Origin of the sequence: Vagococcus allomyrinae (genome assembly GCF_017829975.1) — a bacterium.
Lineage (GTDB): Bacteria > Bacillota > Bacilli > Lactobacillales > Vagococcaceae > Vagococcus_D > Vagococcus_D allomyrinae.
The window spans coordinates 114106-171776 of sequence record NZ_JAEEGA010000009.1; the positions used below are offsets into that span (position 1 = coordinate 114106).

Annotated in this window: 53 protein-coding genes (2 of these 53 only partly in view); 39 read left to right on the forward strand and 14 right to left on the reverse strand. The window is 39.5% G+C overall.

Going from position 1 to position 57671, the window contains the following annotated elements; translation table 11 throughout:
* The 4 genes from I6N95_RS14385 to I6N95_RS14400 all read left to right on the forward strand — a co-directional run.
* Positions 1–392 carry the final stretch of an AraC family transcriptional regulator gene (locus tag I6N95_RS14385; RefSeq protein ID WP_209529182.1) on the forward strand. It extends 487 nt beyond the left edge of the window, so only the last 392 of its 879 coding nucleotides appear in the window; the start codon falls outside the window, past its left edge; it ends in the stop codon at positions 390–392.
* Between the two features lie 186 nt (positions 393–578).
* Positions 579–2048 (forward strand): family 1 glycosylhydrolase, encoded by a 1470-nt coding sequence (locus tag I6N95_RS14390; protein ID WP_209529184.1) that lies wholly within the window; start codon positions 579–581, stop codon positions 2046–2048.
* A complete protein-coding gene (locus I6N95_RS14395; RefSeq protein ID WP_209529186.1) occupies positions 2038–3396 on the forward strand; it encodes a PTS transporter subunit EIIC in 1359 nt (452 codons plus the stop codon). Before I6N95_RS14390 ends, I6N95_RS14395 begins: the two co-directional genes overlap by 11 nt.
* 24 nt (positions 3397–3420) lie before the next feature.
* Positions 3421–5613 carry a glycoside hydrolase family 65 protein gene (locus tag I6N95_RS14400; protein ID WP_209529187.1) on the forward strand — a complete coding sequence of 731 codons (2193 nt, stop codon included), beginning with the start codon at positions 3421–3423 and terminating at the stop codon, positions 5611–5613.
* 135 nt (positions 5614–5748) lie between these two features.
* Here the strand turns inward: I6N95_RS14400 and I6N95_RS14405 are convergent, their stop codons facing one another.
* The 3 genes from I6N95_RS14405 to I6N95_RS14415 form a co-directional block, all read right to left on the reverse strand.
* Positions 5749–6462, reverse strand: coding sequence for a response regulator transcription factor (locus I6N95_RS14405; protein ID WP_209529189.1), 714 nt, complete (start codon positions 6460–6462; stop codon positions 5749–5751).
* Positions 6459–8075, reverse strand: a complete 1617-nt coding sequence (locus I6N95_RS14410; RefSeq protein WP_209529190.1) for a histidine kinase — start codon at positions 8073–8075, stop codon at positions 6459–6461. The genes I6N95_RS14405 and I6N95_RS14410 overlap by 4 nt, the downstream gene beginning before the upstream one ends.
* Before the next feature lie 119 nt (positions 8076–8194).
* Positions 8195–9979 (reverse strand): flavocytochrome c, encoded by a 1785-nt coding sequence (locus I6N95_RS14415; RefSeq protein ID WP_209529192.1) that lies wholly within the window; start codon positions 9977–9979, stop codon positions 8195–8197.
* Between the two features lie 333 nt (positions 9980–10312).
* On the opposite strand from I6N95_RS14415, the gene I6N95_RS14420 reads away from it, so the two are divergent.
* Positions 10313–10858 carry an RNA 2'-phosphotransferase gene (locus I6N95_RS14420; RefSeq protein WP_209529193.1) on the forward strand — a complete coding sequence of 182 codons (546 nt, stop codon included), beginning with the start codon at positions 10313–10315 and terminating at the stop codon, positions 10856–10858.
* On the opposite strand, the gene I6N95_RS14425 is transcribed toward I6N95_RS14420, so the two are convergent.
* A complete protein-coding gene (locus I6N95_RS14425; protein ID WP_209529195.1) occupies positions 10855–11361 on the reverse strand; it encodes a GNAT family N-acetyltransferase in 507 nt (168 codons plus the stop codon). The genes I6N95_RS14420 and I6N95_RS14425 overlap by 4 nt on opposite strands.
* Positions 11362–11505: 144 nt before the next feature.
* Here I6N95_RS14425 and I6N95_RS14430 point away from each other — a divergent pair, with 144 nt between their 5' ends.
* The 4 genes from I6N95_RS14430 to I6N95_RS14445 all read left to right on the forward strand — a co-directional run bounded on the left by I6N95_RS14430 (position 11506) and on the right by I6N95_RS14445 (position 15970).
* Positions 11506–12228: an HAD family hydrolase gene (locus tag I6N95_RS14430; RefSeq protein ID WP_209529197.1), complete on the forward strand. Its 723-nt coding sequence runs from the start codon at positions 11506–11508 to the stop codon at positions 12226–12228.
* Positions 12229–12610: 382 nt separating this feature from the next.
* Positions 12611–13756, forward strand: coding sequence for a S1C family serine protease (locus I6N95_RS14435; RefSeq protein WP_209529199.1), 1146 nt, complete (start codon positions 12611–12613; stop codon positions 13754–13756).
* 47 nt (positions 13757–13803) lie between these two features.
* Positions 13804–14334, forward strand: a complete 531-nt coding sequence (locus I6N95_RS14440; RefSeq protein WP_209529200.1) for an HdeD family acid-resistance protein — start codon at positions 13804–13806, stop codon at positions 14332–14334.
* Positions 14335–14677: 343 nt separating this feature from the next.
* Positions 14678–15970, forward strand: coding sequence for an MATE family efflux transporter (locus I6N95_RS14445; protein WP_209529203.1), 1293 nt, complete (start codon positions 14678–14680; stop codon positions 15968–15970).
* Positions 15971–16010: 40 nt separating this feature from the next.
* Here I6N95_RS14445 and I6N95_RS14450 read toward each other — a convergent pair whose 3' ends face one another.
* Positions 16011–16766: a MurR/RpiR family transcriptional regulator gene (locus I6N95_RS14450; protein WP_209529205.1), complete on the reverse strand. Its 756-nt coding sequence runs from the start codon at positions 16764–16766 to the stop codon at positions 16011–16013.
* A 152-nt stretch (positions 16767–16918) separates the two neighbouring features.
* Between I6N95_RS14450 and pfkB the strand changes: the two genes are divergently transcribed.
* The 10 genes from pfkB to I6N95_RS14500 all read left to right on the forward strand — a co-directional run bounded on the left by pfkB (position 16919) and on the right by I6N95_RS14500 (position 26675).
* Positions 16919–17842, forward strand: a complete 924-nt coding sequence (gene pfkB, locus I6N95_RS14455; RefSeq protein WP_209529207.1) for a 1-phosphofructokinase — start codon at positions 16919–16921, stop codon at positions 17840–17842.
* Positions 17843–18027: 185 nt separating this feature from the next.
* Positions 18028–19437: a PTS fructose transporter subunit IIC gene (locus I6N95_RS14460; protein ID WP_209529209.1), complete on the forward strand. Its 1410-nt coding sequence runs from the start codon at positions 18028–18030 to the stop codon at positions 19435–19437.
* 10 nt (positions 19438–19447) lie between these two features.
* Entirely contained in the window at positions 19448–19897 is a 450-nt protein-coding gene (locus tag I6N95_RS14465; protein ID WP_245249534.1) for a PTS sugar transporter subunit IIA, read from the forward strand.
* A gap of 31 nt (positions 19898–19928) precedes the next feature.
* Positions 19929–20915, forward strand: a complete 987-nt coding sequence (gene lacD, locus I6N95_RS14470) for a tagatose-bisphosphate aldolase (RefSeq protein ID WP_347340563.1) — start codon at positions 19929–19931, stop codon at positions 20913–20915.
* A 138-nt stretch (positions 20916–21053) separates the two neighbouring features.
* On the forward strand, positions 21054–21842 hold the full coding sequence (locus I6N95_RS14475) for a DeoR/GlpR family DNA-binding transcription regulator (RefSeq protein ID WP_245249535.1): 789 nt from the start codon (positions 21054–21056) through the stop codon (positions 21840–21842).
* 192 nt (positions 21843–22034) lie between these two features.
* Positions 22035–22730: a deoxyribose-phosphate aldolase gene (gene deoC, locus I6N95_RS14480; RefSeq protein WP_209529211.1), complete on the forward strand. Its 696-nt coding sequence runs from the start codon at positions 22035–22037 to the stop codon at positions 22728–22730.
* 1 nt (position 22731) lies between these two features.
* Entirely contained in the window at positions 22732–23175 is a 444-nt protein-coding gene (locus I6N95_RS14485) for a PTS sugar transporter subunit IIA (RefSeq protein ID WP_209529213.1), read from the forward strand.
* A 13-nt stretch (positions 23176–23188) separates the two neighbouring features.
* Positions 23189–24562, forward strand: a complete 1374-nt coding sequence (locus I6N95_RS14490; RefSeq protein WP_209529215.1) for a PTS fructose transporter subunit IIC — start codon at positions 23189–23191, stop codon at positions 24560–24562.
* Between the two features lie 25 nt (positions 24563–24587).
* Positions 24588–25607 (forward strand): Gfo/Idh/MocA family oxidoreductase, encoded by a 1020-nt coding sequence (locus I6N95_RS14495; protein WP_209529217.1) that lies wholly within the window; start codon positions 24588–24590, stop codon positions 25605–25607.
* A 24-nt stretch (positions 25608–25631) separates the two neighbouring features.
* Entirely contained in the window at positions 25632–26675 is a 1044-nt protein-coding gene (locus I6N95_RS14500; RefSeq protein ID WP_209529219.1) for an alcohol dehydrogenase catalytic domain-containing protein, read from the forward strand.
* Positions 26676–26858: 183 nt separating this feature from the next.
* Here I6N95_RS14500 and I6N95_RS14505 read toward each other — a convergent pair whose 3' ends face one another.
* Together I6N95_RS14505 and I6N95_RS14510 are read right to left on the reverse strand one after the other, a co-directional pair.
* On the reverse strand, positions 26859–27635 hold the full coding sequence (locus I6N95_RS14505; protein ID WP_209529221.1) for a DUF169 domain-containing protein: 777 nt from the start codon (positions 27633–27635) through the stop codon (positions 26859–26861).
* Between the two features lie 30 nt (positions 27636–27665).
* Positions 27666–28040, reverse strand: a complete 375-nt coding sequence (locus I6N95_RS14510) for a nuclear transport factor 2 family protein (RefSeq protein ID WP_209529223.1) — start codon at positions 28038–28040, stop codon at positions 27666–27668.
* A gap of 266 nt (positions 28041–28306) precedes the next feature.
* Here I6N95_RS14510 and I6N95_RS14515 point away from each other — a divergent pair, with 266 nt between their 5' ends.
* Positions 28307–29938 (forward strand): peptide ABC transporter substrate-binding protein, encoded by a 1632-nt coding sequence (locus I6N95_RS14515; RefSeq protein WP_209529225.1) that lies wholly within the window; start codon positions 28307–28309, stop codon positions 29936–29938.
* Positions 29939–30005: 67 nt separating this feature from the next.
* On the opposite strand, the gene I6N95_RS14520 is transcribed toward I6N95_RS14515, so the two are convergent.
* Positions 30006–30323: an aldo/keto reductase gene (locus tag I6N95_RS14520; protein ID WP_209529227.1), complete on the reverse strand. Its 318-nt coding sequence runs from the start codon at positions 30321–30323 to the stop codon at positions 30006–30008.
* Positions 30324–30685: 362 nt separating this feature from the next.
* On the opposite strand from I6N95_RS14520, the gene I6N95_RS14525 reads away from it, so the two are divergent.
* Positions 30686–32047 carry an Nramp family divalent metal transporter gene (locus I6N95_RS14525; RefSeq protein WP_209529229.1) on the forward strand — a complete coding sequence of 454 codons (1362 nt, stop codon included), beginning with the start codon at positions 30686–30688 and terminating at the stop codon, positions 32045–32047.
* A 368-nt stretch (positions 32048–32415) separates the two neighbouring features.
* Here I6N95_RS14525 and I6N95_RS14530 read toward each other — a convergent pair whose 3' ends face one another.
* Positions 32416–33279 (reverse strand): Rgg/GadR/MutR family transcriptional regulator, encoded by an 864-nt coding sequence (locus I6N95_RS14530; protein WP_209529230.1) that lies wholly within the window; start codon positions 33277–33279, stop codon positions 32416–32418.
* A gap of 282 nt (positions 33280–33561) precedes the next feature.
* On the opposite strand from I6N95_RS14530, the gene dgt reads away from it, so the two are divergent.
* The gene (gene dgt, locus I6N95_RS14535) at positions 33562–34956 is read left to right on the forward strand and encodes a dGTP triphosphohydrolase (protein ID WP_209529231.1); all 1395 of its coding nucleotides are present in this window, start codon (positions 33562–33564) and stop codon (positions 34954–34956) included.
* Between the two features lie 179 nt (positions 34957–35135).
* On the opposite strand, the gene I6N95_RS14540 is transcribed toward dgt, so the two are convergent.
* The 3 genes from I6N95_RS14540 to I6N95_RS14550 all read right to left on the reverse strand — a co-directional run bounded on the left by I6N95_RS14540 (position 35136) and on the right by I6N95_RS14550 (position 37841).
* Positions 35136–35591 carry a hypothetical protein gene (locus I6N95_RS14540; RefSeq protein WP_209529232.1) on the reverse strand — a complete coding sequence of 152 codons (456 nt, stop codon included), beginning with the start codon at positions 35589–35591 and terminating at the stop codon, positions 35136–35138.
* 140 nt (positions 35592–35731) lie between these two features.
* Positions 35732–36205 carry a hypothetical protein gene (locus I6N95_RS14545; protein WP_209529233.1) on the reverse strand — a complete coding sequence of 158 codons (474 nt, stop codon included), beginning with the start codon at positions 36203–36205 and terminating at the stop codon, positions 35732–35734.
* Positions 36206–36341: 136 nt separating this feature from the next.
* Positions 36342–37841, reverse strand: a complete 1500-nt coding sequence (locus I6N95_RS14550) for a hypothetical protein (protein ID WP_209529234.1) — start codon at positions 37839–37841, stop codon at positions 36342–36344.
* A 527-nt stretch (positions 37842–38368) separates the two neighbouring features.
* Between I6N95_RS14550 and I6N95_RS14555 the strand changes: the two genes are divergently transcribed.
* The 12 genes from I6N95_RS14555 to I6N95_RS14610 all read left to right on the forward strand — a co-directional run bounded on the left by I6N95_RS14555 (position 38369) and on the right by I6N95_RS14610 (position 50902).
* Entirely contained in the window at positions 38369–40438 is a 2070-nt protein-coding gene (locus I6N95_RS14555; protein WP_209529235.1) for a BglG family transcription antiterminator, read from the forward strand.
* Positions 40439–40442: 4 nt separating this feature from the next.
* Entirely contained in the window at positions 40443–40901 is a 459-nt protein-coding gene (locus I6N95_RS14560) for a PTS sugar transporter subunit IIA (RefSeq protein WP_209529236.1), read from the forward strand.
* Positions 40902–40915: 14 nt separating this feature from the next.
* Positions 40916–41206, forward strand: coding sequence for a PTS sugar transporter subunit IIB (locus I6N95_RS14565; protein ID WP_209529237.1), 291 nt, complete (start codon positions 40916–40918; stop codon positions 41204–41206).
* 213 nt (positions 41207–41419) lie between these two features.
* Positions 41420–42691: a PTS galactitol transporter subunit IIC gene (locus I6N95_RS14570; protein WP_209529238.1), complete on the forward strand. Its 1272-nt coding sequence runs from the start codon at positions 41420–41422 to the stop codon at positions 42689–42691.
* A gap of 21 nt (positions 42692–42712) precedes the next feature.
* Positions 42713–43765 carry a zinc-binding dehydrogenase gene (locus I6N95_RS14575; protein ID WP_209529239.1) on the forward strand — a complete coding sequence of 351 codons (1053 nt, stop codon included), beginning with the start codon at positions 42713–42715 and terminating at the stop codon, positions 43763–43765.
* Between the two features lie 83 nt (positions 43766–43848).
* Positions 43849–44502: a ribulose-phosphate 3-epimerase gene (gene rpe, locus I6N95_RS14580; protein WP_209529240.1), complete on the forward strand. Its 654-nt coding sequence runs from the start codon at positions 43849–43851 to the stop codon at positions 44500–44502.
* Between the two features lie 10 nt (positions 44503–44512).
* Positions 44513–44941 carry an RpiB/LacA/LacB family sugar-phosphate isomerase gene (locus I6N95_RS14585; RefSeq protein ID WP_209529241.1) on the forward strand — a complete coding sequence of 143 codons (429 nt, stop codon included), beginning with the start codon at positions 44513–44515 and terminating at the stop codon, positions 44939–44941.
* Positions 44942–45051: 110 nt separating this feature from the next.
* On the forward strand, positions 45052–45777 hold the full coding sequence (locus I6N95_RS14590; protein WP_209529242.1) for a ribulose-phosphate 3-epimerase: 726 nt from the start codon (positions 45052–45054) through the stop codon (positions 45775–45777).
* Between the two features lie 128 nt (positions 45778–45905).
* A complete protein-coding gene (locus tag I6N95_RS14595; RefSeq protein ID WP_209529243.1) occupies positions 45906–46979 on the forward strand; it encodes a galactitol-1-phosphate 5-dehydrogenase in 1074 nt (357 codons plus the stop codon).
* Positions 46980–47338: 359 nt separating this feature from the next.
* Entirely contained in the window at positions 47339–48703 is a 1365-nt protein-coding gene (locus I6N95_RS14600; RefSeq protein ID WP_209529244.1) for a sensor histidine kinase, read from the forward strand.
* A gap of 244 nt (positions 48704–48947) precedes the next feature.
* The gene (locus I6N95_RS14605) at positions 48948–50150 is read left to right on the forward strand and encodes a sensor histidine kinase (protein ID WP_209529245.1); all 1203 of its coding nucleotides are present in this window, start codon (positions 48948–48950) and stop codon (positions 50148–50150) included.
* An 11-nt stretch (positions 50151–50161) separates the two neighbouring features.
* Positions 50162–50902, forward strand: coding sequence for a LytR/AlgR family response regulator transcription factor (locus tag I6N95_RS14610; protein ID WP_209529246.1), 741 nt, complete (start codon positions 50162–50164; stop codon positions 50900–50902).
* 246 nt (positions 50903–51148) lie between these two features.
* Here I6N95_RS14610 and I6N95_RS27455 read toward each other — a convergent pair whose 3' ends face one another.
* Both I6N95_RS27455 and I6N95_RS14615 read right to left on the reverse strand, forming a co-directional pair.
* Positions 51149–51280, reverse strand: coding sequence for a hypothetical protein (locus tag I6N95_RS27455; RefSeq protein ID WP_283808977.1), 132 nt, complete (start codon positions 51278–51280; stop codon positions 51149–51151).
* Between the two features lie 197 nt (positions 51281–51477).
* Positions 51478–51810, reverse strand: a complete 333-nt coding sequence (locus I6N95_RS14615; RefSeq protein WP_209529247.1) for a hypothetical protein — start codon at positions 51808–51810, stop codon at positions 51478–51480.
* Between the two features lie 269 nt (positions 51811–52079).
* Between I6N95_RS14615 and I6N95_RS14620 the strand changes: the two genes are divergently transcribed.
* From I6N95_RS14620 to I6N95_RS14640, 5 genes are all read left to right on the forward strand, one after another.
* Positions 52080–52322 (forward strand): GlsB/YeaQ/YmgE family stress response membrane protein, encoded by a 243-nt coding sequence (locus I6N95_RS14620; protein WP_209529248.1) that lies wholly within the window; start codon positions 52080–52082, stop codon positions 52320–52322.
* A gap of 216 nt (positions 52323–52538) precedes the next feature.
* Entirely contained in the window at positions 52539–53210 is a 672-nt protein-coding gene (locus I6N95_RS14625; protein ID WP_209529250.1) for a putative ABC transporter permease, read from the forward strand.
* Between the two features lie 848 nt (positions 53211–54058).
* Positions 54059–56023 (forward strand): oxidoreductase, encoded by a 1965-nt coding sequence (locus tag I6N95_RS14630; protein ID WP_209529252.1) that lies wholly within the window; start codon positions 54059–54061, stop codon positions 56021–56023.
* Positions 56024–56123: 100 nt separating this feature from the next.
* A complete protein-coding gene (locus tag I6N95_RS14635) occupies positions 56124–57314 on the forward strand; it encodes an MFS transporter (protein ID WP_209529254.1) in 1191 nt (396 codons plus the stop codon).
* Positions 57315–57342: 28 nt separating this feature from the next.
* On the forward strand, positions 57343–57671 hold the beginning of the coding sequence (locus I6N95_RS14640) for a helix-turn-helix domain-containing protein (protein ID WP_209529256.1). Its footprint extends 505 nt past the window's final position; 329 of the gene's 834 nt are visible here — the first part of the coding sequence; its start codon is at positions 57343–57345; the stop codon falls past the right edge of the window.

Here is a 57671-nt window from a genome sequence, read left to right on the forward strand (position 1 = left end):
CTGTGACTCAAAAATCTCAGCTGACTATGCAAAATCAAGATATTCTGGAGAAGTTAGATAAGATTTTTTGTTATGTTGAGGATCATTATAAACAAAAAATCATGTTGTCAGAAGTGGCTTCTTTGGTCGGTTATAGTGACTTTTACTTTACAAAGTTTTTTAAGAAAAACACAGGCAAAACCTTTATAACATTTTTAAATGACTACCGAATTGATAAAGCAAAGTGGTTGCTAATAAATTCAACCGCCAACGTATCAGAAATAATTAGTCAAATTGGGATTGAAAATGATAAGACGTTTTATCGGTGGTTTAGACATTCCATGGGAATGTCACCGCTAATGTATCGAAAAAAGATGATAACTAAAGATAATAATGAGCAGAATCCCCACTAGAAGAGAGTGGGGATTCTGCTTTTTTTCACTTAAACTTGTCAGTTGTTAGGACAAAATATAAGAATAATTAAGCAAATTAATGGGAATGAATAAAAATGAAAGTGTTTTATAATCGAGATACATTCGAAAATGAATTTGGATCCTTTTTATGAATGCAGAAAGTAATAGTGAAGCGGAGAGGTGACAATGAAAGTAACGGATAACTTTTTGTGGGGTGGCGCAATTTCTGCTGCTCAAACCGAAGGAAATTATTTGACAGATGGTAGATTGCCAGCGAATTTTGATTATTTACCATTGAACGACCAACGATTGAAACCGGTTTATTCAGATGACCGTCAGTCGATATTAAGAACTGATAAGGACTATTATCCAAGCAGAACAGGCATTAATTTTTATCAGACATACAAAGAAGACCTTAAATTGTTAAGTAAATTAGGGATTAATAGTTTTCGCTTTTCGATATCTTGGTCGCGTATCTTCCCGACAGGTGAAGAAGCTGAGCCGAATGAAGTCGGCCTGAGATTTTATGAAAATGTATTAACGGAATTAGAAAGCTATCAGATTGAACCAATTGTCACCATCAGTCATTTTGATTTACCGATTCATTTGGTTGAGAAGTATAATGGCTGGGAAAGTCGCCAGTTAGTCGATCTGTATGTGCATTACGCGACAACCGTTATGACTCGATTTAAAGGTCGCATCAAGTACTGGATTCCGTTTAATGAGATGAACATGGTCCTTCATATCCCCTTTATTGGCGGAGGTGTGACGTTTAATAGCGAGACGAATCCTTTACAGATTCAATATCAAGCAGGCCATCATCAATTGTTAGCTAACGCTAGGACGATTGAAATCGGCAAAGCGATCAATCCACAAGCTCAATTTGGCGCGATGCTTGCTGCTGGTAAGACATATGCTTATACTTGTAAACCGACAGATGTTTTTGCGGCAATCAAAAGTGAACGTGAGAACTTATTTTTTTCAGATGTTCAAGTTTTTGGTGAGTATCCAAGTTTTACCGCTCACTTTTTTAAAGAGAATCATTTGAAAATCATCATAACGGAGGAAGATAAACGCTTATTAAAAAAGAACACAGTTGATTTTGTTTCATTTAGCTATTATTCGAGTGCGTGCACCTCGGCCGATACTGAGGGCTTAGAGCAAGTGGCCACCAACGGTTTTATGACATTGCGCAATCCGTATTTGCCAAAAGGTAAAAGCGTTTGGCAAAACGATCCCTTAGGGCTGAGAATCACCTTAAATCAGCTGCATGACCGCTACCGAAAACCACTTTTTATTGTTGAAAATGGCCTAGGGACGCAAGATGAACTAATAGGCACGAATATTTCTGATACTTACCGAATTGATTATTTAAGAGAGCACATCAAAGAGTTGCTTCGAGCCATTAATGAAGATGGCATCGAGGTTATGGGTTATCTAATGTGGGGCATCATCGACTTAACCAGTGTTAGTGAGGGACGAATTAGTAAGCGATATGGCGTAGTTTATGTGGAGTTAGATGACCAAGGCCATGGAAGTGGTCAACGACTTCCGAAAGCTAGTTATGACTGGTATCAAAAGGTAGTTAAAAGTCAAGGTCAAGCAGCATTTGATGATCAAGGAGTTATGGAAAGTGGGGAGTCATATGACAAATAAAGAATTGGCAAGTACATTAGTTTTTAATTTAGGCGGCAAAGAAAACATTCAATCAGTCGTTCACTGCGCCACGCGCTTACGTTTTGATTTGAAGGACGATCGGTTGGTTGATCAAAAGGCTGTAGGGGAGCTTGAGGGAGTAGTGGGAATTAATCCGACAGCGACCCAGTTTCAAGTGATTATTGGCAGCCATGTCTCTAACGTCTTCGCTGAAATCATTGAATTAGGGATTCTCAATGGAGACACGGCTGATCAAGCCCCTGTTGAAGTGAAAGAAGGCGGGGTGTTTAGCCGTATTGTGGATACCATTACTGCTTGCATGACTCCGATGATTCCAGCTTTAACAGCAGCTGGGATGATGAAGGTTATCTTATCTTTGAGCCTCACATTTAATTGGCTGTCAAGCGAGTCCCCGACGTATCGAGTATTGGATTTTATTGGTGATAGCGCCTTTTATTTCATGCCACTCCTGTTAGCAGTGTTTGCTTCTCGTAAATTTCAAGTGAATACATCTTTAGCGATGATTGTTGTCGGGATTTTACTGCACCCTAATTTTACCTCATGGGTAGCGTCTGGCGATCCTCTTTCGTTTATTGGCTTACCAATCCAGGGCGTCGGCTACGCAGCTTCAGTTATCCCAGCTCTTTTGACTATTTGGGTGATGTCTTATGTTGAAAGAGGCGTCGATAAGATCACACCAAATGCTTTAAAAATAATTTTAAACCCGACCCTCGTTTTATTGATTATGGCTCCGTTGGCGTTGATCGTGATTGGACCCCTTGGAAATTATGCCGGTATGGCCTTAGCGTGGCTAATCAATTTGCTGGAAGGCCAATTGGGCTTTGTGATGGTCGCTCTTTTAGCAGGTGCTATGCCATTTATTGTGATGACTGGGATGCATCATGCTTTAACCCCCATCTTTGTTGCCTCCTTTGCGGCAACAGGAACGGAGTCATTGATTTTGGTTGCTCAAATTTGCGCCAACTTAGCTCAAGGTGGGGCGTCATTAGCGGTTGGCTTAAAAGCTAAGGATAAAGGCACTAAATCATTAGCTACGGCAGCGGGCATATCTGCTATAATGGGAATCACAGAACCAGCTTTATACGGTGTTACGATGAGATATAAACAGCCCTTAGTGGCAGCTGTTATCGGTGCCACGATCGCTGGTTGTTTTGCGGGCATTGTTCACGTCACCTTATACGTACCGCAAAATAGTGTGATGGCTCTGTTAGGCTTTTCCGGTGACAAGGGGGTTGGGAATGTTATCAGCGGTGTTATAATGATGATATTATCACTCGTTGTTCCCTTTGTTTTAACTTTATTTATGCAAAAATCAATTGAAGCTTGATTATTAACTTACTAGGAGGTTTTTATGAAACAAGCATTTAACCTATCTCTCGAAGAGTTACAGCAACGAGATACCCGCTATATTGAAACACTCTTTGCCTTAAGCAATGGTCATTTAGGCGTTCGTCGTCCGGCCTTATTTAGTCAACTGGCAGGGGAAAGTAATCCAGGTACCTTTGTAAATGGCTTTTACGAAACTGGGCCGATTACTTATGGTGAATGGGCTTATGGCTATGCAGAAAATCACCAAACCATGATTAAACTGCCAAACAGCCATCAGTTAACGCTTGAAATAGTGGGTGAAACCAGTCAGCAATCGGACTGGCTTATTAATCAAACGGTTTATGAGTTGCAAATGGATCAAGGTCTTTTAGCAGAGGCCTATGACGTGACAACACAATCCGGGAAACAATTCACTGTCGAGGTTACCAGCTTTGTTTCATTGGTAGAGCCAGATGTCAGTGTGTTAAACCTAACAATCACCCCTCTTAATTTTAGTGGCGATATTAGGATTAGCAGCGACTTTGAACACAAGGTGACAGCTTCTGAGAACAACGCAATAGATCCGCGGGTTGCCAAGGCTAAGAGTCAGCTAGCTCAAGTAGAATTAGCTGATAACTGGTTAAAACTGACAGCTAATAGCGGACAACGCATTTTCATGTCTCAAGTTCTAAGCAGTGGGGCCCGAGAGCCAGAAGTTGGTACAAAAAATATCGCCTTAACAGTTTCAGCCAAAGCTGAGCAAGCTGTTTCTTTGCAGCATTTCACGCTAATTTCTGCACCAGAAGAACAGCAGATTTCGCGCTTAGCAGCTATTAGAGCAGAGTTGGATTACCAAAGGTTGTACGAGGGGCAACTGACTCACTATCAAGCCTTTTGGCAAGCCAGTGACATTGTTATTTCCGGTAATTCGGTGTTACAAAAAGGGATCCGCTTCAATTTATTTCATCTTTATCAAAATGCTGGCAGAGACGGTTTAACTAATTTTGCCGCAAAAGGCTTAACGGGAGAAGGCTATGAAGGTCACTATTTTTGGGATACAGAGATGTACATGTTGCCATTTTTTACGTATACCCAGCCTCAAATAGCTAAAAGTCTTTTGGCGTACCGCTGTTCTATTTTGCCACAAGCTAAAGCCAGAGCTAAGAAGATGGCCCAAAAAGGAGCCCTGTTTGCTTGGCGGACGATTAATGGTGAAGAAGCCAGTGCCTACTATCCTGCAGGGACGGCTCAGTTGCATATTAATGCCGACATTGCCTACGGCTTTCAGCTATATGAAAAAGTGACAGGAGACAGTCAATTTATTCAAGAAAAGGGGGCAGAAGTTATTTTTGCCACCGCTCGTTTTTGGCTGAGTTATGGCGACTGGTCAACTTCATCAGAGCCGTGCTTCCAAATCAATGGGGTGACGGGACCCGATGAATATACCGCCTTAGTTAACAATAACTATTACACCAATAAAATGGCTCAAAATAATCTGTATTATGCAGTAGAATTAGGATTACGTTATGGCATCGCCGAAGAGGAGGTAGCAAACTGGCAAGCCGCTGCTGATCATATGAAGTTACCTTATGACAAAGAAAAGGAGCTCATTAAACAGGATGATACTTTCTTTGAGAAGGCGCCATGGCCATTCGCTGAAACACCAAAAGAAAATTACCCCTTGTTGCTACACTATCATCCGATGGTTATCTACAAGCATCAGGTGTCCAAACAAGCTGACGGCTTGTTGGCAGAAATGCTTTTTCCTCAGGACTATACAAAGGAACAGATTATTAGGGATTATCAGTTTTATGAAAAAGTTACCACTCATGATTCCTCCTTATCCCGTTCAGTTTTTAGTATTTTAGCCAGTCGGACGGGTCAAACTGAAAAAGGCTATCATTATTTTATGGACACAGCATTAATGGATTTAACCGATCTTCAAGGTAACAGCCAAGACGGCATTCACGCGGCGAATATGGGAGGCAGCTGGTTAAGTTTAATCTACGGTTTTGCTGGACTGTCCTTTGGCAAGCAACAAATCGATTTCGCCAATCATTTACCGAAAGAAATTAGTGAATTGGCGTTTAGCTTAAGACTGCAGGGAACCTTAGTGAAGGTAGAGTTAAAGGCCGGAGGGATTCAGCTCGGATTGTTGGAGCCGAATGAGCGATTGCAGGTTGTACAGCAAACAGCTGATCAGGCTAGTATCATCATTAAACCGTCTGATGAATAAACAACAAGTCGCTTTATTTTATCAGGACAGCTACGTCGTCTTTTAAAAGACGACGTTTTTTGTGATGAAAACCCGATAATAGAAGGGGAGGATGCGTTTAAAAACAAGGATAAATCAGTTATTGAATGTGAGGGTTTAATTAGCGGGGGCAGATTTTAAAAATTCTTTAGGTGAAAGACCTGTCTGCTTTTTAAAGACCGAGCTGAAATAGTACTGATTGTTAAAGCCGACCATTTCAGCAATTTCATACATTTTAGTGCCATAAGGAAGTTCCCTAAGGAAATGTTTCGCTTGGTCAATCCGCAGGCCTGTCAGTAACTCGCCAAAAGTCTTGCCTGTTTCATGGATGATTAACTTGGATAAATGACCATTACTTAAAGCCATCTCAGTGGCTAAATCGCTGAGGCTAAAATGAGAATTACTAATGTGTTGTTTCATGCGGGTAATAATCTGATCCGCCAGGCTTTGTTTATCGGTGGCATCAATTTCCTCACAAAGAGAAACAATCGTTTCGGCGAACTCCAGGCGATTGACTGGCTTTAATAAGTAAGCCTTAACACCGTATTTAATGGCTTCTTGAGCGTAAGCGAAATTATCGTAACCAGAGATAATAACGATACTCAATTCGGCATTTTCTGTATGGAGTTTTTGAATCAGTTCGAGGCCGTTAAGGAAAGGCATATTGATATCTATTAGGGCAATATCAATCGCTTTTGATTGGATAATGGCAAGTCCTTCAAACCCATCCTTTCCTTGGTAATAATTATCAAATTTGATTGGTAGTTGACTCAACCGTTTGATAAAATTTTCGCGAATCCGCTCTTCATCATCGACGACTAAGATATTCATAAAGGAGCTCCTTTCTTGATTTTCGGCTGTTTAATCATGGCAATAAACTGCTGATTTTCCAAATAAACACTGACACCATAGGGAGGCCCAAAGCGTAGTTTTAATCGCTGATTAACATTGTATAGGCCATAGCTGCCATTAACTCTAGAGATCTGTAGTTGCTGATTAATTGCTGCCACTTCTTCCCTTGTTAGAGTAGGAGCAGGATTGCTCACTTTCACGATGATATCACCTGCTAACTCTTCAATCTTAATGTCGAGATGTCCCAGAGTTCCCAACGGCTTGATGCCGTGATAAATGGCATTTTCCACTAGTGGTTGGATGGTGAACTTTAAAAACGGCTGACGATGATCTAAAAGGTTGGTTAGGGTATAAGTAAAGAGATTGTCATAGCGCAATCGCAAAATACTGAGATAACTTTCAATGTGCTGACATTCTTGAGAAATTGTGATAATTTGAGCATCACTGCTTAAACCTGTGCGATAAAAAGTCGCGAGGCTCCCTATTGCTTCTTCAAGCAGTTCACTATCAAGATCATAAGCCATGGATTGAATGGTTTCCAATGTGTTGTAGAGAAAATGTGGCTTAATTTGAGCGTAAAGTGCCTGATGTTCGATTTCATTCTTTTGGCGGGCCTGCTGGCGAATAACATCCTGTTGACGGTGGATATTAACTACCATTGTATTGTAAGTTAAACCGATTTGGTTAAGTTCGGTAATTTCTTGATTAGGCAGGATCTCAACATAGTTGCCCTCTGAGGTTGCGGCCATTTTTTGTTCAAGGGCTTCAATGGGCTGGGTGACTTTTACTAGACGTTTTCTCATTATCACCATAAAAAGAGTGGTTAAACCAATTGCTAAAAAAGCAATAAAAACAAAGGTTTTATCCAAACTTAACAAGACATCTTTACGAGAAATCGCCAGTTTAATCCGCCAGTTTGGATTGCTGGGAATCGCTTTGTCCATCGCAACAAAAGGCGTCATGGCAGAGGCCTCTCCAATTAATGCCTGCTCTGTGTCGGCATGATAAATATAGGTTGAATATAAGTTGTTTGAACTGGTGACGGTTTCCTTGATATAGGCTAATGGTAAGGCTAGGCTGACAAAGCCAGTCAGTTCATTTTGGTGATTAAACACTTTTGAGACAATTAAGACCACTTGAGCGGCATTGGCTTGAGAGTTAATGGTCATGGACAGATGGGTCAGATCAGCTTTTTTTAGAAGTTGCTGGTAATAGTCTCGGTCGGTTACGTTAAAATGGGCACCATTGGTTAAATATTTTTCGCCTTCTAAGGTAATGAAGCCCAAGCTTTCATACTCGTGAGTGGTTTGTTGTTTTTTGCTGTCAAGAATCGCTAAAACGGATTCACGGTTATTGATTGTTAAGGGGGTTTCAGCCAATAGGTTTGCCATGTTTTCTGACATATTTATGTGCCGTTTAAGCCAGTTATCCACCTCCTCTACTTTTAAGCTGAGAATTTCCGAAGCTAATTTGTCGATATCCGGTGTGATAATCCGGTTCATATAGGCGATGGTTGCCAAGGCAAGGGTTAGGACTAAAATAACACTGCCAATAATTAGCGGTTTCATAATGTGCTGATAAAATGATTTCATTTTTTTCTCCTGTAAGTAAGCAAAGCTTTTTGTAACAGCCAGCTAGAATCAGTCATCTTCTTTCTTGGATGGTAAAAAAAGCTATCCTAAGATAGCTTTAGTATAGCATAATCAGCAGGTTATTTTGAGACGTTTCCCCCTGCAATACGACCGAAAACAATGATATCGGTAATCGCATTCCCACCTAGTCGATTGGTCCCGTGAATACCACCAGTTACTTCCCCAGCAGCGTAAAGACCAGGGATTTTTTTCCCTTGAAGATCAAGCACTTCCGCTTCTTTATTAATTCTCAAGCCCCCCATCGTGTGGTGGGTTGAAGGGATGACTTTTTGAATATAGAAGGGACCTTGTTCGACTTTGACAAAGGCGCCTAGTTTTTGGAAGTCTGGATCTGTTTCAGTGGACACAAAACCGTTAAAACGGGCAATGCTTGCGACAAATTTTTGCGGGTCGATGTCATAGTGTTTTGCCGCTTCTTCCAAGGTTTTTGCTTCAAAAATCACATCATCTTTTTTCATTTTGTCGAATTCTGCTTGGTGAACGTCAGTCATATGACCAACGGATTCAATTTCCTGGCCCCAGACCAGATAAGCATAGCCGCCTGGCTGATCAAGAATTGCTTTGGAAATCACATCACGACGTCCCACCTCATTAATAAAACGATTCGCCTCTTGATTGATTAACAAACCACCATCAAACCGTGAATTTGCTACATATGAAATGATGCCTGTTTTAGGACTAGCAGTTGGGTAAACTTGAATTTGTTCCATGTCTACTAAGTCAGCCCCAACTTCTTCCCCCATAATGATTCCGTCACCAGTACTGGCGGGAACGGCAGTGGTCATGTATTGCTTGCCATAGTCAGCATTATATTTTGTACGCATATCAACGTTAGAGGCAAACCCACCGCTGGCGATTACCACTCCTTTTGAAGCGTTAAAAGTAATGGACTTGCCATTATTTTTGGCAGTGACTCCCACAATATTTCCTGATTTATCTTGAATAAGATCCGTTGCTTCCGTATCGAGAAAGACTTCAGCGCCTTTGGCTTCTGCCGCAACTTTCAATTTATTGGTTAATTCAGAGCCTGTATTCCCAACAGGGATGACAGAACGAGGGACTTTATGACCGCCGAACTGTTGGACACGATCTTGAATAAATTCAGCCTTGATGTCATCACGCATCCATTCGTAGGCTTCCAAAGCATGTTCACCGACAATTTTGACCAGTTCAGGATTAGCTAGATTATCGCCACCCTCCAAGGCATCTTTAACGAATTGATCAACACTGTCGTCAATTCCTTTTTTCTTTTGCAAATCAGAGCCAGGGACATTAAAGGCTCCACCAGAGACTGCTGTATTTCCGCCAACAGCCGAGGTTTTTTCAAGGACAGCGACCTTCACGCCAGTACTGGCTGCTTCGACTGCACTGGAAAGGCCAGCACCACCGGCCCCGATAACCACGACATCGAAGTTGTATTCTGTTTTATCCAACACTTGAGTAAGGGGGATTTTGTCACCAGCCATCAAGTCAGTTTCTTTTGCGCCGGCTTTTTCTAAGGCACTCTTTACTGCAGCGATAAAGCCTTCTGATGAGGTTGTCGCTCCAGAGACCACATCCACGTTGATCGTATTATTGTCAATCATTGCGGTCATTATTCGCTCAACAGCTTCGTCACCCAAGCCTTCTGTTTCATGATCACTAGTGTTTTTAATATCCGCAATTTTCCCATCTTTAATGACTACTTCGGCGGTAATTGTACCACCATTGCCTTTGCTTTCACCTAGATAGGTTCCATCTTTTATGACCGCTTTCGAGTCACTGTTATTTTTGCCACAACCAACTAGTACTAAAATGATACTTAATATGGCAAAAAAATAGATAATTTTCCGTTTCTTCCTCATGTTTACTCCTCCTGTAATTGTGTTGATTAGATTGTTAAAGTTTGAACAATCTAATCATATGATGTTTACTAAGAGAAGTCTTTATAGAAATAAGTGATTTTTTATAAAAATAGCAGAGATTGACTGCTTGCTTTTTTTCAAGTCGTTAGACTAAGGATGATGGTCGTTTATATGTAGGTGATTATATGCTGAGTTTGCTTTTCTAGTGAGCATGATTAAACAGCATTTGACTATTTTCAATGGCTACCTCGTAAATATTTGGTACAATAGAGAGAGTATAGGAAAAAAAGAGCACGATCGCATATTAACAAGTGTTAAAAAGGAGCAGTGGAGATGTTAGTTGAAGAAGAAAAAATAAGTAAATTAATTTCATACGCATTACGACATGAGCCGGCAAGGTTTCAACTTGAATTAGACGAATCTGGTTTTGTTTCATTAGACGAGTTAGTAAGCAAGCTCAATCAAGTGGAACAGGTAGACTTAAAGACTGAAGCAGTTGTGGCGCTGTTGGAAAAGTCGGACAAAAAGCGCTGGGAAATCCAAGGCCATTTAATTCGAGCTATTTACGGCCATAGTCTTTCTCAAAAAATAATCAAGCAAGCCGCAAAACCACCTGAATTTTTATATCACGGAACGGCCCATAAATTCGTAGATCGTATTTTAGCACAGGGCTTATTACCAAAGGATCGTCAATATGTGCATCTTTCACAAGAAATAATAACGGCTATTGACGTTGGCAAACGGCGCGATCATGAGCCGGTTTTACTAGAAGTGCTGGCTCAGTTCGCCTATGAAAATGGTGTGGTCTTTTATCAAGAAAAGGACGGCATCTGGCTGTCAGAACCAATTCCTGTCAGGTATCTTAGGGTAATGCCTTAAGATCTATTGATTATTTTTGCCATATAATATTCGTCATAATAGCGATCGTTCATGAAAATAGCGTCTTCTCTAATGCCTTCGACCTTAAAACCAGCTTTGTCATATAAGGCTTTAGCAGGAATGTTTTCGGTGATAACAGTCAATTCGAGTCGATGAATCATCGTTTGTTGGGTCCACTGATCTAACAGCTTAAACAATTGAGTGCCAATTCCTAGATTGGTATATTCTTGTTTAATCCCAATGACCAGATAGGCGCTGTGTTTGATTTTTTCTTTTGTACCTCGCTCAGCAGCTAAATAACCAATGAGTTCTTGTTTTTCGTTCCAGGCACCAACCAATAGACCAGATGTGATAATTTGCTCGATAACCAACTGTACCTGATTAAGGTCTGCAGTTCGTTCATGTGGCAGATACAACATATAAGCTGATTCGATGTCTAACGTTTTCTGTAAATTGAGTAAGGATAAAGCATCTTGACTGTTGAGCAAGCGGTAGTGAATCATTTGACTCCTCCTTGTTTGATTAGGGTTCGTTTGTTATTAAGTTTAACTGCCTCTGCTGATAAATACAAGATGCTATGAGAGTAATAGTGGGAAATTTTTTGATGTGATTAAAGAAAAATTTAGAAATGATGAGGGGTTGGTAAAATGATTAGCATGATTTTTGATTTAGATGACACGTTGTATTTTCAAAAAGAGCAATTTGTCAAAGCGGCAATAAAAAACATTGGTGAGTTTGGCGAAGTGGACCTCGACCGATTGTACGAGCAGTTTCAATATTTTAGTGAACAGGCCTATATTATGCGGGAACGGGGCGACATAACCTTTCAAGAGATGCGCATTCAACGAATTAAAGAGGCCTATAAGGCAGAAGGGATTTACTTATCTCAAGAAGAGTGTCTGAGATGGCAGACCGATTATCTATATGAGCAAGCGCATATTAGTCTTTCACCAGCAGTTGAAGCAATCTTAGATTATTGCCACAGGCAGCCGATGGAGATGGGCATCATTACCAATGGACCAAGTGATCATCAGCGAATGAAGTTGGCCGCCTTAGGTCTGGATCGCTGGTTCAGTCCCCAACAAATTCTTGTTTCAGGTGATGTTGGCGTGTCTAAACCAGCTAGAAAAGTGTTTGATCAGATGGCTACCCGATTGTCTGGCAACCCTCGCTACTACATTGGCGATAACCCAGTGAACGATGTTCAAGGAGCTCTGAATGCTGGGTGGTTGCCAATATGGTTGAATACTAAAGGAGAGTCTTTAGCTAATCAAGCAGGGGTAATTGAAGTGACTGATCATGTGGAGTTATTAGCGTGTATTAAGGCAATCCAAACCAACGAGCTGTCTGACAATTCGGTAAATCCTTAAGAACAAGACGAACACCATTTTGTTAGGAGACGATAAAATGGCAGATGCAGAGAGCGACATTCTCTGCTTTTTTGTCGTGTCGATAATCCTGCTATTTAATGAACGATAACATGGCCGATGTGACTGATCGTCGGTTTTAATTAGGGGGAAGGTGTGTAAGGAGTAATAAATGACGGTCTTTCAAGTGTTATTATTTGATTTTATCAGCGTTCTGCGCTAACGTAATAGATAACGAAGATATTGTTCAATATTTAATTGAATAAGTGATTAATTACACAGGTCTTACAAAAAATACCAAAAGATAGCGCTGCAAAATGAATCGGAGTGATAATTTTTGGTGTTTTTTTTGGAGGATACTAATAACTGAATGGAGGGGCGTTAATTGAAAAAGGGAAAAGGTGCAATTATTGGGTATGGCTTGTTAGGAGGTTTGCTGGGGGCTTTGATTATTTGTGGGGTGCTGTTTGGATTAATTAAGAGCGACAGGCTCTCATTAGGTCAAAGCGCGACAAGTGTCAGCAATGTGACGTATAAAGTTAACAGCGATGTGACTAAAATGGTCAGTGATGTTAAGGAAACCGTGGTATCAATCATCAATTTACAAAGCGGTAATCAATCACTTAATGATTTGTTAAATCAAGAAGGTACGCTTCAAGCTGCTGGTGAAGGCAGTGGCGTTATCTACAAGATTGAAGGAAATCAAGCATATATCGTGACGAATAATCACGTGGTTGCTGGAGCCGATGCTTTAGAGGTGCTGATGAAGGATGGTACAACTGAAAAGGTTGAAGTGGTGGGCTTAGATACGTTTACTGATTTGGCTGTCTTGAAAATGTCAAGTGAGCATGTGGCTAAAGCGGCTGAATTTGCGGATTCCAGTAAGGTACAAGTAGGGGAGCCAGCGATTGCTATTGGGTCGCCACTAGGTTCTATGTACGCTAATTCTGTTACGCAAGGCATTGTCTCGGCGGTTGACCGAACGATTACCAATAAAACAGAAGATGGGGAACTTACGAGTATCAATGCTATTCAAACGGATGCGGCGATTAACCCAGGAAATTCTGGCGGGGCTCTGTTAAATGTCAAAGGACAAGTTATTGGGATTAACTCGATTAAGATTGCTGAAGCAAGTGTGGAAGGAATGGGATTTGCCATTCCGAGTAATGATGTTATTAAGATTATTGCCGAACTTGAGAAAAATGGTAAGATTGAACGACCATTTTTAGGTGTGACTCCTTATAATTTATTCTTAGTTAATGCTGAGACACGTCAACAAGTTCTTGATTTGCCTGAAGAGGTGGCGACAGGAGTTGTTGTGTTGGAAGTTCAAGCGGGCTCTCCAGCGGCGACTGCAAAACTAGCAGTTGGTGATGTCATCGTGGGGATTGATGGTCAAACAGTGACTGATAATGTAGGGCTACAAACCTTATTGTACCAATATCAAATTGGTGATAAGATCAAACTTGATTTTTATCGTGGCCAAGACAAGCAAACTGCCACAGTGGAATTAAAGGCACGTAATGATTAACCTAGGTGATACCCGTATCCCTATAGAAACCGAGAGGAATGATGATAATGGCAACAGAGGTTAAAAACAGAGGATTTGATTGGAAAGACTTATTGATCGGTATTTTGTATATCATCGCAGCGTTTATTTTCTTCTCACGACCAGCGATGGCAATCGGCATTTTAGTTGTTTGGTTCGGTGTTTTAGCGATTATTAAAGGAATCAATAACTTTATTAAGTACTCCAAAGTCAAAAGTTCAACTGGAATTAATGCCACATTTTTAATCATCACCGGGGTTTTGGATATCCTATTAGGGATTATCCTCTTATTCAATCTTTATTCAGGAATCGTCGTTGTGGGCTGGGTTTTTGCTATCTGGTTTATTACAGATTCCATTGCTCACATTTTGAATGCTGGTTTTTTGAAAGAAAGAAGCAAGTGGATATATTGGATTTCTATTATTTTTAATGTCATCTGTGTGCTAATTGGTGTTTCTTTATTTTTTAACCCCATTGTCTCAGCACTGACAGTCCCCTTTTTAATCGGCTTTTATTTCTTAATTTTTGGAATAGAAGAAGTGATTTCTTCTTTTGCTTAAAGATTTATGCATGATGGAACCTTCTCAAGTTGGTGAAGGTTTCTTTTTTTTAGAAAAGTTCAACAAAAGCTTGTATTAAAAATAAAGACCTGATATATTAAAAATAATAGACAAACTAGGAGGTATCAACCTAAATGGACGCACCTGAATAATACTTAATGACCCCCAAATGACAAGTATGTCACCCGTTCAGCGACGCTTGTCGAGGTTCATTAAGTAGGTCTCCATGAGTTTATTGGGAAACCGCAGAATGGACGAAGTGAGGCTGCTTGGTCTATTTGTTTGTGCACTGAAGCTTTTCGAGACTTACTTTCGATAAAAATAGAAAGTAAGGTCCATTAACATGACAAAATTATTAATAAAAGAACTGAATCAAGTAGCATATCCCTTGTTTTTTAATAGCCTTTTAGGAATTGTGATCAATGTACTGCTGACGGCGATTATCGGTCGCATTTCACCAGAAGCCATTGGAATTACCGAAGTGGTGGATGGGTTGATCTATTCCTTTATTGGCGTAGTAGGCGCCGGTTCAATTTCGTTTAATATCTACGCCTCTCGCATTCGCAAGCAAAACCCGATGCTTTTTCAAGATTACTTTAAATCAATTTTATTGTTAAATCTATTGCTGGGAATCCTTGGTAGCTTGGTCATGATGCTTTGTGTTCGTCAATTGCTAAACGGGCTTTATGATTTCAGTGGAGAAAACCTGACAATTGGGACGAGCTATGGTCGGCTTTCAGCATTGAAACTGGTCATTTATGTGATAATTTTTTCGTTTTCCAATCAACTAAAAGTCAATAAGAAAAGTCATCTAACTGCTGTTGTCGGTGGCATAAGTTCAATTGTCCATCTGATGATTGGGATCTGGACCTATAGCCATTTGCCAGCTCAGTATCAATTATTAGGGATAGGTGTGGCGTCTTTGGTTTCACTAACGCTCGAATGCGGGATTTATTGTGTCGTTTTAAGGAAAGACCTTAAACCGCTAATGAGCATAAAAAGCAGTAAAAAATTATTTTTATTTAAAAAAAGTATTCCTCTTTTTGGTCAGGAATGTTTGGAAGGCGCCGTGTTTAGTCTGGTTTTTACCGCATTTTTGAGCCGTTTATCCATTAGCTTGTTTGCAGCTTATAGCTTGTGCTTGGTGGTGGTTAAACTGGCCCAAACAACGATGTTTCCTTATGCTAATAGCCAACTAATCTTAATTGGTGAAGCACTTGGGGAAAAGCGCCATCGTGCCCTAACTCTATTACCTAGACTAACCACTGGCTTAATTTTCGCAACCTATTTAAGTATTAGTCTATTCGCTTTGAGCCTCAATTCAAGCCTATTAGTCTTACTGTCCAATCAAGTGGAGCTGGTTCAACAAGCTCAGGAAATTTTACCTTTGGTTTTAGTGATATTCGCTAGTCAATTGTTTTTTGAAAGTCATAAATATAGTTTACAAGCTTTAGGAAAAGAGAAGAGCGTCTTGGTGTTAACGGGATTGGTTAATGGCTTAACTGTTAGCGTATTGGGCGTTTTGCAGGTCGTTGGACTTAATTCATTAGTAACCATATTAAGTGGACTAGCCTTTAATTATATTTTTTTAGGGTTGCTATTTTCAAAGAGTTATCAAAAGGTTGTTAGAATATAAAAATATCCCCTCTGTTGTCAGACAAACAGGGGGGATATTTTTAGCGATTTCTGACAGCGTAGGCATCTAATAGAACTCTCGTAATAACTTGTAAAGGTAGACGGGACCGCACTTCATAATCAGGAAAATAAGAAATGGGTGACTTGAAGCCAACAAATAAAATATCCGATAATTTGGCCAGAGGACCGTGGCTATTGGCTGTGATCGTAATCGTGGTAATTTCGTCTTGGGCACAGTTTTCGGCAGCTTCGACCAATTCAAGGGTTTCACTATTTAGGGAAATAAAAATGACAATGTCTTGTTTAGATAATCGCCGACTAATCGGGCGAATGATGTTTGGATCATCGTGCATTTCACAATATTTATTCATCAGCTGAAATTTTACCATCATTTCTTTGGCAATTAATTCTGAAAAGCCTCTGGCGAAGATATAAATTCGATTAGCTGACTTGATTTTTTGAATGGCATCTTCTATAGTGCCACTATTTAACATTTGAATCGTGCGAGTCACTTCTTGTTCATTCTTTAAAATGGCTTGCTTAATCTCTTTATCGACCTGTTCAACAATGGCAAAGCGAGGGTTATTTGCTTCTGCCTCTTTTAAGTGGTGCTTAAATGAGGTAAAACCGTCGTAACCCATTTTTTTCATGGTGCGAACGATCGTTGCAGTCGACACATTTGCATCCTCACTCAGTTTGACGATGGACATTTCTGGGATGCGATCAAGATTATTTTCAATATAGGTGGTTAAGTGACGCTCAGAGTGACTTAGTTTTTTAGTTGCTTCATTTTTCATTTAGGTAACTTCCTTTTCTGATGCTAACCATTATTGTAAATGTTTTCAGCTTTTTTTGTCAAATCAGCTTAATTTCGAAAACCTTTACATCTTTTTCTGTGGCATAATTTTAGCATAGAGTAAGTTACTATCACAAGAAATGAGGAAATTCGATGATTGTCACCTGTACAATGAACCCTGCCATTGATCTATTTGTTCGCACGAAAAGTTATCAGCCAAAAGTGGTCAATCGGACGTTAGCGAATGATATACAACCGAATGGGAAAGGAGTGAATGTATCATTTATATTAAAAATGCTCGGTATCGACAACCTTGCGATTGGTTTTTTAGGTGGTTTTACTGGGGCCTTTATTCGCGAGGCTCTGAATGAAAAAGGCATTGATACCAATTTTGTCGAGATAGCTGAGACGACGAGAATCAATGTGTTTACTAAAGTAGATGATCAGCAGACAGAATACAAATTAGTTAATCAAGGACCAGTGATTGAAGAGGAGGCACTAAAGGAATTATTTTCAATTATTCAAAAATTAGCAGCGGAGGACATTCTTTGTGTTTCGGGTAGTAATCCTCAAGGTGTTACAGATGATGATATCATGGGAATTGCGAAAATCGCTCACGCTAATCGGGTGAAATTTGTATTGGACACAAGTTCGCGAGTCTTACTAGATGTTCTACCTTATCGTCCCTATTGCATCAAACCAAATGACGAGGAATTGGCGGCATTGTTTGAAAAAGCAGAATTAAGTCAAGCAGAGATTATTCATTATGGGAAACAACTTGTAAAAATGGGCGCTCAACATGTGTTAGTTTCTCTTGGGGAAGCGGGAGCTTACTATTTTTCAGAGAAAGCCTGTTTAAAAGGCAACGCACCGAAAGGGATATTAGTCAACTCAGCCTGTGCAGGTGATACGATGTTGGCCACCTTCGTGGGATTATTGGAATCAGGACAAGCTGTTGAGACCTGCTTAAAAACCAGCATAGCAGCTGCCAGTTCAACTGCCTTTACCGAAGGATTAACCGATTTTAAGAATGTCCCTCAATTAATGGCAGAGATTGTCATTACAACAGTCAATTAAAAGCAACTCTATTCACAAGTTTTGAGGTCGGACCCATCAGAAAAAGGAAGGCCCCTATGCTTAATGCTTAAGCATATAGCGATAGTGGACACCGGACCCATCAGAAAAAGGAGGGCCCCTATGCTTAATGCTTAAGCATTTAGCGATAGTGGACACCGGACCCATCAGAAAAAGGAGGAAGTTTTATGTCAAATTATCAAATTATTGCGGCTACAGGTTGCCCTACAGGAATTGCCCATACGTTTATGGCCCAAGAAGCTTTGGAGCAGGCTGCTAAGCGAGCAAATGTGACGATTAAAGTTGAAACACATGGTCAAGTTGGGGTAGAAAACGAATTGTCAGCAGAGGATATTGCAGGAGCAGATGCGGTTATTATTGCCGCGGATAAAGATGTTCATCCTGAACGATTTATTGGCAAAAAAATAATTGATGTGTCTGTTTCAAAGGGAATTAAAGAGGCCGATCAATTAATTGCAGAGGCATTAGCTGGTAAAGGGAGTATTAAATATCCTAATTCTGGTCAGGTGAGCCAACCACAGGTTATGGCTGATGAAAAGTCTAGCATTGGGCGAAAAATTTACAAAGATCTAATGAACGGCGTTTCGCACATGTTGCCATTTGTCGTTGGTGGTGGTGTACTAGTGGCTATTTCCTTTTTATGGGGAATTTATTCAGCCGATCCAGAAAGTGTTCAATACAACCAAATTGCGGCTATGTTAAAGGATATTGGTGGTCTTTCAATGGGGGCCATGGTCCCGATTCTCTCAGCGTTTATTGCTGAAAGTATTGCGAAACGACCAGGATTAGTTGTCGGTTTTGTTGGTGGGATGATTGCTGCCAACAGTGGCGCTGGTTTCTTAGGCGGAATTGCTTCAGGGTTTTTAGGTGGTTATGTGATTATCCTACTGGGAATTGCCTTTAAAGCGTTACCTAAATCATTGGATGGCTTGAAAGCAATCTTTTTATACCCGGTGTTTGGGGTTTTAATCACGGGTGTCATTATGTATTTCTTAGTGATTCCAATGACCGCTGTCAACGAAGGCATGATGAGCTTTTTAGCAGGTTTTCAAGATTCTAATCCAATTATTCTCGGCTTACTAGTTGGCTGTATGTGTGCTTTTGATATGGGTGGACCGGTCAATAAAGCAGCTTATGTGACTGGAACAGCTTTATTGGCACAAGGGAACCATTATTTTATGGCAGGCGTTTCGGCTGCTTGTATTGCTCCGCCACTAATTACCGGGATTGCCGTTCTCTTGTTTAGAAAATATTTTGACGCTACGGATAGAAACGCTGGAATTGTTAATATTATTCTCGGCTCTACTCATATCACTGAAGGGGCGATCCCTTTTGCGGCAAAAGATCCGCTCCGCGTTTTACCAATTATGATGATTGGTTCTTCGATTGCCGCTATTTTAACTTATTTAATGAAAGTTCAAGTGCCAGCTCCCCATGGCGGCTTCTTAGTCTTGCCAGTTGTAACAGGCAAAATCGCGTGGGTTGGTGCCATTTTATTAGGCTCACTAGTTGGCGGAGTGTTATTAGGCTTACTTCAAAAACGCAAATACGAAAAAGCAAATGGAATTGCAGAATAGAGGGAAATAAATGGAAGCATTGATGCTAAGCAATATTATGGTAGAGGTCACAGGGGAAAGTCAGGCTGACATCTTTCAAGCCATTGGAAAGATAGCCGTTGAGAATGGTTACAGTAAAGATCAACGAGCTGTTGTTGAAGGTTTGCAGCAGAGAGAGGTTGAAAGTACCACAGGCATGATGGATGGCTTTGCCATCCCCCACGCTCAAAGTTCGGCAATAATTGCACCAGCTATTGTGATTTTATCTCTAGCTAAGGGCATTGAATGGCAGTCATTAGATGGTCAACCGATCACATTTGTCGTATCCTTGCTCATCCCAGAAGGTGAAGCAGGAACCACTCATTTACAATTATTGTCGAAGGTTGCCCGTATGCTGATGAAAGAAGAACTTAAACAGCAATTAAAAGCTGACACAACAACTCAAGCTATTTTTGAGGTAATCACCCAACATTTAAATTAGGTCAGGACTGACTATAAGGAGCGAACTAACAGTGAAATTAACTTTATCAGAAACCAAATATCAAGCTATGGAAAAATTAGCGACGGATGGAATAATCTCGGCTTTGGCCATCGATCAACGAGGCGCAATGAAAAAAATGATGGCCAAGGCAGGGAAAATGGCGATTGAAGCGAGTGATATTGAAACCTTTAAATCCCTTGTATCGGAAGAACTAACTCAGTACTCATCGTCCATTTTATTAGATCCAGAGTACGGACTACCTGCAGCAAAATGTCGTCATCAGCAAGCAGGACTGCTTTTAGCGTATGAAAAAACGGGTTATGATGCTTCAGTTGCTGGTCGACTACCAGATTTACTAGAGGAATGGTCGGTCAAACGCCTTAAAGAGCAGGGAGCAGAAGCGGTTAAATTTTTATTGTATTATGATATTGAGGAGCAAGCTAGTATCAACGATCGGAAACACGCTTTCGTTGAACGCATCGGCTCGGAGTGTGTAGCAGAAGATATTCCCTTTTTCTTAGAACTATTATCATACGATAGAATGATCGAGGATAACACTGGATTGGAATATGCACAGAAAAAGCCGGCAAAAGTTATCAACATGATGAAAGAATTTTCAAAAGAGCGTTATCATGTGGATGTCTTAAAAGTCGAAGTACCGGTTAACATGGCCTTTGTCGAAGATTTTTCTGACGGAGCGGTAGCCTATTCTCAAACCGAAGCAGCTGCTTATTTTAAAGCGCAAAGTGAAGCGACAGATTTACCATTCATTTTCCTAAGCGCTGGTGTCAGCGCCGATTTATTTAGAGCAACCTTAAAATTTGCCAAAAAGGCTGGCTCACAGTTTAATGGCGTATTGTGTGGGCGAGCGACTTGGGCTGATGGGGTTGTGCCGTTTATTTCGGAAGGTGAGGCCGCAGCTCGCCAGTGGTTACAGACCAAAGGGCGTCAAAACATAGAAGAATTAAATCAAGTTTTAACAGAAACCGCGACAAGCTGGCAAGAACGAATTAAATAGTTGAGTGATGCTGATGAGTGCTAGTAAAAATGCTAGTGCTCTTTTTGAGGAACAAATGACAAACGATAACAGGAAAATGCCAAGCTTTTCTCGGATTGACATGTTAAAATGAAAGTAAATACAAGTTAAGTGACGGTGATGAAGAGCATGAAAGAAAACTTTAATCTCTATGCAGAAGAACGTAAAAATAAGATCATTGCCTTATTAGAAGAGGCCGGTCGGATTGAAGTCCCCGATTTGGTGGAATTATTTAAGGTGTCCGGGACGACCATTCGCAATGATTTAAGAGAACTAGAAAAGGAAGAGAGGTTAACTCGCACTCATGGAGGAGCCATTAAAATTCAAAAGCGGAGCTTTGAAGATCGGCCTGGGATTCGCATGGCCACAGAAGAAAAAAAACAGATTGCCAAGAAGGCGGTAAGTTTTATAGAAGACGGCGATTCAATTGCGATTGACACAGGAACCTCTTGTTTGGCCTTTGCTCAGGCTTTAATTCAAAGCGAGTTGTTAAATATAAAAGTCATAACCAATGACCTGACAGTGGCAGCCTTACTTGAAGATCAGACGGATTATACTGTTTTTTTCACAGGCGGCGTCATTCGCAACGGCTTCCACTATACATCAGGAGAGCATGTTGTGTCATCATTAAAGGGTTTTTTAGTCGATAAAGTGATTTTAGGTACCACGAGTTTTTCGATTAAAAACGGTTTTTCAACTCCTAATTTTGGTATTTCTGAAATTAAACGGTCGTTGATTGCGATAGGTAAAAAGAGAATCGTGTTATGTGAAGCAGCCAAAATCGGAAAAGACAGTTTAAATATTTTTGCCTCCATTAACGATATCGAGTTGCTGATAACCGATAGCCAGTTGTCAAAACCATTAGAAAAATCATTGGAACACAGCCCCATTTCCTTTGTTGTTGCTTAAAAGATAGTGGAATAGAGCCTACTGGTTTATTTACGGCTTAAATAGCGTTATAAGAGCTTGAGATAATTGTCTCAAGTTCTTTTATTTGCTTTTGAAACTAATTTTATTATATTTTTTTGCTTTCGTTTGTTGACAAAATGAAAAATAGTGTTAAGATGAACTTGTAAACTAATTCATTTAGGAGGTTAAAGAATGGCAGTTAAATTATCAGTAAAAGAATTGGCAAACTTGGTGGATCATACGCTCCTCAAAGCCTTTGCCAAAGAAGAAGACTTTGCCCTTTTATGTCGTGAGGCGAGGGAGTATGGGTTTAAAATGGTGGCCATCAATTCATCGCCTGTTAGTCTTTGCGCAAGATTGCTAAAAGAGAGCCCGGTTCATGTGGGAGCAGCAATTGGGTTTCCTTTGGGACAAACCACTGTTGAAACGAAAGTATTTGAAACAAAACAAGCCATAGCAGATGGCGCAGATGAAATCGATTATGTCATAAATATAGGTGAACTTAAAGACGGTAATCTCGATTATATTCGTCTGGAGATGAGGGAGATTGTCACTGTTTGTCAGCAAGCCAAGGTTTTGTCCAAGGTTATTCTTGAAAACTGTTATTTGACGGATCAAGAGAAAATTCAAGTCTGTCAAATTGCTAGAGAGGTTAAACCAGATTTTGTTAAAACGTCTACTGGCTTTGGCACTTCAGGCGCAACAGTGGCCGATGTCAAACTGATGAAGGAAACTGTCGGAGATTTAGTCAAGGTGAAAGCCGCTGGCGGTGTCAGGGATTATGCCACTGCTCAAGCTATGATTGATGCAGGAGCGGAGCGTTTGGGAACAAGTTCGGGAATTGAGATCGTCAAAGAGTATCAGTTATTAATGACAGAGGGGGACTAGCATGAATTTATCGGAGTTATTGCAAGAAGAATTTATTGAATTGAATATGCAGGCCACAACTAAGGAAGAAGGGATTAATGAGTTATCTTCTTTGCTAATGAGCAAAGGAGTATTGAGTAATGAAAAGGCTTTTATTCAGGCTGTTCTGATGCGGGAAGCAGAATGCACCACTGGTATTGGGATGGGCGTTGCCATTCCTCATGGAAAATCCGAAGGAGTGGAGCAAGGAAGTTTGTGCTTTGGTCGCTCTCAAAAGGGGATTGGGTATGATTCTCTCGATGGAGAGCCGGTTCATTTGCTGTTTTTAATTGCCGTACCAGCAGATTCAAATGATGAGCATTTAAGAATTCTTAGTCAAATTTCGAGAAAGATTATGCACACAGAAGTTCGGCAGCAACTGTTAAAGGCTGAAACAACTGCCGACGTCTATGCCGCCTTAAGTTAGAGAGGAGTACAAGATGAAACTAGTTGGAATTACCTCATGTTCTACAGGAATTGCTCATACGTATATGGCTGCTGAAGGTTTAGAAGTGGCGGCCAAAGAAAAAGGATTTGAGATAAAAATTGAAACTCAAGGGTCGATCGGTGCTGAAAATGTCTTAACACCAGAGGAAATTGCTGCAGCCGATGCAGTTGTAATCGCTGCTAGTACATCGGTCAATAAAGATCGGTTTATTGGCAAACGACTGATTTCAGCAGACGTCACTGAGGCGATTAATAACGGACCAGATCTATTGGAGCGCGCCTTAAAAGCACCAATTTTTGCATCTGAGACAATCAAATTAGCGGATAGTGAAGAAACCAAGACCAGTCAAGGCATTTACAGTCACTTGATGACAGGTGTTTCTTACATGATTCCTTTTGTTGTTGCTGGAGGAATTTGTATCGCCTTAGCTTTTGCCTTCGGAGGGATAAACGCGGAAGGAGATTTAGCTCAAGCGATTAATGAATTAGGTGGAACTGCTATGGGATTGATGTGGCCTGTCCTTGGAGGATATGTCGCATTTTCAATAGCAGATCGGCCGGGATTGATACCTGGAATGGTAGCAGGGATGCTAGCAGCCAATATGAATGCTGGTTTTTTAGGCGCTTTATTAGGCGGCTTTTTGGCTGGTTATACCATTTTGCTATTGAAAAAATACATCAAATTGCCTGCGTCATTTTCAGGTTTAATGCCAGTGCTAATTTTACCCGTGATTTCAGTTTTAGTTGTGGGGCTTATTATGAAGTTTATTGTGGGTGTCCCAGTAACCGCGTTGAATAATGGCATTATGAATTGGTTGAATAGTTTATCAGGAATGAATTCGATTCTTTTAGGTTTGCTGTTAGGGGGAATGATGGCCATTGATTTAGCTGGTCCAATTGGCAAGGCGGCTTATTTTTTCGGAGTAGCCTCGTTGGCTAATTTAGGGAATGGTGAAACCAGTCAAATTATGGCAGCCGTCATGATATCTGGTATGGTACCTCCTTTAGCGATGGCCTTGTCTGCTACGGTTTTAGGCAAAAATTTGTATTCAAAAGAGGAGCGCGAGGCAGGCAAATCGGCATGGGTACTTGGCTTATCGTTTATCTCAGAAGGAGCGATTCCTTTTGCTGCTGCTGACCCACTTCGCGTTTTAGGTTCAGTTACTGTTGGCTCGGCAATTGCAGGCGCTTTATCGATGTTATTCAATTGTGGTATTGCCGTACCACATGGTGGCTTTTTCGTTTTCTTAATTCCAGGAGCAGTTAATAATGTGTTGATGTATGTTGTGGCTTTAGCCATTGGAACCATCGTAAGCGGCTTTTTAGTGACATTGGTGAAAAAAGGAAGTCAAAAGCAATCAGCTTAATAAAAAAAGTGGAAGGAAAACAAAAATGAAGAAAAAAATCAATGTATGCTTAATTGGGATGGGTCGGGCGGGAATGATTCACGCTAAAAATTTTGCAACACGTATCAATCACGGAACATTAGTTGCCATTTGCGATCCTTCTCAAGAGGCGTTGGCAGCGGCAGAAAAGGAGCTTGGCGTGATGGCAACTTACACGGATTATCGAGAAGCTGTTCTCGCACCGACGATTGATGCGGTGGTCATCGTCACACCGACGATTTATCATAAGGAAATCGTGTTGGCAGCTGCAGCCGCAGGAAAACATATTCTTTGTGAAAAACCGTTAGCAATGAACGAAGCAGAGTGCGATGAGATGATTGCAGCGGCCAAACAACATAAGGTAAAATTACAAGTTGGTTTTATGAGACGTTTTGATGAAAGTTTCCAACAAGCAAAGGCGATTGTTGAATCAGGTGAAATTGGTGATGTCGTATTAGTGAAATCCCTGACACGAGGCCCCAGTCATCCTAAACCATGGATGTTTGATATCCGAAATAGTGGCGGGCCAATTGGAGAAGTTAATAGTCATGATTTTGACACTTTACGTTGGTTTACTGAAAGCGAAGTTGCCAATATTTACGCTATTGGCGGCAATTATCGTTCTCCAGAAGTCCAAGCTGATTATCCAGATTATTATGATACAGTCTCCATGAACCTTTCTTTTAAAAACGGCATGATCGGTGCCATCGATGGTGCTCAATACGTTCAGTATGGTTATGATGCCCGAGTTGAAATTTTAGGGACAACCGGTAATATCATGATTGGCGAGCAACACAAGCAAAAGATTGTGACAGCGACTCGTAACGGTCAATTGATTCGGCCAGCGATGCACAGTTGGACCTATCTATTTGAGGATGCTTATATTCGTGAGGACCAGGCCTTTATTGAGGCGATTATTCATGACACTGCTCCTTTAGTAACAGGCCAAGACGGTAAGATGGCAGTCAAGCTAGTCAATCTTGGTCTGAGATCATTGCTGGAAAAACAAGTTGTTTACGCAGAATAAAATCAATGGAAAGAGGAAAAGCACATGAAAGCAGTTCAACTGTTTGGAAAAGAGAAAATACGGGTTACTGATATAGAGAAGCCCACTTATGGAAAAGATGAGTTACTATTAAAGATTAAAGCTGCATCGATTTGTGGGACTGATGTTCGGATGTACAAAAATGGCTATCAGAATGTTGAGGCAGATCATCCCTTGACTTTAGGGCATGAAATCGCGGGGATTATCGAGGGCGTTGGCGCTCACGTGGAGCAGTATCAGGTTGGGATGAGAGTGGCGATTGCGCCAAACATTGGTTGTGGCACTTGTGACCAATGCGTGAGCGGCAGGACACATCTTTGCGAGCAGTATGAAGCTTTTGGTATTAATCTGCCTGGCGGGTTTGCCGAGTATATGGTGATTCCCGCAAAGGCGATTCGTCAAGGAAATGTTACTCTCTTAGCCGAAGATATTTCTTTAACGGAAGCAGCTTTAGTAGAGCCTTTTAGTTGTGTGTTAAATGGTCAAGAAATTGCTGGGGTTTATCCGGGGGATACGGTGCTAATCATTGGCTCGGGGCCGATTGGCATTATGCACGCTATGCTTGCTTTTAGTCAGGGAGCCTATAAGGTCATCATGAATGATTTACATCAAGAGCGCTTAGAAGCAGCTCAAAAAATTGTTCCTGACTTAATCACACTTTCCAGTGACAGCTTATTCGAAAACCTGATGGAAGAAACCAATTCAAAGGGAGTGGATTTATGTATTGTTGCCGCACCAGCACCGCAAGCTCAAGAGGCTAGCTTTGAATATATGGCGATGAACGGTCGTTTACTCTTTTTTGGTGGTTTACCGAAAGGAAAAGAAGTGGTTTCCCTTAATACCAACACTTTGCATTACAAGCAATTGCGTGTATTTGGTTGTACGCGAGCCAGTTTAGAAACCTATCGGACGTCGCTAAAACTTGTTGGGAGTGGGCGAGTTCCCTTAGGTGACTTAATTACGGGAACTTTTTTGATCGATGAATTTGAACAGGCATTATCAAAAGCTGAAAGAGCTGTAGGGCTGAAAAATGTCATTCTTTTTGATTAATCAAGTAAAACCACCTGACAAAGTTTTGTCAGGTGGTTTTAGATTCCCTAAATTAGTAGCAAAGACAAAGGCACCATGTCCCATTACCAACGGGATAAGGGAGAAAAAGCGCTTCATCTGTCATTGTAGATATTTATGGAAAAAAATGAGAATTATCAGTTGTAGCAGAGACACAACTGTTCTTTAGTCACGATTATCTGCGATGTGACTGCTGCTGGTAACGCGCTTAAAACGTTCAGTATACTCTTCTCGGGTATCGCCGTAGGCAGCCAACTCCCATGTCATCTGATGGAGATTTTCAATGATCAGAGAAATCAAATTAAAAGGAATTGAAACGGTAATATTCCCTGGTTTTGAGACACTTCTGGCATTATGTCCAAAACAGATTCCTTGAGTAATGTAGTTAAGTTTTCCTGAAATATAAGGATAGGCAAAGGTCCATGAGCAACCTATGACAGGTGTTGTTTTGCTTTCATACATAAACTCAGTGGAATAAGTATAGGCGCGCATGATTATTTCAATCTGTTTGGCAGTGCCAACAATGGTTAAGACATCAGGATCAAATTTTAGCTGATCTAATGGAGCAAATAGCAGGTAGTTACAGGTGCCATTTTTTAAACGTGGCAAGACATCGTAAATCCGACGATTTGCTCTGGCTTCTTCAAAAATATCAAGACCGCACTTAGTTCCAATTAAGCCAACGTTGCTGAAAGGATCATCGTTAGCCAGTCCTAGAAACAGCGGTTCTGCACAAACAAAATTATCCTTATCAGCATAAAAAGGCCCATTTTTACGTGTTTCTTCAGGCATTAAGCACATGGGAACGCCCCCGTTTAGTTTGGGAACCCCTTCTGGTTGATTAAAAAGGAATTTCATCCCAATCGGTTGCTGCTCAAGGCCAAGTTTGTTTAAAATTGATAAGTCAGTTTTTAGTGGACTAATTTCTCCTGAGTATTTCATCTGATTCCCTCCTCGTAAAAAAATCGTTGCTTAGACAAATAAAAACAGTTTAGAAATGATCAACCATTCACCAGTTTCTCCCTTTACTAAGTGAAAGTGATCTTCAATATTAAGAGTGCCGAAAAAACCAGTTTGGTAGAGTGTGGCACTGGCTATTTGCTCATGAGCCATTACCCATATGATGTCAGCGTGATAGGGATCTTTGGCTGACTTCATGGAAGCTCTTGAAGCTAAATCAGCAAAAAAAGGTTCGAGACTTCCTGTTTCGAATAGCTCGCCTTTGAAACCTGACATGATAGCATCTGCATGAAATAGTTTTCTTAGAAGATCAATATCAGCTGTATAAGTACCTCTAATATAATCATTAAGAACCGACTTTACCTTTGAAATATCCTTTTGAGACATGATAACCTCCCATATTGTATTCGCTTTCTATTTTATAAAAAGCAATTTCTTCTAGATAGTAAAAAACGGAATAATTGACTCAGAATTAGCAAAAAAAATTGAGAAATTTAAATCTATGCGGGAAATAATGCTCGTTGTTCCGAAAAAAGGAAGGAGTGATTTTAAGGTGAAAGCTTCTTTTTTTGGACAATAAATAAAAAGATCTGACATTATTTTGACTTAATGCTTATTTTATTATAGAATGGTGAGAATTAGGAGGGGATTTCATGAGAAGGAAAGTGTTAGTGTTAGGGATAGCCTTATTATTAGTTGGGTGTGGTAGTAAGGAAACCTCTGAGTCAAAAGATAAGACAGAGACAAAACAAGAAATAGCTGTTGTAGTGGAAAATGAACCGTCAACTTTAGATTCGAGTTTGGCCAGTGATACCTATGGGATTACGCTTCTCAATAATGTGATGGAGGGGCTTTACCGACTAGACGAAAATAACCAACTGGTTACTGCTGGAGCAAGTGAACTACCAGCGGTCAGTGATGACCTACTCACCTATAAAATAAAACTTAACAAAGAGGCCAAATGGTCAAATGACACACCTGTCACTGCTGGAGATTATGTTTATGCATGGCAAAAGGCAGTTAATCCAGAAACAGGGTCAGAGTATAGTTATCTTTTTAGCAGTATTTTAAATGCCACGGAGATTATCGAAGGCAAGAAAAAAATTGCAGAGTTGGGCATTAAAGCGATTGATGACTATGAACTAGAGATTACATTAGCTCAGGCAACCCCTTATTTTGACAGTTTATTAGCGTTTCCGACCTTCTTTCCTCAAAATCAAGCATTTGTGGAAAAAGAAGCCGCTGATTATGCCAAGACCAGTAAAAATTTAATCTATAATGGTCCTTTCGTTTTAGAAGAATTTGATGGTGCAGGAACCGATACTGATTGGACTTATGTTAAAAGTAAGACTTACTGGGATAATAAAAACGTTAAATTAGCAAAGATCTCCAATCAGGTAATTAAAGAGCCAGGGACAAGTGTTAAGCTATTTGAAGCTGGTGAAATCGATGATTTACCATTATCAGGAGAATTTGCGCAACAGTACAAAGGCAATGAAGCCTTTGTTTCTCTAGATAAAGCTGGTACCACTTATCTATCTTATGATCAGCGGGAAGGCTTATTCACAAATGCTAAAGCTAGAAAAGCCATTTCGTTGGTTCTGAATCGGGAAGAGATTATTGAGAACATCTTAGCTGATGGTTCCCTTGTGCCAAAAGGATTAGTCCCATCAGGCATGTCTTTTGCACCTGAGACTAATGAAGATTTTGCTGATGCCACGACTAATTATGTGAAGACTGATGTGGAAGAAGCCAAAAAACTTTGGCAAGAAGCAAAAACTGAAAGCAAAACCGGTGATGTCACTTTGGAATTATTGTCTTATGATGTGGACTCCATTCGAAAATTAGCTGAGGCGATTCAATTCGCTATTGAGGATAATCTTGAAGGCACCAAAGTTAATGTCAGCATCGTGCCTGTTTCGGTGGCAGTAGAGAAAGGCCGAAACACCGAGTTTGATCTTTTCCTTTTCGGATGGGGAGCAGATTACGCTGACCCAAGTAGTTTTTTAGATTTATTTAAAACAGACTCGCCTTATAATTACGGGAAATACAGCAATAAAGAGTACGATGCCTTAGTTGAAAGTGCTGGGACAACAAACGTAACGGATCCAGAAAAACGCTGGTCTGATTTTGTTGAGGCAGAGAATCTTTTATTGGGTGAAACAGGCGTTAATCCAATTTTCCAAAAAGCTGAGTCCAGACTGAGAAATCCTCAATTGAAGGGAATCATCTCTCATAGTGTCGGTGCCCAGTTTGATTTTAAAGAAGCCTATCTGGAAGATTAAGATATCACTTAAGTTGACTAAAACCTTTGGCCATGTAACTGATTGCCAAAGGTTTTTTGTGTTATGTTCATATTTCTTGAGCCAGTTCAGCTAAAAGATCGAGTTCTTCTTGAGTTAATTTAAACGTCATGGATTCCACGTTTTCCCTGACATGCTGCAGTTTGCTTGCTCCTGGGATTGCAAAAATCATGGGACCGTTAAAATTGATCAGCCAATTTAAAGCGACCTGAGATGGGGATTTTTCGTAAAGATGACCAATATCAGTTAGACCATTAATTAATGCTTCTGTCTTTTTTAGTGTGGACGTCGACAGACGATATTGGTGTTTTCTCAGAAAGAAAAGAGTATCAAGTAGTGCAGGCTCTTGATGAAATTTACCTGTCAATAATCCTTGATCCGCGCAACATTTGGTTTAAGGATAGTGGATGATCCTAAAAATCCCTTTACGATTTCTTTTAAAGCAGGGGGATTTTGGAACACAGTCGCCCATTGGATAGAGGAAGAGCCAGTTAGATCACCAGAAGTAATGGCGAAGCCTATTACTGAGTTTATGGAAAAAGGCTTTTCATAACTGTTAGAGAATAGCAAGTACTCCTAACCAAATGACAGTAAATACGGAGCTAAGGGAGGCTAGAGTATCCCCAGTGGTGTCCTAGTGATGTGAAGAGGGCTGAACATCTACTACTTGTCAAAATGAACAAATAAGCGTAAAATTAGGTGTACCTAAAAATAAAAGAAGGTTATCCTATGGTAAATGAAAAACAACAGGAACATAAGCATTTTTTGACGACTAAACTTAACGGGCTCAGCTTGCCGGAAATAAATAATACAGTTTCAATTCCTAAAAATGCTGGCTTTTGGAAGAAACTTCTCGCTTATTCTGGCCCTGGTGCTTTAGTGGCAGTTGGCTATATGGATCCAGGTAATTGGGTAACCTCTATTGCTGGTGGGGCTCAATTTGGCTATTTGCTTTTATCCGTTATTCTGATATCCAGCTTGATTGCTATGTTATTGCAATATATGTCGGCTAAACTGGGCATTGTGACAGGTCTTGATTTAGCTCAAGCAATTCGCATGAGAACTGGTAAAAAACTAGGGATTGTTCTGTGGGTGATAACCGAATTGGCGATCATGGCAACAGACATCGCCGAAGTAATTGGGAGTGCTGTGGCCTTGAATTTGTTATTTCGAATTCCTTTGTTACTAGGTGTTTTAATCACGGTTTTGGACGTGTTTCTTTTACTGATGCTGACTAAACTAGGTTTTCGAAAAATAGAAGGCATCGTCTCAGTGCTAATCGCGACCATTCTTGTTATTTTTTTGTATGAGGTGATCATGGGCCAACCTGTTTTTAGTGACATTTTAGCTGGTTTTGTCCCTCATAAACAAGTAGTGGAAAATAAAAGTGCGCTATTCTTAGCCTTAGGGATTGTCGGAGCAACTGTTATGCCGCATAATTTATATCTGCATTCATCAATTGTTCAAGCTCGTCAATACGATCGTGAAAACCGAGAAGAATTAAAGGAAGCCGTCAAATTTGCGAGGATCGACTCTAACTTGCAATTGACCGTTGCTTTCGTGATCAACTGTTTGTTACTAACTTTAGGTGCGGCCCTATTTCATGGCAATGGTGACCATTTGACCACTCTAGGATCACTTTATCGAGCTCTTTCCGATAAAGCAATCGTAGGCGCTATTGCGTCTCCGGTTTTGAGTATTCTCTTTGCAGTGGCATTATTGGCTTCAGGGCAAAATTCGACCATAACGGGAACTCTCACAGGCCAAATTGTCATGGAGGGTTACATTAAGCTGAGCATGCCAGTCTGGGCAAGGCGATTAGTCACTCGTTTGTTAGCAGTTATTCCAGTCATCATTTGTCTGCTCCTTTTTGGCGATTCAGAGGAAGTTGTTGAAAAATTGTTGATTTATACACAAGTGTTTCTCAGTATTGCTTTGCCAGTTTCGATGTTACCTTTAACGATCTTTACCAGTAGCAGGAAAATGATGGGGGAATTTAAAAATTCTCTATTAGTAACCATTCTTGCTTGGGCTTTAACAATTGTATTAACCGGGTTGAATGTCTATTTAATTATGTCAACTTTTGGATAAATAAGCACCAAGTTTCCTTAATAAGTTTAAGGGGCTTGGTGTTTTATTTTAAGCAATCAACCAAAGTCGTCACGGATAAGCGTATCCTTCTCGTGATACTAATTTCTGTCAACTATTGTCAGAGAAAAAGTTTGATTAGTATGGTTCTTTTATGAGGGCGGGGACTATTCTATTTATGTGATGGCAATAAAATGGAAAGAAAGGAGTAGCCCCTGGCTAAACTGCCAGGGGCTTAAGAGTATTAATTTATTCGGGGGAGAACAAATTAAATGAAAAAAATTTTGTTAGGCTTTGTTGGTATAGTTATATAATAGCCTGCATCTGTGAACATGTTGTGACTAAGATACAAGAATAGTACGAAGAATTTGTTAAGTCTTTGATTTTTTCATATCTTCAAAAAACTCAGAGAAATTAGTTGCTAAGTGATCAGAATCGAGTTTTCTGAAGATACTCAAGGCTGCATCGACTTTTTGTTGCCCTTCGATAATTTCTCCCTTTTTGTATAAGTAAATGCCATTCAAATAGTTTAGAACATTTCTCTCGTGAAGGTAGTGTTCAGATGTGAGTAATTTACTGACATCAGTTTGAAATTTCAAACTGATCTCCAACTCATCTTTCATCAGACACACAATTGCTGAGTTCAGCAAAATTTGAGCAATCATTTTACGATGAGCAGAATTATTTTGAAAGTATCGTGTCTTATGAATGAGTTCATTGGATAGGAGCATCATGGCATCAAATTTGATACCGGCTACTGAATTACCATATAAAATGAGTTCGTATTGAGTCCAATCTTCTATTGAAAAAAGGTAGTCAGTTAGGAATTCAATATCTTCTTCACTAGTCGTATTTTCATCCCGCAGTTCGTCATAGACAATTGAAAACATAATGTAATTGTAGCGATGGCGAACATGCCGGGTATCTTTCCAAAGAGCAGATTCATTTGCCATAATGGCCTCAATTTTAGTATATTCTTTTTTGAGATATGATTCTCTTAATTCGTCAAGTAGTTGCATCATCCTACTTTTTTGAAAATTACTAACGATCAGCTCGAATTCGCTTAAAGTGACATTTACTCGATCTAAAATTTTTACAAACTTACTAACAGTAATTTCGCATAAACCTCTTTCAAATTTTGACAGTAAGGAAATTGACATGATTCCGGAAGCGGTTTCTGAGATTGTGAGTTGCTTTTCAATCCTGATTTTTTTGAATTCTTCACCATACATCATTTTAGATTTACCTCCATTTTTCATATATGAAAAAAATACTCTCTTTTTCTTATTATATACTAATATTAATATTAGGAAATAGAAATATAGCAAGAAAGGAGGATTTTTATGATTATTTTAATAGCAAGCGTATTAATAGTACCTATGGGCGGGATAATGTGTACTGTAGGCCATACTTAAATAGTAATAGGACAGAGAGGCGTAAATTTGGTAATAAGTAAAATTACTAGTTTAGCTTCTCTTTTTTTTAACATTAGTTTAATGGAATGGGGAAGTGATGATATGGAAAGGAAAATGGATTGGCAGCAATTATTAACAGAAAAACGCTATAATACCAGTAATATTTTTTACTTACGAGGGGAAAGTGCCTATAACATAGACAGTATGAAGATAATTAAGTCAGAGGCCTTTCAGAAATTACCTGAAAAAAGTCACTTATTTCCAATTGAAGGGTGGGACTATAGTCGATCTAGTATGATACATTCTTTAGAAGTCTCTTACTTTTCTAAAATGATTGTTCATAAATTTGCTGAACGAAATATGCGGAAAACAGTGACAGCAAAAGAAATTGCTAAGATGTCAAATACGGTTTGTGCCGCAGCTTTGATTCAGGAAATCGGGTTGCCTGCATTTGGTTACTGTGGAGAGGCTTGCATCAGAGGGTGGTTTCAAGAGCATTTGGCTACTTTAACCTACGAGGGGAAAAAGCTTGTTGAACTATTAAGCCAGAAACAATGCCAGGATCTCGAAAATCTGAATGTTCATGCTCAAAGCCTTAGAATACTAAGAAAACTCCATGGCAAGGCTCGGGATAAAAAAATGAATTTGACGTACGCTATTCTTAATACAGTTTTAAATCAGCCAGCAAAGGAATTGGCTAACTATGAGGCTCCTTATTTGTCGTGTTATCAAAGTGAACAAGATTTTTATCGAAACGTTTCTGACGAAGTGGATATCCTTAGCAAACATCCCTTGTCATTCATCGTGTCGGCAGCTTCAGATCTGGCTTATACAACGTCGGCCATCAAGGATGGATTGAGCAATGGTGTGATTGATAGTCAACAAATCGTTTGTTATCTGCAAGAGAAGATCGACGAAAATAAACTAACGTATGGTCAATTATTTCAATATCGAGAAGTACTAGGGCGTCATAAACATTTTTCAACTAAAGCAGGGCAAGATGAAGAGGCGGTTGTATTATGGCTTGAAGACATCCAGTTACGTTTCATAAATAATTTGGCAGCAAGTTTTAATCGGAAATATACATTGATCATGTCAGGGAACTACCATCGAGATCTATTTTATGAGACGGATGTGGAACCATTGTTTCGCGGATTGCAAGGGTTTGTCGAGGAATCTATTATTTGTCAACCTCAGCGACAAGCCTCAGAATTAGTGGGAATGGCTAAATTAACAGATTTATTGAATCGGTTCGTACCAGCAACCTTGTACTATGACGAAGAAAGAACGGATGAACAAAGGGCCATCAATCAAAGAATCTCAATACAAGCTAAGAAAGCTTATCGTGATGATCTTGAAGGCATCGCAGATAGAGGTGAAGGTGATAAACTTTATTATCGCCTCTTAATGGTTGTCGATTTTTTAACAGAATTAACTGACAGACAAGCTGCTTCTCTTTCCGAAGAGTTGGTTAATTTAGAAGCAATAAATCTTTAAAAAAAATAGCCCTCAGTTGGAGGCTGAGGGCAGGAGATTTTTATTTACTTTGGAGGAGTAAATAATGAAAAAGTTTTGTTAGGGTTGTTTGTTGGTATACATATATAATAGCGTGCAAATATGAAATTCATGTGAACAATACGTAATAATAGTTAGAAGAAAGTGTTAAGAGAAAATCTTTAAGGGTGATTAGTTTCTCCCTCTTTTGTATGGGCTTTAAAGACAAAAGAAAAAATAGCAAAGAAGGAAACAAGACTTGTCACTAAGGTAAAGGAATCGCCATTTAATGATCCAGCTAATAATAGCGTGGGGAAAAGCGCAATGGTTAATTTTTCTAAAAAAATCGTATACCGTTCAATTTTTAAGGTTGAGATAGGAAGAATGATACTAATCAAAAAAATAATCAAAGTAAAGATCAACCAAATAACAAATAAAACAATCAGTAAAAAGAAACCAAAAATGAACAATTCTTTAAAATCAATTTGAATCAATTCAAGCAAGACTGATTCAGTTGAGACGTTTTTTATAAAAAAATCTAAAACTTTAATTAATAAGAATAAAAGGAACGCAGTTAAAGCAAAAATGAAAATCATGTGGCCCATTAAGCGAGAAGCTTTTTCCATTTTTTTTGGCATATCAATACCTCCTTAGCTCTCATCTTAAGCCATAGTAGAGAAAAAGGCAAAGAAACCAAATAGACGAGATTCCTGAATCATGCGATAAGATGGAATCTTGTCTATTTGGTGGCAACTCATTAAGGTGAGGCAACGCTAAGTTATTTAGTAAGTGCTAGCAAATCAGCCAGTGTGTGATCGAAATTATCTTTATGCCAATTTTTAACCCGCGTTCCCCAGAAATTAGCTTCAGCCCCTATCGCCCCACTAGTTCGAAAGCCACTTAATTCCTTTTGTTGAACTTTAAATGCCATTGTTTGCTCATCTAATCTAATCGTCAATAAATAGTTGACCCCATTTTCTTCCGACGTAATTTCTTTGATTGTTGTAAATGGAATAGCTAAAAGATCGTCTCTATTTGTTTGAAAGGTTCCTTTCCATTTATGAAGATAGACAGGCAATAAAACGAGTTCCTCTTTACAAATTTGGAGCACGTAATAATTATCGACTGAGAAAAAATCGGCAATTTCGCCACTAAGGTTTTTAGGTTGAAACCGGACCACAATTGCCCGATTTTCAATAGGTTCATATCCCATGTCAACTAAATCTGTTAAAAATGTATGTTCTTTTGCCATAACTGTGCCTTCTTTCTATTGTTGATAAGGTAAGTTTAGCAAATGCTTTCTAGTCATCGTTCGTTTCTTCCTAAACTGCAAAAAATCCTTCCCTAAGTGTAAAAAGTTATCACATTAGATGTGACACGACCCAAGCTTAAAAGACCTCCGTCCAGTTTTTCCCCTGTACTTGTCTGATATCATCAATCAAATGGATGATTAAATTTTCTTTTTTTGTCAGACGTAATTTTTCCGCATAAAGGGCTGGTAAATCACTACCATCTGGATTATGTCCATAATGAAAAAGGTGCAATTGTTTATTATCTTCATCTGCCAAGCGTCTAAAGATGCCGTTAATATGACCATCGTCACCATTAAATCCATAACCAATGATGGCGATCTTTTGGCATTTTTTTAGATCGCGATAATAGTCCACATAGCGTTCTGACATGGAGACGGCTGTTAAGGGCTTGACACCACTTTGGGTTAAAAGAAAAGGAACGGTTAGTTGAGTGCTTGAATCAATGTCTGTTTGCTTGTGATAAATTTGATTGCGATATGGATCATAAAGATCGTCAATATGGCCGTTTAAATGAAAGATTTTTTGAGGCGAGCAGAGATCTTCAGCGACAATCTTTCTAAGTAAATTTGTGTAGTTGGATGTCCCGATGGAAGACAAGGTAAACCTGTTAGCTAATTGGTTGAGGTCATGATAAAAACCTTCCTGGGGAATGTCAGCAGGCACCTGCTCTTTGATATAGCGTTGAACGCTATACAGGAAAACCGCAATTCGGGTAAATTTAGCCCATTGAACTTTTGGTTGAAATAAATACCGAAAATGACTGTCGATTAAGGCTTGATAATCCAGAACTTGGGCATAAGCGTCTTCCAGAAGGCGCGTTCCAATTTCAACAAATATATCTTCAATTGTCGAGCTGTCGCTTAAAGGAGTTGATGCTGGTCTTAAAGCCAGGTCAAGCCCTGTATTTCCAAGGGAGCCGTAATTTAAGGCAAACAGACTGCCGAGGTCATTGAAGACATTAAGGCCAGGTTTATCTGTCTTCACAAGCTCATTATTCAGTTCATTTACAAGCGTTTCACCAAGAGAGCCAACCAATAATTCCATCAGACCTAACACAATGTTGCGAACGCCACTATTAGCTGTTTTTTCCAGCATATATAAATAAGCCGAAAAAAATGCGGAAGAAAAAAGAGCTGATTCACTGGTCAGTTTTTGATTTAATTGAATTTGATCTGCGTATAAAAATGTCCCAATTTTTTTTTGAAACATATCTTCGAAGGTTTGTCTAATTCGTGCTTCATCAATGCCATCGGTTTGTTTGATGATTTGACTTAGTTTGTCATCAAAAGTCTGTAAATAGCTTAGTATTAATTCTCTGCGGTTTTCTAAACTAGAAGCGATGATTTCGTCAAAGTTACCTTTACCAAATACATAAATACTTCGCGAGCGATAGCGCTCAGGTAGCCACTTGCGAGCTATTTGTGAGCTTGGATCAATCCCTTTGATTATCTCCTTAAACTCGTCACGATCTGCTTCCTTCCCCATCTTAAAAATATCTAAGGCGAAGCGGCCGCCAGAAGGTAAACCATACCCGATTTCGGCGCCTGCACCGAAGAATATTCCTATTTTATTCATATGTAACCTCCCTATTGTCAGATAGAACAGCAATGAGTCGTTGTAAAGCGGTCTCTTTTGTTTAATTGTATCACAATGCTAAAAATAGCGGGTTGGAAACTAAAAATTTCAGTGTAGCGAACCAAGCAGATAGTTCCAATGGCTTAACTAGGAGAGATGAGATAGTCAATAGTTTAGGTTATTTAGACAAAGACTGACCCCCATGATGGATCAAGATGTTGTTTTAACAAAGGAAAAGGGAATGACAACACTCGTCTGATGGCTAGCGAGTTGTCCAAATCATCTCCTTGTACAATTGTGGATCAAGGACTGATATAATAGTTATTTAATCTTTTCTTTTTTTGTGAATTTTTCAATTGGAAGTGAGTGGATGAGTGATGTTTTAACCTTTTGAGTTAGTTCGTATCACAAGAGGAAACGACAGTCAGCTCATTTTTGTTTTTTTTCAACACAAACAATTGGGATGTAAGCGTGAACAAAAAAGTGAAGTAATCGTTTATACTAAAAAGTGTTAGGGGGAATCCAAAATGAAAGTCGATGATCGATCAAAACTTTTATTGTCAGAAATTGTTAGAAATGACAATCTGACAATAGATGAGTTAAGAGAACGCCACAATCTAACGGTACGACAAGTTGACTATTCAATTAAGAAAATGAATGACGTTTTAATAGACAGAAACATTCCAATCATTACTAGGACAGCTCAAGGAAAATTTAATATTGACAAACGCATTTACACCTTGTTTAAATCACCAAGTGTTACAAGTGCTGAGCCGTTGTTTGTGTCTGATGCGACTGATCGGGCGACGATTATGGTCTTAATTATGTTGGTCCGGCAAGTTGATTTTTCGATTAATTTCTTTACCTATGAGTTTAAAATAAGTAAAAATACTGTACTAAGTGATTTGAGACAAGCGAAAAAAATAATTGAGCCCTTCAACTTGAGTATTCACTATTCGCGGGTAACTGGTTATGAAATCGTCGGGAAAGAATGGGACATTCGCAATGGCATGATCCAGTTGATCAATCATGTTATGAACCAACTGGACGGAGAACGCTATTTAAAGTACTTTATGAAAATTTCCGAAGAAAAGCTTGAAAGTATTCACCGAAACATAGCAGAGGTTGAAAAGAAGTTAGATTTGTCTTTTGTTGAAACAAAAACAACGGTTCTTCCTTATATTATCATGGGCGTTCTTTTTCGAATTGAGCATGGTTACGACGTTAACGGTATTTTTTTTATTGATTACCATGAACTGGCAGATACAAGGGAGTTTGATGCTGTCAATGTCCTGATTAAGGATACGGTCATTTCAGAAGAGGAGAAATTATATTTTACGCTCCATTTATTATCGAGCAATGTGTACCAAACAGAGCAGCCATTAGTAGAAGTCTTGCCTCAACTAAGAGAAGCGATTGTGGCCTTTGTTGATGAATTTGAACGAGTGGCATTCACAACTTTAAGCAATAAAGAGAGCTTAATAGACAAGATTTTTATCCATTTTAAACCAGCGTATTATCGTATCAAGTATCAATTAACGACAGATTATAAATTATTGCCAACTTTAGATGATGATTATGAGGCGATTCATAATTTAATCATGGAATCAAAGTCTCCCCTTGTCAAGTATTTGGGAGTTGAGTTACCTGATGTGGAAACGCGGTTTCTGTCCATGCTAATCGGTGGTCATTTGATTGAACAATCCAATCAACTAGATGCCAAATTTCGCGGGATTATTGTCTGTCAAAATGGTTTGTCGTTTTCCAATTTATTGGAAAATTCATTAAAAAAAATATTTCCAGAGTTGTTTTTTTACCCACCAATGTCCTTAAAAGAAATGAGGGAAACGACGACTCCTTATGATTTGATTTTTACCTCAATCCCATTAGAGTCAGACAAACCAGTTTTTTTCGTTTCTGATTTATCAAAAGATTTAGATGTGATCAATATTCGCAATAAAGTCATGTCGGTTTTATATCAATTCAGTGGCATTGATATCACCATTGAAGATATCATCCACACAGCAGAGAAGCACGCGAAGGATTTAGATCGTGAGAAATTAAGAAAAGATTTATTGGAAGTGTTTTCTCCAGCTACCAGTTACTCGGAAACAGATGCCATCGACATTGAAAGTGCTGGTCTAGCTAGTTTAATTCACGAAGGCACTATTCTCAAGACAAAAGAAGTTACTGGATGGCATGAGGCTCTAGAAATTGTTTCGATGCCTTTATTGGACAAGGGGATTATCAGTCAGGAGTATCTTGCAACGATCAAAGCGGAGCAGCCAAATTTGACAAGTGGCATTGTCTTAAGAGGCAGTATCGCCATCCCTCACACGAGCCCAGAACCAACTACTAAGTTGGGCATGAGCCTGTTGGTTTTAGACGAGCCGCTCATCTATGAAGAAGATAAACCCATTTTTCATATTGTCATGATCGCGTCGCCTAATAAAAAGGCGCATTTTAAAGCTTTAATAGAATTGTTGGAGATGGCGGCTGACAAGGCGTTTTTAAGGGCAATGAACAAACATACAATCAAGGAAATTTCGCAGCAAATTAACACCTATCATTTTCGAAAACCGGAGCGGGAGGAATAAACAAATGATTGAATTTCTAAATCAAAAACTCGTATTTTTAAATAAAAGTTATTCAAATAGCGACGCTCTGTTTGAAGACATTGGCGGAGAGATTTTCGCTAAGGGGTTTGGAACAGGTCAATTCGTAGAGAAATTAAAAGAACGAGAAGGGAACTTCCCAACGGGGTTAAATTTAGGCAACTATGGTGTGGCCATCCCTCACACGGATCCAGAATACATTACTGAACAGTTTATCTCTGTTGCAACACTAAATGAACCAGTCTCATTTAAATCGATGGACAATATTAATGTTGAAGTACCAGTTAAATTAGTCTTTATTTTAGGACTAACCAAAGCGGAAAATCAATTACTAGTTCTGCAAAAATTAATGCAAGTTATTCAAGATGAAGCGCTGGTAAAAGGACTAATGAAAGAAAAAAATATTAATGACTTACTGAGAACACTAGAAAAAAACACAATTTGAGGGGACAGGTAAAAATGAATAAAAAAAGATTATTAGTGGCATGTGGAGCTGGTATCGCGACATCAACTGTTGTGATGAATCGGATTGAGCAATTACTCAAAGATAACCAAATTGAAGCAGACATACAGCAAATTAAAATAGTAGAGGCGAAAAGCCTACAAAGAGATGCGGACTTAATCATTTCTACAACGATTTTACCGACCACATATGAGATTCCAGCAGTAGTGGCAACCTCATATATAACAGGACTTGGCATGGAAGAAATGGATGCCAAAATTATCGAAATTTTAAACGCAACAGATTAAAAAACTATGCTTATATGATAAGTAAAATGACAACGAAGAGCCATTGTTCTAGCATTTTAATGCGTAGAGACAAGGGACAACGAAGAGCCATTGTTCTAGCATTTTAATGCGTAGAGACAAGGGACAACGAAGAGCCATTGTTCTAGCATTTTAATGCGTAGAGACAAGGGACAACGAAGTGAAGGTCGGACCAATAAAAGAGGAGGAAGCAACATGCAGTCTTTGTTAAATGGAATTCAGTACGTGTTAGGGTTAGGGCCAACAGTTATTTTGCCAATTGCGATTTTTATCATCGGGTTATTTTTCAGGCTATCTGTTGGCAAAGCATTAAAATCGGCGATTACTGTTGGGATTGGATTTGTGGGAATTAATTTAGTTGTCGGCTTGTTATCGGATAATTTAGGGGTTGCTGCTCAACAAATGGTCGAGCGGTTTGGACTGGAATTAACGGTTATTGACGCTGGCTGGCCGTCAGCTGCCGCTGCTGCCTGGGCATCACCAGTTGCCGCTATCTTAATTCCAATTATTATCGCAGTTAATCTGTTTTTGATTTTTATTAAGTTTACTAAAACGTTGGATATTGATATTTGGAATTTTCATCATTTTATGGCAGTTGGGGCTGTTGGCTATATCGTCACAGGCAGCTTTATTTGGGCGATCTTCGTGGCAGTGTTAATGGAAGTCATCACACTAAAAATTGCCGATAAGGCTGCGCCGATGGTACAGGAGTTTTACGGTTTACCAGGGATTTCACTGCCAACAGGTTCAACGGTTTCCTATGGTTTAATCGGGATGCCAATTGGCTGGGTTATCAGCAAGATACCTGGTTTAAAAGACATAGAAATTTCACCGGAAACCATTCAAAGACGATTTGGTGTCTTCGGAGAACCAATGATGATGGGTTTGGTCATAGGAATTGTGATTGGACTGTTGGCTGGCTATGATCCAGGAGCTGCTCTGCAATTAGGAATTTCATTAGGCGCTGTCATGTTGCTGATGCCACGAATGGTTAAAATCCTAATGGAAGGATTGATCCCCATTTCAGAGTCTGCTAGAACCTTTTTACAATCTCGTTATAAAGACCGGGAACTTTACTTGGGACTGGATTCGGCTTTGGCAATTGGACACCCTGCTAATATTTCAACGGGTTTGATTTTAGTGCCAATTACGCTTCTATTAGCAGTTATTATTCCCGGAAATAAAGTCTTGCCTTTTGGCGATTTGTCATCGATCCCATTTTATACCGCCTATATCGTCGCGTCGCGGAAAGGAAATATTTTCCATTCCGTTATAACAGGAACCATCGTAATTGCTTTAGCGCTGTTGATGGCTACTAACTTTGCCCCTGTTCACACGGAAATGATGCAAGGCTTAGATCAATTTTCTAAACTTGGGAGTGAGATTAGTTCTTTAGATACAGGGGGGGCCTCACTAAAATGGCTATTCTTGAAACTGTCTCAATTAGTGGCACCGTTCTTTAATTAAGGGAATAAGTAGGAGGTAAACATGAAAGCAGTTGTAAAAAAAGCATTGGGATATGATCAAATGTCGTTGTTAGACGTACCAGAGCCAGAGGTTTATGGCGATCGAGTGAAAATAAAAGTAGCGTATACGGGGATTTGTGGCTCGGATATTCACACCTTTAAAGGGGAATACAATAATGCCGCAACGCCAGTTATCTTAGGACATGAATTTTCCGGAGAAGTAGTGGCTGTGGGACCAGATGTCAGTCAGATAAAAGTAGGCGATCGGGTAACTAGCGAAACGACGTTTGAAACCTGTGGTGATTGTCGTTTCTGTGAGTCCAAAAACTATAACTTATGTCCGAAACGTAAAGGGTTAGGCACACAGGCCGATGGCAGTATGACTGCCTATGTTCTTTCAAGAGAAGAAAGTTGTCACGTTTTGCCGGAAGCAGTTACTTATCGAGGCGCGGCTCTAACTGAACCGCTGGCTTGTTGTGTTCATGCTGCATTGGAAAAAACGACAATCAATGAAGGCGATGTGGCACTGGTGATTGGCCCAGGACCGATTGGGTTGCTATTAGCCCAAGTGATTAAAGCACAAGGGGCTACGGTAATTATGTCAGGAGTAACCCGAGATCGTCATCGTTTGGATTTAGCCAAAGAGATCGGAATTGATGTGGTAATCGATTCCCTAACAGAGAATTTAGAAGAGCGTGTTATGGCCGCCACTGAAGGGTACGGAGTCAATCGGGTATTTGATTGTTCAGGAGTTATCGGAGCGGTTAATCAGGCACTGCCTTTAACAAGCAAAGCAGGAGTTTTTGTTCAAGTAGGTTTATTCGGAGAGAAGATGAATACCATGGATCAGGAAGTAATCATCCAACGAGAGATTGAGTATGTCGGCAGCCGTTCGCAAAAACCCTCATCATGGGTCATTGCCTTACAGTTGTTGGCTCGCGGAGAAATAAAGATCGAAAAGATGATTACAAAAATTTATCCACTAGCGGATTGGCGGCAAGCATTTGAAGCAGTTATGGCAGGAAATGAGATCAAAGTGTTATTGGAATCTGATTTGGATTGGCCAAAAGAATAGATGGCTTGAATAAATCAGAGACGTTAGGTGTGGGGAAGGCTTCGCACCTAACCGATCGCATAAAACAGAAAAGAGGTAGTGAGATGGCATTAGTGGCACCGTCGATTTTAGCTGCTGATTTTAATCAGTTAGGCTATGAGATTAAAGATATAGACAAAAGTGGGGCGGATTACATTCACATTGACAGTATGGATGGGCATTTTGTCCCGAATGTTACCTTTGGCCCTGATGTGGTAAAAGGAATTAGAAAAATAACGGATAAAATACTGGACTGTCACTTATTGTTCGCTAACCCAGATAATTATATAGAGGCCTTTAGCCAGGCTGGAGCAGATATTATCACCGTTCATTATGAGGCTTGTCCCCACATTCACCGTACGATCCAGTTGATCAAAGCTAAGGGTGTGAAAGCTGGCGTGGCCCTTAACCCTGGCTCCTCCCCTAGTGTGTTAGCGACAATCCTTCCTGAGGTGGACTTAGTGTTACAGATGACTGTTGACCCAGGATATGGTGGGCAAAGCTTTATTGAGAGAACCCTTCACAATATTGCCGAAATTCATGAGATGAGGCAAGCCAGTAATCTCGATTTTGTATTAGAAGTTGATGGTGGCATAACTGAGAATACCGGGGCGCAATGTGTTGCTGCTGGTGTGGATGTTTTAGTCGCAGGTAGTTATGTTTTTAACCAAGCCGACCGACGACTGCCGATTGAAAGGCTAAAAAAAATAGAAAGATAGAGGGATAAACATGAAAATAGGTATTGGATCTGATCATGCAGGGTATCAATTAAAAGAACGGGTTTTAAAAGAGGTTTCGCTGGCAGGAATGGAATGGGTCGATATTGGCTGTGAGACCGATCAAGTCAAAAGCAGCCATGTGCTAACGGCTGAGGAAATGAGTCGATTAGTGTTGGCAGGAGATCTCGACTTGGGAATCTTAGTGTGTGGTACTGGCATCGGTATGTCTTTAGTTGCGAATAGGCATCCTGGCATCAGAGCGGCTGTTGCAAATGATGTCTATAGTGCCATCAAATCCAAAGAGCATAATCACGCTAACATCTTATGTATTGGTGCTCGAGTTTTAGGCGTTGAACAGGCAGAACTTGTGATTGAATCTTGGTTACAAACAACCCCTGATCAGGCATATCAAGAAATTGTCGAGTCGCTCGATCGATAAAAATTTTATGAGCGTCTAGGTATTTAGCAGATGTGTCATAAAGTTTAACAAGGATGAGAAAATAGAGAACATCAGGTGTTTTCCAAGTTCTAAGAAAAGAGGAAAAAAAGGTGGAGAAAGTAGTAGCCTCAATTATGTGCGGCGATCAGTTGCATTTAGCAGAAGAGTTAGTCGCTTTGGAAAAAGCAGGAATAAATTGGCTTCATTGTGATGTAATGGATGGTATTTTTGTTAATAACTTGGCCATGGGACCCTATGTTCTGGAAGCGATTATCAATGGAGGCCGGTTTACAACAGATATTCATCTGGCTTGTCAACAGCCTGAGAAGTACATTGAAATGTTTGCGGAGCTCAAACCGGATTATTTGACCTTTCATTATGAAGCAGCAGGAAGTTTAACCAAATTATTGGGACAAGTTCATTCTCATGGCATAAAAGCTGGAGTTGCGATTAGTCCTAGAACACCAATTGATGTTATTTACCCTTATTTGGAGAATATCGATTTAGTGCTGATGATGACAGTTGAACCCGGTTTTGCTGGGCAACAATTTAATTGGACTGTGTTGGAAAAGCTTAAACGACTAACGAAACAGTTAGAGTCGGTTAAGAAGAAACCCTTGATTGAAGTAGATGGCAATATTAACGCCCAGACTATTAATAAAATTAGCCCAATGGCAGATCTTTATGTCGTTGGAACATCGGCGCTGTTCAATCATCAGGAAGGCACCTACGAAGATAAAGTTAAAGCGGTTGAAGCTGCTTTTGCTAGCGGAAGAGCCGCTGAGAGGTTTGTTGATACGGCTAATCTAGCTAATGGCAATAGGGATCCCTATTAATCAGAGTTTTGCTACAGGGGCAAACATGATAAAGGACAGCGGCGCCAACTTGATGCAATTGTTGGACAAGTAATTAGCGACTCAAGCAATTGCGTTAGTTTATGGGCAAGGGAAAAGGAGAGCGTTAAATGAGAGCACTAAAATTATATGGAAAAGAAGATTTAAGGTACGAAGAGGCCGACCGGCCAGTCGTTGTAAAGCCTTTAGATGTGATTATTAAAATTCAAGCTGTGGGAATCTGTGGTTCCGATCTATCACGATATAAAAAAATAGGTCCTTATGTGCCGGGAATGGTTTGGGGACATGAATTTTCAGGTCAAGTTAGTCAAATTGGGAGTCAGGTGAAGACGATTAAAGTGGGGGACCGTGTTACTGGCTGTCCAACTTTAGTTTGTCAGGATTTAGGAAAAGAAGAGTGCTATTATTGTAAAAAAGCAGAATACGCCCGTTGTGAGTCCTTAACAGTTATTGGTGCCAGACATCCAGGCAGCTATGCTGAGTACATCAGCTTGCCTGAAAAGAATGTGGTTAAAATTCCAGATAACGTAGATTATGAATCGGCCGCTATGATTGAACCCTCATCTGTAGTTCTTCATGGTTATTACCGCATGAAGATTACTGCTGGCGATAATGTCGTGGTTGTAGGCTGTGGCAATATCGGCTTATTGGCAATCAAGTGGGCGAAAATTTTAGGCGCTAATCAAATTATTGCCATCGATATCAATGAAGAGGCGTTGGCCTCTGCTATTCAAGCAGGGGCTACAGCTAAGATTAATTCCGCTGTAAGCGAACCAATCGCAGAGATTCAGCAGTTGACCAAAGGTCTCGGGGCTGATTGTGTGGTGGAATCCGCTGGTTCGCCAATTACCTCAGCACAAGTTTATTCCTATGCTAAAAAAGGTGGAGCAGTAGTTTTTCTAGGGATTCCTTATGCGGATATTAACATTGAACGGTTTTATTTTGAAAAAATTGTCCGCAATGAATTGACCGTTTTAGGTTCTTGGAATGCCATCTCAGCCCCATTCCCAGGGAAAGAATGGGAAGCGACTATCGAAGCTTTAGCTTCAGGTGCTTTAGAAGTCAAGTCGATGATTAGTCACCGTTTACCACTAGCTGAAGGTCCCGCTATTTTTAAACGAATCACTCATCGACGAGAGGAAAACTTTGGTAAAGTGATGTTTTTCCCGGAAAATATTAAGTAATCTGTAAGTCATTTTTGAAGTTGTTGTGGAAAATCACAACAGCTTCTTTTTGAGCAAAAAATATCGACAACCACCAAAAAGGCTCGGTATATCTGTAAAAAAAAGAACTGGCTATTATTTATTCGGTGTGATTATATAGTTCCTATTAAATAATGACGATCAGTCGTTAAACTTCCAGCTAAAGAGAAGTTGAAAACACCACTCTTCGCTCGTCATTATAGTGATAATCCAATGGAACTATATGTTCGGATTTTTTTACGGGATGTATATATTAAAATAAGCATGTCCAGAAAGTTAACCTAAGTTTGTTTGGAATTTCACGTTCGGTTATGGCATAATTAATAAAAAGGAGGAGTAGGATGATTAGTTTAACGTTTGTTATGTTGGTGAATGTTATTCCCTTATGGTTCATTTTTATTAGTTATTTTTACAATTTTTACACAGCTTTAAATCTATCGTTTAAAGCTTGGAAAGTGTGGCTGGTTGCTGGTATTTTTTGTTTGAGTGATTTTGCTTGGATCTATTTGTTCGGCAGCTTTGAGCTTGAAAAAATATCGTTTATCCTGATTATTTTATTGATTGTTAGTCCGATTATTTGGAAAAAATCGGAAGAATCTTTTTTTAAAGTAGTGAGCATCTGTCTTCTGTTAACTGGCCTTCATTTGTCTTTTACTATTTTGAGTGATGTTGTTAGTACTCAAGTGGTGGCGATGACTGGCATTGGCATGGAAGGGTATACAAAAAGTTCGCTGTTGTTTGTGTCGATCATAACCTATTTAGTTCAGCTGATAATGTGTCTATTATTAAATCTTTTTCTGCGAAGTAATCGGGGGCGTCGAACAGTCAAGCATCTGTTTCAAACCCCAGGAGTCAGTTGGCTGACATTTATTAGCGCGATTTTAATGACGGTCATATTAATCGGTTACTTTTTTAATTATTATAATTTTTTGTTAGGAAAGACTGGATTAGCATTCTTTTTATTGGCTGTCTATGTTTTCTTTGGACTTGTTTTCGGACTTAGTTTAGGAATCTTAAGTTATATTCGGCTCTATCAGGATAAACTAAAGGCGGCAGAGGCTCTGTTGATTCAGCAACAATCTTATAATCGCGTGTTGGAAGACATTCAACAAGATGTTCGTCATTTTCAACACGACTATAAAAACATTTTGTCTAGTTTTTATCTACAATTGAAAGAAGGACGTGTTGAAGAGGCACAGGTTTTATTGGAAGAAAAATTTTTATCCTTTGATCAAAATGTCAGTTATAATATTAAGCAAATGAGCTTTTTAAACAATATCAAACCGATGGAAATTAAAAGTTTATTGCTGACGAAAATGTTACAAATGGAACAAAAGAACATCAAATTTCAAGTCGAAGTGATGGATTCGATTTCGGAATTCCATATCGAAACTGAAGATTTGGTTCGATGTTTGGGGATTTTATTGGACAATGCCATGGAAGAAGAAACCTTAACTGAGGAAAAGACCGTTCATTTTGTGGCTTATCAAGATGACTCAACGGTAACCATCATGATCAAAAATCATCTACAAGAAGAGAAAAAAATTGCCGAAATCACTCAAGAAGGCTATTCAACCAAAGGCGACAATCGTGGGATTGGCCTAAGTAGCTACCAAAAAATCTTAACTAAATACCCAAATGTGCTGAATAAAACCGTCGTGTCTGATAATCAATTTCAACAAGTATTAAAAATGCAAATAAGTTAAATAAAGCGTGGTCTAATCAGAAAAAAGTGGAAACTAATGACGGTGGGAAAACATCGATTTAAGGAGGTGCGTCACTATAAACACGAGACTGTTGGTCTATTTATTATCTAATTACCTGCCGTTATGGGTAGTTTTTAGTTGCATATTTTACAATTTTTGTACGGGGTTAAATATCAAGGCCAATCACTGGAAATTGTGGTTGGGGGCATTGTTTTTTTCCTTCATCGATATGAGTATTATGTTCATGGAGAATGGGCGTCGTTTAGAAAATATCTTCTTTTTTTCAGTAATTGTATTGATTGTGTGCCCTATTCTTTGGAAGGCCTCAAATCTATCATTCATAAGAGTGATGAGTGTCTGCTTATTGTTAACAGGTTTGCAAATACCGATTACAGTAATAGCTAATATTATCAGCAATGCTGTGACAAATCTAACCAATACTTCTGATCTGGCAAGTGCTTCAACATTACAGCTTAGTATCGTTTTATTAAGTAACTATGTATTTCAAGTTATCTTATCTCTTTTATTGAACCTGTTTTTGCGAAGTGGGCGGGGGCAAAGGACAATTACTCATCTTTTTCAAACGAAAAGAATGAGTGGGCTAACATTTGGTTATTCTATTGTGTTGGCAAGTGTCATGGTAGTGTATGTGGATATTCTTTATGAAATCGTCGTAACAGAATACTTATCGATCGTGACCTTGTTGGGGATTTATGTAGTTTTTGGCTTGATCTTCGGTCTCAGCTTAGCGATTTCAAGCTATATCCGGCTTTATCAGGATAAATTAAAAGCCGCAGAAGCCATGCTGATTCAGCAACAATCTTATAATCGTGTGTTGGAAGACATTCAACAAGATATTCGTCATTTTCAACACGACTATAAAAATATCTTGTCCAGTTTTTATTTGCAATTAAAAGAAGGACGTGTTGAAGAGGCACAAGCTTTATTGGAAGAGAAGTTCTTATCCTTTGATCAAAATGTCAGTTATAATATTAAACAAATGCATTTTTTAAACAATATTCAACAGATGGAGATAAAAAGTTTATTGCTGACTAAAATGCTACAAATGGAACAAAAGAACATCAAATTTCAAGTCGAAGTGATGGATTCGATTTCGGAATTCCATATCGAAACCGAAGATTTAGTTCGCTGTTTGGGAATTTTATTGGACAATGCCATGGAAGAGGAAACCTTAACTGAGGAAAAGACCGTTCACTTTGTGGCTTATCGAGATGACTCAACGGTAACCATTATGATTAAAAATCATTTACAAGAAGAAAAAAAGATTGCCGAAATCACTCAAGAAGGTTACTCAACCAAAGGAGACAATCGTGGAATTGGCCTAAGCAGCTATCAAAAAATCTTAAATAAGTACCCAAATGTGCTGAATAAAACCGTTGTGTCTGATAATCAATTTCAACAAGTATTAAAAATGCAAATAAGTTAAGGGGAAAAACGATGAAACACATTTATATTTGTGATGATGAATTAATTTATCGGGAGCAAATTAGTAGTTTAATTAATCACAGCATAATCGGCCATCAATACTCCCTGATGGTCAAAGCCAAAACCAGTAGTACCACAGAGTTATTGGCGATCGATTTTGATCATTCCGAAAGCGTTTATTTTTTAGATGTGAATATCATTGGTTCGCCTATCAATGGTTTTGAGTTAGGCAAGGAAATTCGTCGTCGAGATCCGCGAGGCTTTATTATTTTTGTTACAACCTTTGAAGAACTGGCCGTGGAGACATTTAAATATCGTTTGGAAGCCATGGATTACATCGTCAAAGATCAACCGGATAACATTGCCAATCGAATTGAGTTGTGTTTAGCAAGCATTATGGAACAGCAACTCCCTGAGCCATTGGAAGAAAGCAAAATGCTGACGGTGAAATTTGCTGATGAACTTCTTCTGATTGCTTTATCTGAGATTGTCTTTATTGAGACGTCGAGTCGCAGTCATATGGTGGTAATTCATACAATTGATCAAACGATTGAAACAGCAGGGAATTTACAAGAATTAGAGGCCCAGTTGACTGAAGAGTTTGTGAGAAGTCACCGCTCATTTTTGGTCAATCGAGCGTATATAAAAAGCTTTAACCTGAAACAAAATTTACTGGAATTAAGCACTGGGCAGACCTGTCTTGTTGCTCGTAGAATGAAAAAAAGCTTAAAAGAGGTACTGGCCCTCCTCTAAACTTATTAAACTATTTCAGAATGATGGTGTCCACTAGCCTGGAAGTTAGATTGGACGCTGTATCTGAAATAGGCATACATGATAATAACTGCAAAGCCAATTAAGATCGTTGTGTTAAGCAGTAGTTTGATATCATAAAAATACCATGTGGCTACCATAAAAACGATCGAAATAAACAGGTTGATATGGCATGTGCGACTAATTTACCCTGTGAAGTTCTGATAGTTAAAGCGGAACGAATCGCCTTTATATAAAAGTCAAATCAGTTGTTTTAAAAATTGCGACAGTGTTGAGGCCAAGCGTTTTCTTAGGATTAGCGTAACCATTAGAAAGCCCGGTGCGAACAAATTCCCAGCCGACTCGTTCATTTTTTTTCAACAAAAGCTTTCATCTCCTTTACTTCGGAACTAGGATAATCGGCCGTTTTATACTGATAAGGACAATCGGTTTGGATGAAATTAAAGCCAAAGTAGTCTGAAGAGGCGGAATCTAGCAAAAAACCTTGTTGACCTTTAGCATCTAACCACGCTTTAACTGCTTCTAATCGACGATCAGCTTTCGTGTGAAAAACAGGCTTACCCGTCTTTTTTTGCCTTGACTTGCAAGGTGTATAGCAGCCAATATCCGCCAATGCATAGGCCAAAAACATTAGCTAAATAAAATTGATTATTATTAGTCACTACTCCTAAACTGGCGACGATCATTATCAGGAAGTGTAAAATAAAGAGGATTCCACCAAATAAAAGGACCTGTTTTAGGGCTTCACTTTTTTCTAGCTGGTTTTTGGGACTTAGAAAATGGACAATAACGGTAATCAAAGCCAATAAAACTAGCAGGTTGAAGCCAGTACGGTGGTTTTGTTCCATAAAAGTTAATAATGATTCTGTTAATTTCACAAGTCTATTCATAAGAGCCCCCTTTTTATTGAGTATGCTATGATTATTATAGGCAGATTCTTGAAACGATTGCTGAATTTTTCTTAAACGGTCTTTTATGATGCCTGATTGGTTCTAATTAGGTGTTTGCTACATATTTTCTCTCACTGATCCTGAGTTGTTGTTCAGTAGTGACCACTTTGACTTATTTAATAGCTGTTATTTTACTTACAAGCGTATCGTTGGGCAAAACACCTTAACATGTGCCATAATTAATCATATAAAAGAGGGAGTGAAATGAAATGTCATTTATTTGGTCGTTAATAGTCGGTGCTTTAATTGGTACTATTGCAGGTGCCATTACTAAAAAAGGTGGTTCAATGGGTTGGATTGCTAATATTGTGGCAGGCTTAGTTGGATCATCAGTAGGACAAGCCCTATTTGGTAATTGGGGCCCGAGCTTAGCTGGGATGGCGTTGATTCCTTCGATTATCGGTGCTGTTCTTTTGGTAGCAGTGGTCTCATTTTTCTTTGGCAAAAGTTAATCGCAATTAATAAAATTAATAGTTATCAAATCAAAAGCTCATTATAAATTAATGGGCTTTTTTTTCGGAAAAAAATTAATTCTTTTTGGAAGACATACCAATGGCTCTTGATACTCAATAAGTTTGAGAAAGAATTCCGACTTTAGCATGAGGTAACCAAGGATAAACTTCTTTATAGTTAAAGATGAAGAAAGCGTTTTGGGAGGAGGAATTATCATGGAATATATCAATGAGAAAACAAATCGAATTAAATTAGAAAAAGTTGACACAGTGACGGTTTTTTGGTTATTTATGTTAGGGTCATTTTTAGGTTACCTGATTGAGATGATTTTTTGTTTTGTCAAAAATGGTTTTTTTGAAAGTCGTCAAGGGTTACTATTTGGTCCCCTTAGTCCAGTTTATGGCATAGCAGTCGTGTTAATGACGATTTTATTTACACCAATATTAAAAAAGAATAAATTGACAATCTTTTTGATAAGCAGTATTTTGGGAGGGCTTTATGAAGTTGTCTGTAGCTTTGTGCAAGAAAGCGTCGTTGGCAGTGTCTCATGGCATTATCCTCGATATGCTTTAGGTATTTTTAATGGACGAACCAGTTTAATTTACATGCTCTTTTGGGGTGTTTTGGGGTTGGCCTTTGTCCGTTACGGTTATCCCTTTGTGATCTATCTGTTAAACCGAGTGACTGCCTCGAGAGTAACACGCTATACGAAGGTTTTAATCCTTTTATTAATCATCAATATCGGGTTATCAGTTGTAGCTGTGAAACGTTGGACAGAGCGAACCACGGGGATTGAGCCACAAAATAGATTTGAACAACGATTGGATCAAACATTTCCTGACACCACGATGAAAAATGTTTATCCAAATATGATCTTGCCAAAATAATCTAAAGACGCAGTAAAGGAAAACATCCTTGCTGCGTTTTTTAGCTTATAAAATGAAATTTAATACATAAAAAAGATCGATAAGAATGGCTAGGGAGAAAAGGAATATCGCTGTAAATCTCAGAGGCTTGTGCTTGAATTTTAGCGAAAAGAAAAATAACAGAAAAGGATTAAGATTGATAATAACGAAAATGAGTGTTAACAAGATAGCCTCCTTCCAAGAAATATTGTAGCTAAAATTGTATCATAAATTACCCTTAAACAAACAGAGGTAACAAAACTGAGACATAATAATAATATTCAAAAAGAGTGAAAAAAGGTTTGATTGTGAAAAAAAGAGTAATTAGTAAGCTAAAAGGCGAAAAACAGACATTTTCCAACGATAGCAACTGTAATTTAATGACGATTGTCACCAAACAGTTATTATCATTTGTAATAAAAAAAGTAGGATGTAATATTAATAACATGGATGAAATCGATATGAGACATGGGGAATCAACGATAACTAGGATAAAATAATGTTTATTTAGGTGGTGGACGTCAAAAATTAAATAACGAAGAAATGAAGTGACGACGCCGAGGATAGAAAATGATTAAATGAATTAAAATTCACAATCAGGCTGATTTAGTGAATAGTCGTGAAAGAGGGGGGGGGGGCTGTCTTTATTTGTCGTTTGTTGCGGATGTTATTCCGTTTTATACAAGTGATTCATACTAAATCCTTGTTACAATAAACGTAATAGCTAACATTGACCTGTCAGGCTGGAAAGGGGGAGCTAAAAGCAAAAGAAAGAGCCGTACGAAGAGTAGAGGATAGGTAGTTGTGAGCTGATTTAAGGAGGTTTTACTATGAGAGAATACCCATTGTTATTCAGTCCGCATAAGATCAAAAAGACCACTTTTCGCAACCGGATCTTCGCCTCCCCATCATCTCTGGTATGGCCGGATTATTATACTGGAATGCCTGATGAAAGCACGGTTTATTATTATGAAGAGAAAGCCCGTGGCGGAGCAGCCAGTGTCACTTTGAGTGAGTCAACCATCAATCGAACCGATGCCAGTCGACGACCCAATAATGATATTTTAGTTCCCGATTTTGAGCGTTTGATCTTTCCGACTCAAGGTTGGCTAAAAGTGACAGACGGGATTAAGCGGCATGGAGCCGTTCCCTCAATTCAACTGTTTCATTCTGGCGATACAAGCGAACCCGTTTTTATCGGAGGGCAAGCGCCCATCGGTCCGAGTGGATTTACGAAAGAGAACGGGACCCTCGTAAAAGAGATGACTGAAGAGGACATGATTCGAGTGGCAGAGGAGTTTGCTGAAGCGGCGTGGCAAGCAAAATACGCAGGGTTTGAAAAAGTGATGATTCACGGGGCCCATGGCTGGTTGTTGGCGCAATTTTTATCGTCAGCGACTAATTTTCGCAAAGATAAATACGGAGGATCTTTGGAAAATCGAGGACGTTTTCCAAAGATGGTAGTCAAGGCCATTCGTCAACGGGTCGGAGAAAATTTTTTGCTGGAGTATCGAATAAGTGGGGATGAATATTTAAAAGGTGGATTGAAAATAGACGAAGCAGTTGAGTTTGCTCGTATGATTGAATCGGAGATCGATTTACTTCATGTGTCTGCTGGTTCATATTATGATACTAAGCAATATACGTTTCCGTCGATTTTTCTTCCTCATGGATGCAATGTTCCCCTAGCCGCCGCGATGAAAAACGGAGGCATTCAGGTTCCCATTGTCACCGTTGGTGCTCATTATCATCCAAGGGCCATGGAAGACATTTTGGAAACAGGGCAAGCCGATTTTATTGCAATGGGACGAGCCTTAATTGCGGATCCACAACTTCCTAATAAGGTTTTTCGTGGAAGGACAGCGGATGTTACCCCTTGTTTGCGTTGCACAAATTGTTTAGGAGGTAAATACGATGGTCATAACGAATGTGATGTTAACCCACTAGCAGGGAATGAGCTGTATACGTTGAGAACGCCAGCCGTAAAAGATTGTCAACGAGTGTTGGTAGTTGGTGGTGGCCCAGGTGGGATGAAAGCCGCTATCACCGCCGCTGAACGAGGCCATCAGGTTACCTTAGTAGAGGAATCCAATGCCTTGGGAGGCAATTTAAAGTTCGCAGATTGGGACTTGCACAAAGCTGATTTACGACGATTTAAGGATTATTTAATTCAACAGGTAGAAAAAAATAAAATTCAGGTAAAACTGAATACGCGAGGGGATTTAGCTTTGCTGGCTAAATTAAACCCGCAAGCTATTATCGTGGCAACAGGCGCAAAAGCTAAACCATTGACGATTGATCATAGTCGACATGCCCAAGTCCTACACGCTTCAGAGGTTTACACTGAGACGATAAAAGTCGGATCTAAAGTGGTGATGATTGGCGGTGGCTTAATGGGATGTGAGGTGGCCCTTTATTTAGCAGAAGCAGGAATTGATGTGACGATATTGGAAATAACGGACCATTTAGCTGTTGATTCCAATCGAATTCATCAAGCGGCTCTATTTGAGATGCTCGATAAAATGAAACCGGTAGTTCATCCAGTGACCAAGGCCACAGTTCAAGAAATCACGAGTGAAGGGGTTATTTACCTAGATGCTACGGGGCAAGAACAGCGACTGTCAGCAGATACTGTGGTTTATGCCATTGGCATGGAAGCGAATGACGACATTGCTGAGGAGCTCCAATCCTGGGATGGTTGGCAATTCTTTAGACGAGTAGGGGATTGTACTGGTCCAAGCTTTGTCAGGAAAGCCATTCATTCTGGCTATCATGGCGCATTGGATATCATTTAGTGGTTCGCTGTTGAATGTTGGGGTAAAGAATATTTGAACTGAGGGTGGTTAGCGAGTTACAGGATGATGCAGTTGTAGAGTTCTCAAAGGAGGGTTCAAATTGAAATCAGTCAAGATAAAAATTGCTATTTTATCACAATCATTTATCATTATGGGGATATTGGTCGCATCAACAGTTTTAGCTAATATTGCCGAAGAATTTCCGAACGCCAGTTTAACGGGAATCCAGCTGATTATGACCTTTGGAATGGTGGCGTCCTTTCCTTGTTCATTACTGGCTGGTTCTCTAGGGAATAAATTCAGTAAGAAAAATATATCCTTAATTGGTATTTTATTGATGTTGACTGGTGGCTTGCTGCCACTTGTGTTTAATCAAAGAATTATTTTTTTGTATGTCTCAAGCTTATTGATCGGGTCAGGCCAAGGTTTGTTAATGACAACAGTTTCCAATCTTACAACTGCTTTGTTTAAAGATGAAGAGCGAAGTCAGATGTACGGATTACAGGCCTCCTTTCAAAATGGTGGATCAGTTGTGTTGATGATGGTTGCAGGCATAGCAGCTAGAGTGAAGTGGTCAAATGCTTATTTAGCGTTTCTGATTGTGATTCCAGTGCTACTAGTTGTCTGGTTATGGCTACCTCAAGAGCAGCCCTTAGAACAGGAAAACGAAGTTGGAAATAGTCAAGAGGATTCTCGAAGCCCGTATTCAGTTCTTTTGATCGGTGTCTTAATCTGTTTGTTTTGTATTGGCTATGCCACCTTTTCATTAAATATTTCGCTCTATTTGGCGACGATGAATTTAGGTGATTCGGCATTAGCCGCACTGTCAATGTCGTTTAGCACTGGTGCTGGTGTCATCGGTGGCATGTTGTTTCCCATTATCTTTAAACGGATGAAACGCTTTGTTTTTGTGTTATCATGTGGCCTTACAGCGATCGGCTATCTCTCATTAGTTCTTTTCCCTAATTTAATGACCACCTTTTTAGCGGCGATCCTATCGGGAATTGGTTTTTCAACAGCAGTTCCTCTTGGAACACAGGCTATCTCTGAAACGGCCACAGCTAGTCAAATGTCTGCTTCGATGGGAAGTTTTATGGCATTTACCTCCATTGGCGCAGCTGTTTCACCGATTGTTATTAATGCATTGGCCAATGTGCTGCCTACACAGTCAAATGGCACAGTTTTTTTCACAAGTAGCCTTTTTTTAGGAATCGTGATGATTTTCGGCATTGTTTGGGCAATCAGAACTTCTAAGTCACAAGTTGGTCAAAATCAGGAGAAATTCGAGTAGTGATTGAAACCGAAGGAGGAGGAAGAAGATGGAAGGATTTGAAACAGATACGATACCTATTATCAGTCCTCTGCAACCTGCCTTAATTAATAAGCCAAACTACCAAGAGCATACTCAAACGTGGAATGGTCACGTTCCTAAGGGCGAAGCCTTATTTTATCAATTTGACTCAGGAGAGGAAGAACACGCCACTCTTTTAATCCCAGATGCTTGTGTCGATTTTCTGTTTTCGTTAGGACCTAGTCCTAAAGGTGTCATATTAGGATCGCGTCTAAAAGAAACGCACATACAGCTAAAGGCCAATACCCGATATTTTGGGTTTAAACCGTATTCGGTTGACAGCATGCGATCCTTGGG

Bases quoted from the DNA above. Each gene is read 5' to 3' on its own strand.
- I6N95_RS14390 (WP_209529184.1), top strand. From the start codon at position 579: ATGAAAGTAACGGATAACTTTTTGTGGGGTGGCGCAATTTCTGCTGCT.
- I6N95_RS14530 (WP_209529230.1), bottom strand. From the start codon at position 33,279: ATGATGTATGGTGAAGAATTCAAAAAAATCAGGATTGAAAAGCAACTC.
- I6N95_RS14410 (WP_209529190.1), bottom strand. From the start codon at position 8,075: ATGAAATCATTTTATCAGCACATTATGAAACCGCTAATTATTGGCAGT.
- I6N95_RS14400 (WP_209529187.1), top strand. From the start codon at position 3,421: ATGAAACAAGCATTTAACCTATCTCTCGAAGAGTTACAGCAACGAGAT.
- I6N95_RS14515 (WP_209529225.1), top strand. From the start codon at position 28,307: ATGAGAAGGAAAGTGTTAGTGTTAGGGATAGCCTTATTATTAGTTGGG.
- I6N95_RS14430 (WP_209529197.1), top strand. From the start codon at position 11,506: ATGATTAGCATGATTTTTGATTTAGATGACACGTTGTATTTTCAAAAA.
- I6N95_RS14610 (WP_209529246.1), top strand. From the start codon at position 50,162: ATGAAACACATTTATATTTGTGATGATGAATTAATTTATCGGGAGCAA.
- I6N95_RS14560 (WP_209529236.1), top strand. From the start codon at position 40,443: ATGATTGAATTTCTAAATCAAAAACTCGTATTTTTAAATAAAAGTTAT.
- I6N95_RS14505 (WP_209529221.1), bottom strand. From the start codon at position 27,635: ATGAAATACTCAGGAGAAATTAGTCCACTAAAAACTGACTTATCAATT.
- I6N95_RS14600 (WP_209529244.1), top strand. From the start codon at position 47,339: ATGATTAGTTTAACGTTTGTTATGTTGGTGAATGTTATTCCCTTATGG.
- I6N95_RS14545 (WP_209529233.1), bottom strand. From the start codon at position 36,205: ATGGCAAAAGAACATACATTTTTAACAGATTTAGTTGACATGGGATAT.
- I6N95_RS14570 (WP_209529238.1), top strand. From the start codon at position 41,420: ATGCAGTCTTTGTTAAATGGAATTCAGTACGTGTTAGGGTTAGGGCCA.
- I6N95_RS14595 (WP_209529243.1), top strand. From the start codon at position 45,906: ATGAGAGCACTAAAATTATATGGAAAAGAAGATTTAAGGTACGAAGAG.
- I6N95_RS14500 (WP_209529219.1), top strand. From the start codon at position 25,632: ATGAAAGCAGTTCAACTGTTTGGAAAAGAGAAAATACGGGTTACTGAT.
- I6N95_RS14485 (WP_209529213.1), top strand. From the start codon at position 22,732: ATGAATTTATCGGAGTTATTGCAAGAAGAATTTATTGAATTGAATATG.
- pfkB (WP_209529207.1), top strand. From the start codon at position 16,919: ATGATTGTCACCTGTACAATGAACCCTGCCATTGATCTATTTGTTCGC.
- I6N95_RS14620 (WP_209529248.1), top strand. From the start codon at position 52,080: ATGTCATTTATTTGGTCGTTAATAGTCGGTGCTTTAATTGGTACTATT.
- I6N95_RS14550 (WP_209529234.1), bottom strand. From the start codon at position 37,841: ATGAATAAAATAGGAATATTCTTCGGTGCAGGCGCCGAAATCGGGTAT.
- I6N95_RS14540 (WP_209529232.1), bottom strand. From the start codon at position 35,591: ATGCCAAAAAAAATGGAAAAAGCTTCTCGCTTAATGGGCCACATGATT.
- deoC (WP_209529211.1), top strand. From the start codon at position 22,035: ATGGCAGTTAAATTATCAGTAAAAGAATTGGCAAACTTGGTGGATCAT.
- I6N95_RS14415 (WP_209529192.1), bottom strand. From the start codon at position 9,979: ATGAGGAAGAAACGGAAAATTATCTATTTTTTTGCCATATTAAGTATC.
- I6N95_RS14585 (WP_209529241.1), top strand. From the start codon at position 44,513: ATGAAAATAGGTATTGGATCTGATCATGCAGGGTATCAATTAAAAGAA.
- rpe (WP_209529240.1), top strand. From the start codon at position 43,849: ATGGCATTAGTGGCACCGTCGATTTTAGCTGCTGATTTTAATCAGTTA.
- I6N95_RS14405 (WP_209529189.1), bottom strand. From the start codon at position 6,462: ATGAATATCTTAGTCGTCGATGATGAAGAGCGGATTCGCGAAAATTTT.
- I6N95_RS14575 (WP_209529239.1), top strand. From the start codon at position 42,713: ATGAAAGCAGTTGTAAAAAAAGCATTGGGATATGATCAAATGTCGTTG.
- I6N95_RS14440 (WP_209529200.1), top strand. From the start codon at position 13,804: ATGGCAACAGAGGTTAAAAACAGAGGATTTGATTGGAAAGACTTATTG.
- I6N95_RS14445 (WP_209529203.1), top strand. From the start codon at position 14,678: ATGACAAAATTATTAATAAAAGAACTGAATCAAGTAGCATATCCCTTG.
- I6N95_RS14615 (WP_209529247.1), bottom strand. From the start codon at position 51,810: ATGAATAGACTTGTGAAATTAACAGAATCATTATTAACTTTTATGGAA.
- I6N95_RS14510 (WP_209529223.1), bottom strand. From the start codon at position 28,040: ATGTCTCAAAAGGATATTTCAAAGGTAAAGTCGGTTCTTAATGATTAT.
- I6N95_RS14555 (WP_209529235.1), top strand. From the start codon at position 38,369: ATGAAAGTCGATGATCGATCAAAACTTTTATTGTCAGAAATTGTTAGA.
- I6N95_RS14525 (WP_209529229.1), top strand. From the start codon at position 30,686: ATGGTAAATGAAAAACAACAGGAACATAAGCATTTTTTGACGACTAAA.
- I6N95_RS14450 (WP_209529205.1), bottom strand. From the start codon at position 16,766: ATGAAAAATGAAGCAACTAAAAAACTAAGTCACTCTGAGCGTCACTTA.
- I6N95_RS14495 (WP_209529217.1), top strand. From the start codon at position 24,588: ATGAAGAAAAAAATCAATGTATGCTTAATTGGGATGGGTCGGGCGGGA.
- I6N95_RS14630 (WP_209529252.1), top strand. From the start codon at position 54,059: ATGAGAGAATACCCATTGTTATTCAGTCCGCATAAGATCAAAAAGACC.
- I6N95_RS14565 (WP_209529237.1), top strand. From the start codon at position 40,916: ATGAATAAAAAAAGATTATTAGTGGCATGTGGAGCTGGTATCGCGACA.
- I6N95_RS14420 (WP_209529193.1), top strand. From the start codon at position 10,313: ATGTTAGTTGAAGAAGAAAAAATAAGTAAATTAATTTCATACGCATTA.
- I6N95_RS14395 (WP_209529186.1), top strand. From the start codon at position 2,038: ATGACAAATAAAGAATTGGCAAGTACATTAGTTTTTAATTTAGGCGGC.
- I6N95_RS14465 (WP_245249534.1), top strand. From the start codon at position 19,448: ATGGAAGCATTGATGCTAAGCAATATTATGGTAGAGGTCACAGGGGAA.
- I6N95_RS14605 (WP_209529245.1), top strand. From the start codon at position 48,948: ATGGAGAATGGGCGTCGTTTAGAAAATATCTTCTTTTTTTCAGTAATT.
- I6N95_RS14475 (WP_245249535.1), top strand. From the start codon at position 21,054: ATGAAGAGCATGAAAGAAAACTTTAATCTCTATGCAGAAGAACGTAAA.
- I6N95_RS14625 (WP_209529250.1), top strand. From the start codon at position 52,539: ATGGAATATATCAATGAGAAAACAAATCGAATTAAATTAGAAAAAGTT.
- I6N95_RS14425 (WP_209529195.1), bottom strand. From the start codon at position 11,361: ATGATTCACTACCGCTTGCTCAACAGTCAAGATGCTTTATCCTTACTC.
- I6N95_RS14460 (WP_209529209.1), top strand. From the start codon at position 18,028: ATGTCAAATTATCAAATTATTGCGGCTACAGGTTGCCCTACAGGAATT.
- dgt (WP_209529231.1), top strand. From the start codon at position 33,562: ATGGAAAGGAAAATGGATTGGCAGCAATTATTAACAGAAAAACGCTAT.
- I6N95_RS14490 (WP_209529215.1), top strand. From the start codon at position 23,189: ATGAAACTAGTTGGAATTACCTCATGTTCTACAGGAATTGCTCATACG.